Source organism: Microbaculum marinisediminis, assembly GCF_025397915.1.
Taxonomy (GTDB): domain Bacteria; phylum Pseudomonadota; class Alphaproteobacteria; order Rhizobiales; family Tepidamorphaceae; genus Microbaculum; species Microbaculum marinisediminis.
Genome location: NZ_JALIDZ010000013.1, coordinates 54,839 through 112,509, shown reverse-complemented (window position 1 = coordinate 112,509; position 57,671 = coordinate 54,839). Strand labels below are relative to the sequence as shown.

The 57,671-nt window shown below is 65.0% G+C and carries 49 protein-coding genes (2 of these 49 running past the window's edge); 18 read left to right on the top strand and 31 right to left on the bottom strand.

The genetic code is table 11. The features are described 5' to 3' along the window. From MUB46_RS22425 to MUB46_RS22415, 3 genes are all read left to right on the top strand, one after another. Positions 1 to 770, top strand: the 3' portion of a protein-coding gene (locus MUB46_RS22425) for a ketoacyl-ACP synthase III (protein WP_261618207.1). Its footprint begins 208 nt before the window's first position; the window shows 770 of its 978 coding nt (coding positions 209-978); the start codon falls outside the window, past its left edge; the stop codon is at positions 768 to 770. 4 nt (positions 771 to 774) lie between these two features. Further along, entirely contained in the window at positions 775 to 1,812 is a 1,038-nt protein-coding gene (locus MUB46_RS22420; protein WP_261618206.1) for a hypothetical protein, read from the top strand. A 229-nt stretch (positions 1,813 to 2,041) separates the two neighbouring features. Then, positions 2,042 to 2,884 carry a sulfotransferase family protein gene (locus MUB46_RS22415; RefSeq protein ID WP_261618205.1) on the top strand — a complete coding sequence of 281 codons (843 nt, stop codon included), beginning with the start codon at positions 2,042 to 2,044 and terminating at the stop codon, positions 2,882 to 2,884. Between the two features lie 20 nt (positions 2,885 to 2,904). On the opposite strand, the gene MUB46_RS22410 is transcribed toward MUB46_RS22415, so the two are convergent. Next, positions 2,905 to 4,314 carry a radical SAM protein gene (locus MUB46_RS22410; RefSeq protein ID WP_261618204.1) on the bottom strand — a complete coding sequence of 470 codons (1,410 nt, stop codon included), beginning with the start codon at positions 4,312 to 4,314 and terminating at the stop codon, positions 2,905 to 2,907. Between the two features lie 962 nt (positions 4,315 to 5,276). Between MUB46_RS22410 and MUB46_RS22405 the strand changes: the two genes are divergently transcribed. From MUB46_RS22405 to MUB46_RS22395, 3 genes are all read left to right on the top strand, one after another. Further along, the gene (locus MUB46_RS22405) at positions 5,277 to 7,616 is read left to right on the top strand and encodes a glycosyltransferase family 2 protein (protein WP_261618203.1); all 2,340 of its coding nucleotides are present in this window, start codon (positions 5,277 to 5,279) and stop codon (positions 7,614 to 7,616) included. 45 nt (positions 7,617 to 7,661) lie between these two features. After that, positions 7,662 to 8,702, top strand: a complete 1,041-nt coding sequence (locus MUB46_RS22400) for a sulfotransferase family protein (RefSeq protein ID WP_261618202.1) — start codon at positions 7,662 to 7,664, stop codon at positions 8,700 to 8,702. Positions 8,703 to 9,234: 532 nt separating this feature from the next. Next, positions 9,235 to 11,535, top strand: a complete 2,301-nt coding sequence (locus MUB46_RS22395; protein ID WP_261618201.1) for a glycosyltransferase 61 family protein — start codon at positions 9,235 to 9,237, stop codon at positions 11,533 to 11,535. 86 nt (positions 11,536 to 11,621) lie between these two features. On the opposite strand, the gene MUB46_RS22390 is transcribed toward MUB46_RS22395, so the two are convergent. The 8 genes from MUB46_RS22390 to MUB46_RS22350 all read right to left on the bottom strand — a co-directional run bounded on the left by MUB46_RS22390 (position 11,622) and on the right by MUB46_RS22350 (position 22,024). Next, positions 11,622 to 12,413, bottom strand: a complete 792-nt coding sequence (locus MUB46_RS22390) for a sulfotransferase (protein ID WP_261618200.1) — start codon at positions 12,411 to 12,413, stop codon at positions 11,622 to 11,624. 73 nt (positions 12,414 to 12,486) lie between these two features. Then, on the bottom strand, positions 12,487 to 13,368 hold the full coding sequence (locus MUB46_RS22385; RefSeq protein WP_261618199.1) for an LbetaH domain-containing protein: 882 nt from the start codon (positions 13,366 to 13,368) through the stop codon (positions 12,487 to 12,489). 41 nt (positions 13,369 to 13,409) lie between these two features. Beyond that, positions 13,410 to 14,507 carry a DegT/DnrJ/EryC1/StrS family aminotransferase gene (locus MUB46_RS22380; protein WP_261618198.1) on the bottom strand — a complete coding sequence of 366 codons (1,098 nt, stop codon included), beginning with the start codon at positions 14,505 to 14,507 and terminating at the stop codon, positions 13,410 to 13,412. 7 nt (positions 14,508 to 14,514) lie between these two features. Then, a complete protein-coding gene (locus tag MUB46_RS22375; protein ID WP_261618197.1) occupies positions 14,515 to 14,982 on the bottom strand; it encodes a sugar 3,4-ketoisomerase in 468 nt (155 codons plus the stop codon). A 1,406-nt stretch (positions 14,983 to 16,388) separates the two neighbouring features. Further along, entirely contained in the window at positions 16,389 to 17,636 is a 1,248-nt protein-coding gene (locus MUB46_RS22370) for a D-amino acid dehydrogenase (RefSeq protein WP_261618196.1), read from the bottom strand. 683 nt (positions 17,637 to 18,319) lie between these two features. Further along, the gene (locus MUB46_RS22365; RefSeq protein ID WP_315902776.1) at positions 18,320 to 20,293 is read right to left on the bottom strand and encodes a TRAP transporter large permease subunit; all 1,974 of its coding nucleotides are present in this window, start codon (positions 20,291 to 20,293) and stop codon (positions 18,320 to 18,322) included. 63 nt (positions 20,294 to 20,356) lie between these two features. Beyond that, positions 20,357 to 21,424 carry a C4-dicarboxylate TRAP transporter substrate-binding protein gene (locus tag MUB46_RS22355; protein WP_261618195.1) on the bottom strand — a complete coding sequence of 356 codons (1,068 nt, stop codon included), beginning with the start codon at positions 21,422 to 21,424 and terminating at the stop codon, positions 20,357 to 20,359. A gap of 183 nt (positions 21,425 to 21,607) precedes the next feature. After that, positions 21,608 to 22,024 (bottom strand): RidA family protein, encoded by a 417-nt coding sequence (locus MUB46_RS22350; protein ID WP_261618194.1) that lies wholly within the window; start codon positions 22,022 to 22,024, stop codon positions 21,608 to 21,610. A 365-nt stretch (positions 22,025 to 22,389) separates the two neighbouring features. On the opposite strand from MUB46_RS22350, the gene MUB46_RS22345 reads away from it, so the two are divergent. Then, positions 22,390 to 23,193, top strand: a complete 804-nt coding sequence (locus tag MUB46_RS22345; RefSeq protein ID WP_261618193.1) for an AraC family transcriptional regulator — start codon at positions 22,390 to 22,392, stop codon at positions 23,191 to 23,193. A 97-nt stretch (positions 23,194 to 23,290) separates the two neighbouring features. On the opposite strand, the gene MUB46_RS22340 is transcribed toward MUB46_RS22345, so the two are convergent. The 11 genes from MUB46_RS22340 to MUB46_RS22290 form a co-directional block, all read right to left on the bottom strand. Continuing rightward, positions 23,291 to 24,916 carry a phosphoenolpyruvate carboxykinase (ATP) gene (locus MUB46_RS22340; protein WP_261618192.1) on the bottom strand — a complete coding sequence of 542 codons (1,626 nt, stop codon included), beginning with the start codon at positions 24,914 to 24,916 and terminating at the stop codon, positions 23,291 to 23,293. Between the two features lie 155 nt (positions 24,917 to 25,071). Then, entirely contained in the window at positions 25,072 to 25,842 is a 771-nt protein-coding gene (locus MUB46_RS22335) for a glutathione S-transferase family protein (protein WP_261618191.1), read from the bottom strand. A gap of 54 nt (positions 25,843 to 25,896) precedes the next feature. After that, positions 25,897 to 26,691 (bottom strand): SDR family oxidoreductase, encoded by a 795-nt coding sequence (locus MUB46_RS22330; protein ID WP_261618190.1) that lies wholly within the window; start codon positions 26,689 to 26,691, stop codon positions 25,897 to 25,899. A gap of 48 nt (positions 26,692 to 26,739) precedes the next feature. Further along, positions 26,740 to 28,119 carry a dihydrolipoyl dehydrogenase gene (gene lpdA / locus MUB46_RS22325; protein WP_261618189.1) on the bottom strand — a complete coding sequence of 460 codons (1,380 nt, stop codon included), beginning with the start codon at positions 28,117 to 28,119 and terminating at the stop codon, positions 26,740 to 26,742. 10 nt (positions 28,120 to 28,129) lie between these two features. Then, a complete protein-coding gene (locus tag MUB46_RS22320; protein WP_261618188.1) occupies positions 28,130 to 28,999 on the bottom strand; it encodes a 2-oxo acid dehydrogenase subunit E2 in 870 nt (289 codons plus the stop codon). A gap of 9 nt (positions 29,000 to 29,008) precedes the next feature. Beyond that, complete coding sequence (locus MUB46_RS22315) at positions 29,009 to 30,445, bottom strand: NAD-dependent succinate-semialdehyde dehydrogenase (RefSeq protein ID WP_261618187.1); 1,437 nt, start codon at positions 30,443 to 30,445, stop codon at positions 29,009 to 29,011. A 10-nt stretch (positions 30,446 to 30,455) separates the two neighbouring features. Beyond that, positions 30,456 to 31,484: a biotin/lipoyl-containing protein gene (locus MUB46_RS22310; protein ID WP_261618186.1), complete on the bottom strand. Its 1,029-nt coding sequence runs from the start codon at positions 31,482 to 31,484 to the stop codon at positions 30,456 to 30,458. Further along, on the bottom strand, positions 31,474 to 32,469 hold the full coding sequence (locus MUB46_RS22305) for an alpha-ketoacid dehydrogenase subunit beta (protein ID WP_261618185.1): 996 nt from the start codon (positions 32,467 to 32,469) through the stop codon (positions 31,474 to 31,476). The genes MUB46_RS22310 and MUB46_RS22305 overlap by 11 nt, the downstream gene beginning before the upstream one ends. A gap of 10 nt (positions 32,470 to 32,479) precedes the next feature. Further along, entirely contained in the window at positions 32,480 to 33,499 is a 1,020-nt protein-coding gene (locus tag MUB46_RS22300; protein WP_261618184.1) for a thiamine pyrophosphate-dependent dehydrogenase E1 component subunit alpha, read from the bottom strand. Between the two features lie 56 nt (positions 33,500 to 33,555). Beyond that, positions 33,556 to 34,857 (bottom strand): M24 family metallopeptidase, encoded by a 1,302-nt coding sequence (locus tag MUB46_RS22295; RefSeq protein WP_261618183.1) that lies wholly within the window; start codon positions 34,855 to 34,857, stop codon positions 33,556 to 33,558. A gap of 201 nt (positions 34,858 to 35,058) precedes the next feature. Further along, complete coding sequence (locus MUB46_RS22290) at positions 35,059 to 36,027, bottom strand: NAD(P)-dependent oxidoreductase (protein ID WP_261618182.1); 969 nt, start codon at positions 36,025 to 36,027, stop codon at positions 35,059 to 35,061. Between the two features lie 292 nt (positions 36,028 to 36,319). Here MUB46_RS22290 and MUB46_RS22285 point away from each other — a divergent pair, with 292 nt between their 5' ends. Then, positions 36,320 to 37,354, top strand: coding sequence for a LacI family DNA-binding transcriptional regulator (locus tag MUB46_RS22285; protein WP_261618181.1), 1,035 nt, complete (start codon positions 36,320 to 36,322; stop codon positions 37,352 to 37,354). Between the two features lie 45 nt (positions 37,355 to 37,399). Here the strand turns inward: MUB46_RS22285 and MUB46_RS22280 are convergent, their stop codons facing one another. Further along, positions 37,400 to 38,143: a sulfite exporter TauE/SafE family protein gene (locus tag MUB46_RS22280; RefSeq protein ID WP_261618180.1), complete on the bottom strand. Its 744-nt coding sequence runs from the start codon at positions 38,141 to 38,143 to the stop codon at positions 37,400 to 37,402. Between the two features lie 367 nt (positions 38,144 to 38,510). On the opposite strand from MUB46_RS22280, the gene MUB46_RS22275 reads away from it, so the two are divergent. From MUB46_RS22275 to MUB46_RS22255, 5 genes are read left to right on the top strand one after another with little or no spacing between them, the layout of a single operon-like run. Further along, complete coding sequence (locus MUB46_RS22275; RefSeq protein ID WP_261618179.1) at positions 38,511 to 39,755, top strand: acetoin utilization protein AcuC; 1,245 nt, start codon at positions 38,511 to 38,513, stop codon at positions 39,753 to 39,755. Further along, the gene (locus tag MUB46_RS22270) at positions 39,752 to 40,804 is read left to right on the top strand and encodes a radical SAM protein (RefSeq protein WP_261618178.1); all 1,053 of its coding nucleotides are present in this window, start codon (positions 39,752 to 39,754) and stop codon (positions 40,802 to 40,804) included. Before MUB46_RS22275 ends, MUB46_RS22270 begins: the two co-directional genes overlap by 4 nt. Next, the gene (locus MUB46_RS22265; protein ID WP_261618177.1) at positions 40,801 to 41,940 is read left to right on the top strand and encodes a geranylgeranyl reductase family protein; all 1,140 of its coding nucleotides are present in this window, start codon (positions 40,801 to 40,803) and stop codon (positions 41,938 to 41,940) included. Before MUB46_RS22270 ends, MUB46_RS22265 begins: the two co-directional genes overlap by 4 nt. Beyond that, on the top strand, positions 41,937 to 43,235 hold the full coding sequence (locus tag MUB46_RS22260) for a radical SAM protein (protein ID WP_261618176.1): 1,299 nt from the start codon (positions 41,937 to 41,939) through the stop codon (positions 43,233 to 43,235). Before MUB46_RS22265 ends, MUB46_RS22260 begins: the two co-directional genes overlap by 4 nt. Positions 43,236 to 43,246: 11 nt before the next feature. Beyond that, positions 43,247 to 44,380, top strand: a complete 1,134-nt coding sequence (locus tag MUB46_RS22255) for a lipoate--protein ligase family protein (protein WP_261618175.1) — start codon at positions 43,247 to 43,249, stop codon at positions 44,378 to 44,380. Between the two features lie 87 nt (positions 44,381 to 44,467). Here the strand turns inward: MUB46_RS22255 and MUB46_RS22250 are convergent, their stop codons facing one another. From MUB46_RS22250 to MUB46_RS22220, 7 genes are all read right to left on the bottom strand, one after another. Further along, the gene (locus MUB46_RS22250) at positions 44,468 to 45,223 is read right to left on the bottom strand and encodes a FadR/GntR family transcriptional regulator (RefSeq protein WP_261618174.1); all 756 of its coding nucleotides are present in this window, start codon (positions 45,221 to 45,223) and stop codon (positions 44,468 to 44,470) included. 37 nt (positions 45,224 to 45,260) lie between these two features. Then, on the bottom strand, positions 45,261 to 45,974 hold the full coding sequence (locus MUB46_RS22245; RefSeq protein WP_261618173.1) for an ABC transporter ATP-binding protein: 714 nt from the start codon (positions 45,972 to 45,974) through the stop codon (positions 45,261 to 45,263). Next, positions 45,967 to 46,734, bottom strand: coding sequence for an ABC transporter ATP-binding protein (locus MUB46_RS22240; protein ID WP_261618172.1), 768 nt, complete (start codon positions 46,732 to 46,734; stop codon positions 45,967 to 45,969). The genes MUB46_RS22245 and MUB46_RS22240 overlap by 8 nt, the downstream gene beginning before the upstream one ends. After that, positions 46,731 to 47,720, bottom strand: coding sequence for a branched-chain amino acid ABC transporter permease (locus tag MUB46_RS22235; protein ID WP_261618171.1), 990 nt, complete (start codon positions 47,718 to 47,720; stop codon positions 46,731 to 46,733). The genes MUB46_RS22240 and MUB46_RS22235 overlap by 4 nt, the downstream gene beginning before the upstream one ends. After that, positions 47,720 to 48,592, bottom strand: a complete 873-nt coding sequence (locus MUB46_RS22230) for a branched-chain amino acid ABC transporter permease (RefSeq protein ID WP_261618170.1) — start codon at positions 48,590 to 48,592, stop codon at positions 47,720 to 47,722. Before MUB46_RS22230 ends, MUB46_RS22235 begins: the two co-directional genes overlap by 1 nt. A gap of 14 nt (positions 48,593 to 48,606) precedes the next feature. Next, positions 48,607 to 49,728, bottom strand: coding sequence for an ABC transporter substrate-binding protein (locus MUB46_RS22225; RefSeq protein ID WP_261618169.1), 1,122 nt, complete (start codon positions 49,726 to 49,728; stop codon positions 48,607 to 48,609). Between the two features lie 92 nt (positions 49,729 to 49,820). Next, a complete protein-coding gene (locus MUB46_RS22220; RefSeq protein WP_261618168.1) occupies positions 49,821 to 51,281 on the bottom strand; it encodes an FAD-binding oxidoreductase in 1,461 nt (486 codons plus the stop codon). A gap of 96 nt (positions 51,282 to 51,377) precedes the next feature. Here MUB46_RS22220 and MUB46_RS22215 point away from each other — a divergent pair, with 96 nt between their 5' ends. Genes MUB46_RS22215 through MUB46_RS22200 form a run of 4 tightly spaced genes read left to right on the top strand, consistent with a single transcriptional unit; the run spans position 51,378 to position 54,621 of the window. Then, positions 51,378 to 52,127, top strand: coding sequence for an SDR family oxidoreductase (locus MUB46_RS22215; RefSeq protein ID WP_261618167.1), 750 nt, complete (start codon positions 51,378 to 51,380; stop codon positions 52,125 to 52,127). A 49-nt stretch (positions 52,128 to 52,176) separates the two neighbouring features. Next, complete coding sequence (locus tag MUB46_RS22210; protein WP_261618166.1) at positions 52,177 to 52,557, top strand: hypothetical protein; 381 nt, start codon at positions 52,177 to 52,179, stop codon at positions 52,555 to 52,557. A 33-nt stretch (positions 52,558 to 52,590) separates the two neighbouring features. Further along, positions 52,591 to 53,358 carry an HpcH/HpaI aldolase family protein gene (locus tag MUB46_RS22205; RefSeq protein ID WP_261618165.1) on the top strand — a complete coding sequence of 256 codons (768 nt, stop codon included), beginning with the start codon at positions 52,591 to 52,593 and terminating at the stop codon, positions 53,356 to 53,358. A gap of 27 nt (positions 53,359 to 53,385) precedes the next feature. After that, entirely contained in the window at positions 53,386 to 54,621 is a 1,236-nt protein-coding gene (locus MUB46_RS22200; protein ID WP_261618164.1) for an alpha-hydroxy acid oxidase, read from the top strand. Here the strand turns inward: MUB46_RS22200 and MUB46_RS22195 are convergent. After that, positions 54,618 to 55,445, bottom strand: a complete 828-nt coding sequence (locus MUB46_RS22195) for an IclR family transcriptional regulator (protein WP_261618163.1) — start codon at positions 55,443 to 55,445, stop codon at positions 54,618 to 54,620. The two genes, MUB46_RS22200 and MUB46_RS22195, sit on opposite strands and share 4 nt — an antisense overlap. Before the next feature lie 149 nt (positions 55,446 to 55,594). Here MUB46_RS22195 and MUB46_RS22190 point away from each other — a divergent pair, with 149 nt between their 5' ends. After that, entirely contained in the window at positions 55,595 to 56,623 is a 1,029-nt protein-coding gene (locus MUB46_RS22190) for a TauD/TfdA family dioxygenase (RefSeq protein WP_261618162.1), read from the top strand. Between the two features lie 111 nt (positions 56,624 to 56,734). Here MUB46_RS22190 and MUB46_RS22185 read toward each other — a convergent pair whose 3' ends face one another. Both MUB46_RS22185 and MUB46_RS22180 read right to left on the bottom strand, forming a co-directional pair. Then, entirely contained in the window at positions 56,735 to 57,394 is a 660-nt protein-coding gene (locus MUB46_RS22185; RefSeq protein WP_315902774.1) for a phosphoribosyltransferase, read from the bottom strand. Beyond that, on the bottom strand, positions 57,394 to 57,671 hold the final stretch of the coding sequence (locus MUB46_RS22180) for a dienelactone hydrolase family protein (RefSeq protein WP_261618160.1). Its footprint extends 385 nt past the window's final position; 278 of the gene's 663 nt are visible here — the last part of the coding sequence; the start codon falls outside the window, past its right edge — the gene reads right to left on this strand; it ends in the stop codon at positions 57,394 to 57,396. Before MUB46_RS22180 ends, MUB46_RS22185 begins: the two co-directional genes overlap by 1 nt.

The window sequence follows — 57,671 nt, the reverse complement described above, 5'->3', positions numbered from 1 at the left end:
TCGATTTCCTCATCACCGTAACGCAGACGCCCGATCTGCGGCTGCCCCATATGAGCGCCCAGATCCAGAACGCCTGCGGGTTGCCGACAACCATCATGGCGTTCGACATGTCGCTGGGCTGTTCCGGCTACGTCCACGCCCTGTCCGTCGCCAGGGCGCTCCTGTCCACCGGGATGCGCTCGGGTCTCATCGTCACCTGCGACCCGTATTCGAAGATCATGCGGCGCCGGGACAAGGCGACGGTTACCGTGTTCGGAGACGGGGCCACGTGCAGCCTCATAAGGCGTGACGGTATCGACAGGCTGGGAAGCTTCGACTTCGGTACCGACGGCAGCGGGGCCGAACACCTCTGCTTCCAGGGGGCCAAGCTGGACGGCGCGGTTGCGAGCGAGGGACCGCCGTCTCCCGCGGATAGCGAACCGACGCCGAGCCTGCATATGAACGGACGCGAAATCCTCAACTTCATGCTCGAGCGGGTCCCGGAATCCGTCGATCGCTGCCTTGCCCGGGAAGGGCTCACCCGCGACGACGTCGACCTTTTCGTTTTCCACCAGGCGAGCCGCTACATGCTGACGCTGCTGGCCCGGCGCATGGGCCTGGATATCGCCAAGGTGCCTATATTCATCTCCGACACCGGTAACACGGTCTCCTCCACGATCCCGATCGTGTTGAACAGGCTCCAGCAGGCCGGGGAACTTGCGGGACGTACGGTCCTGCTGTCCGGCTTCGGCGTCGGCTTGTCGTGGGGAACCACGGTGATCCGGTTCTGATCACATGTCCCGGAAAGCGCCTCCCTCCCCCGCACCGGACAAGGACCCGGCCAATCCGCCGGAGAAGAGCGTGCGCGCATCGAGGCGCTTCTATCCGTTCCTCGCCTTCGGACTCATTGCCGCGGGGCTGGCTGCCATGGTTCTGATGCCGGACCTGAGCGCCTTCCGCTATAGCTCGAAATACAAGGACTATGCGGCATCGGTCTTCTGTGACGACCGCGACGTCGATGTCGCGTTCTTCGGGACGTCGCGGATGGCGCGCGCCGTGGATGCCGGCGAAATCGCCAGGGTATTCGAGGAGCACACGGGCAAGCCTCTGTCGATCGTCGATCTGGCCAAGCCCGGCGGCTCTAATTTCGCGTGGGTGCAGATGCTTTCCGATCTGCTCGAACACCGGCGGGTGAAGCTCATCGTCGTCGAAATGGGCAACCCCCGGAGACAGCCGCAATGGAAACAGCTCGATAAGCTGAGCGGCGTTTTGAAGAGCCCGGAACTCATCGATTATGCGCTGAACGTCGAAGAGAATAGCGTTGTCGAGAACCTCTTTTCGCTGTTCGAAGCGCGCCTTGGATCTCTGGAAGCGGGATTGGGAAGCCTCTGGCTGGGATGCGACGGATTGAACGGCAATATTGCCTATGACCCCACCCTCGGCCGTTACAGGCAGAAAGGCCCGTTCAGCAACGTCGATAAACTGCTGGCCGAACTGGACACCAACCCGATCAATCAGAATTTGTTCAACCCGAAATATAAGTTCAGCCTAAAGGTTGCCAAGACTATTCTTGCCTTGGCTGAAGAACATGGGACGAAGGTGATTTTCGTAAACCTGAACAGCATCGACGAGGATCAGCTTCAGCAGAAGCATATGACCCGCTTTCAGGAGAAATACGGCGCCGAACTGACGGCTTGGCCGGAGGCATTGATGGCGCTGTTTCGAACCGAGTTTAGCTACGCCGATAGGAACCATTTGGATGAGGACGGGGCGCGCCTTGTAGCGCCCTGGTTCGCCGAGAAGGTCGACGAGTATCTTTCCCGCGGCAACTAAAAGTTGGTTGATGCGACGGCGCCGCTGGAAATATTGTTAGCCGATATATATTTTTCCGATCAGCCGTCTTTGGCTGCGTCCAGAGCGGTGATTGGTGCGCGATGACGTTGGCGGAAAGCTCGTTCAGAGCGGGGCGCCGCATGACAACCGTCGCCGCGGATTTCGCTTGGGCTAGCTGAATTTCGTCACTAAGAACATGGTGAACAGGTTCAATAGTGCGGTTGGCCCTTTGGGCAACAAGATCATTGGCTGGGTATCCAATATGGAAAAGACGGGGGGACGCGAGAATAAATATGAACGCCTGGTTTTCGTTACTGGGCCTGCGCGCAGCGGGACGACGCTGCTGAACAGGATTCTTTGCAGCGGCAACAACCACATTCAATTTCCGGAATGCACGATAATAACGACCATTATAAAGACGATGGTCCGGCACAATAGTGCAACACCAGACCGCTTTCAGGCGTATTTCGGAAGCGAAGATACGAAGCTTCAAATATACAGAACGCATATCGACAACGTAATATCCAACCTCTTGCGGGATCAGCCACACAAATTCGGGCTCGTCTTAAAGGACCCGGACATCGCCCTGTATTTCAACGAGTACAGAGCATTGTTTCCGGAGGCCTATTTCGTTTTTATCGTCCGCGATCCGCGCGACGTCGTCGCGTCGCGAAAAGACGTTGTTCTCAGGAAAAACCTGGAGTTCACCCTAGATCACGTATTGGAAACCGTAAAAGTCGATTTCAATCGTATGGCCGCAAGACATCGCTCTTTAATAAACGATCCTCAGGTAGCCTTCGTGCGATATGAGGATCTGGTTCATTCGACGGAGGCGTCGATAAAGTATCTTGAAAATTTTGTCGGAACAACTTTGTCGAGAGAATTAAACGGCCAATCCAATTCGAAAGACAACCCCTTCTCGACACCGATAAGTACATCGGGGCGCGTCTCGGAAGACAGTGCAGGCTCGTTCCAATCACGCCTGACGGAAGCGGAAAGAGACATTGCGCAAAACGCGCTGGCCTACCAGATCAGATTTGCCGACAACGTATCTCATATAGGAAAAACATAGAGAAACCAGCCAACACTACGCTATCGCGAGTATAGCCCAAGCCGCCTCAGCGCCTCTTCAGCAATCTTCCTGTATTTCCCAAACGCATTCCGGTTTTCGCGAATCTGCAGCCTTTTGATAGTGCGCTTCTGGCGCTTTATTGTTGCGCCTTGTCTTTCTAAGGCGCTTTTCTGGTTTTCCAGCTTCGTTTGCAAGGCTGCGGGATCCAGGCGCGGGGCAACCCTCTGCGCGTAGGTCTTGTAGTCGCCCTTCCCGATCGTACAGTTGCGGCAGAACTTGGCTGCCTCACCGGTCATCATGTCGTGGCGGAAACGCCAGAATGCTTCCGAGTTGTAGAAATCGGCCAAATGCGCATCGGCATAGGAGGAGATCTCTTCGCCGAAACCATACCGCTCGGCAAGCTCCTGGCTCAGCTCCGGCGGCAGCCCCGCAGGCATGTAACAGCATGGGAATAGTCTCTTGCCCACGCGCATCCCGCCGTTCCAGGGCTGGTTGCAAAACTCGAGGAACGGTGTGTTGTCGAATTCCACGACCTGCGAGTCCTCCTCGTCGACATCCTCCTCGACGACGTCCCGCGTTTGAGCGAACCGGTCCGGATAACAGTTCTTTGCGATGGTGAGGCCAATGCCCAGTTCCCTGGCGCGTGCCTTGGCGCGGTCCAGATGCGCGACGCGCTCACTGTCATCCATCGCATCCAGCAATTCGTCAGCAAAGCGCTGCATCGCCCCCAATCTGATGCGCATGGGAGCAACAAATATGGATTCGATATGCTTGAGTTCCGCGGCAAGCTCCACGAGCTGCGGCAGTTCGGGCAGGTTTAGCTTTCCTGCGGTAAAGATGAACTTGTAGACGGCGCCCGTCTGGTGCGTCTCCTTGTGCGCCACGAAACGCCGGACCGATTCGAGGAAATTCTCGAACTTCGCCGGCTTCCGGATCAGCTCGTAGGTCTCCTTGGTGGCCCCGTCGACCGAGAACGCGACGTAGTCGAGATAGGCAGGCAGGTCCGCCCGGCCGCCAGACAGGGAATAGATGCCGTTCGTTATGACGCGGGTTTTCGCCTGAGGCTGCACTTGCCGGCAGATCTTCAGGATGTCCATGAAGTCGGGATGAAGGAAGGCCTCTCCGCGAGGGGTCAGATGGATATCATCCAACGGCCCGCACGATGAAAGCAGCGCGCGAAAATCATCCTTGTCCATATAGTTCTTGAGGAATCCGATCTCTGCAATATGGCACCACCTGCATTTCAGCTGGCAGTTCTCGGTGATCGAGATTCCAATACTTTTCAGCGGAATGCCCTCGCCATCCCGGTAGTAGCGATCCAGCTGTACAGATCGATCAAACCGATAGAGCGCCCGGATCGCTTCGAACTCGGCGTTATCCAGGCCGCCGGATTCTTTGCCCGTTCTAACGGCTGTCGATTGAATGTTCATTTGGATTGCACCCCACCGCAGATAAGGTGCTTGCCAAAGTGGCAGACCACGACGGCGCGCACAAGTTCTGGAACGCGTTAGCCGGCGTGCGCACTTAATGCGCGAAAGCGCGCGGTGCTTGAGAGGGACCGCAGGCCGTCGATTGCGGGCTTCTTTCTTGAGAAAGGGGCGCCGTGACGAACCGATCCGCTGGGTCCACGAACGGCTGGATCGGGTCAGCGGCAATGGGTGATTGGCTTGTTGAAGGCGATCCCGCGTTCGCGCGTTGTGGCGTGCGTCCGACCGGGCCGAGAAGTCGCACAAACGCCGGCGGCCGCTGCCGCGAGATCCGACAGAGCGTCGTCGGAGCTGGGTCTTCCCTCACCCCAGAACGTTTTTCCTGCATTGCGAGGCAATTGAACCCGTTCAAATTAGTGCTTTACGCTGTCCCCCATCCGGGGCAAATAACAGGATTGAACAGGCAAGCGCCGGCCTTCAGTGGAAGCTGACATTGCGTCAAGCGGGGATTCGTAAGCAGGCCCCATGAATGGTAAGTGTGGCGGAACGTCCAATTCGGCGTTCCACGGCGGCCACAAGAGACGGGGGTCGGACTACGGTGGTCGACGGCTCGCGGGACGTAAATCGTGACGACTGGATCTCGATAGAGAACAGGCAGTTCGAAACGCGACGCACCACGGGTTTTCCGGGCGATAGGACGAGAGCATACCGCCAGCCCCACTTCATTATCCGACCATTTCAGAGCGCGGACTCGGGAGCGCCTTCCATAAGAGGGGCATCGGGATCAGAACCGCAGTTCATTCAGCCAGAAGCATTGCACAATTAAATAAAACGCAAGCTCGACAAATCCAGCCGAAACGATCAGCGCTAAGAATTAGATCGGGATTGAAAATGAATATAAACCACCGCGCTTTTACAACCTGAATCTCGGCACACCACACGAACAATACCCGGACGAATAACGCATGGCTTCTATCAGTATCATCATCCCGTTCTACAAGGACTACGCCTACATCAAACAGGCGGTCGATTCTGTCCTTGCCGAAGACCTGCGCGATTTCGAGATCATCATCGTCAACGACAACCCCTGTGAACGCTCCCAATCGTTCCTGTCCGGTTGCCGCTTTCCCAATCCGGTTCGGATCGTCACGCACGAAGCGAACCGGGGCCTGTCTGCCGCGCGCAATACCGGTGTCGCAAACGCGAACGGCGAGTACATCGCCTATCTTGATGCGGACGACTTCCTGCTGCCGGGTGGATTGGCCCATCATGTTAGCTGGGCGCACAAGAGCGGCGCCGACGTCTGCCACAGCGTGACCGTGATTCATGAACAACGCGGCTCAAAGCTCGCGACTCACAAGATTCTCGGCCGCGACAGAAAATTCTTCCAGGTGACAGATCCGAAGACGAACCTGGCGGCGATGCCCGAGCTCCAGTTCATCGTCTCGTCCTGGCAGTCCATCTATCGGCGCGGTTTCCTGGAAAGCTCGGAAATCCGGTTCGACGAGGCACAGCAGAAGTTCGAAGATCGGCTGTATGTTCTGGAGACCGTGTTTTCCGATGCGCAGTTCGCACTGACCGATATGCCGACGCGCGTGTGGCGCCGCCGCTCCGGGTCGATAACGACATCGGACAAGTCGCCGCGTGACATCGAAATGATGACGGCCCTTATCGACAAGTGCACGGGGCTGGCCGAGGCCTGCGTGCGGGAAGGCCGGATCTCGCCCATTCATCTTGAGCGCGAAGTCGTACATTCGCTTTCAAGGCTGCTGTGGGAACTGCCTGTCCTGGAGGCCGCTCTAGAAGAAGACGACCTCGCGCTGCGTATCCGTCCCGTCCTGAGCAAGGCGCTGGCTCGCAGCGAGCCCAATCCGCAGATCTTGCTGGATCCGATTGCCCGGGAGATTGTAAATTTCGGATTGCCGAACAAGCGGGGCGAACTTTTCTCCCCCGACCTGGCAACCGCCGTGTGGCGCGGAATCGTCTCCCAGGACTGGGACAACGTCCGAAGCCTGCAGGAGATGGCGAGGCAGGCCAACGCGGCACGGTTGCCCAAGCCGGAGCCTGCCGGCCCCACGCCGGTGAAGACCGCACAGAGCTATCCGGATCGCGAGTTGATCGTGCATGTCGGCCTGCACAAGACCGGCACGACTCACCTGCAGCGCCAGTTTGTTCGCAATGACGAGGCCCTTCGACGGATCGGCGTCCTGTTCCCGAAAACCGGATTTGTCGATCATCGCGGCGTTTCGCTGAAGCCCGAAGGGACGCCCGGACACCAGGCCATCGCGCGCGCGATCACAAACAATGACCGCACTGTTTTCGATGAGCTGGAAAAAGAAATCGTCGATTCCGGCTGCAAGAAGATCGTACTTAGCTGCGAGAATCTTTGCTTCCCATTCACGACCGACGAGGTTCGCCGAGAATACGTTGACCGCGCGGATGAATTTCTTCGCGCGTTCCCGAACCGACGGGTGATCGCCACGATCCGACGGTCCGACCAGTATATCGAGTCGATTTATCGCGAGCGCATCACCAGTGTCGTCTCGACAGAATCCCGAAATATTTTCGAATTCCTGGTCGAGAACAGGAACCGGCTTCTAAACATCCGTGAAATGCTTGAGCCATGGAGCGTTTTTTCCGGAGGCAACCTATCGCTGCTCGACTACGAGAAGCTGCGGCGAGAAGACAACTATTTCGCGGCGTTCTGCGAAAACATCGGGATAGATCCGATCGCGGTTCCGAGCAAACGCGCAGCCGCCAAGCATACGTATAAGACCCCGCCGTGGGATGTTGTTGAGCTGATACGAATCCTGAAGACCTGCATTCACGATCCCGACAGACTGGAGGCAACCTCCAGAAGCCTGATCCATGCGGCGAGCTTCTACCCTTCAGACAACAGGGGGAAGTACTTGTTGTCGGTTGATGACCGGCTCGACGTCATTTCCGATAGCAGGAATTACAATCAGGCCTTTTTCGACTCCCTCAGCTTCCATTTTGACTACGACGCCATCGAACAAGAACTGGAATCGGACCGCCAGAACTGGTCGCCGCCGGATGGGATCGACTATCGTCTTGTCGAAACGTTCGTGAGCATGATTCAGAGCTCCGATGCCGCGGCCTCGGTCGGGCCGGCGGCCGCTGCCGACGGACCGGATGCAGCAGTCCAGGCGCTCCTGCGCAGTCCCGGCGCCAGCAGGATCCTGGTTGCTATGATGCGGGTCTACCGGCGCACGCCCAACTCTGTGCGGAGGCTGGCGAAATTGGCGCTTACGAAGTTGTATGGTACTGGGGTCAGGTCCGCATAGGCGGCGATCAGCGCGAACTTCAGGAACTGCGCCGGATTCGACACCGTGGCAACCAAGCCTCACATCGTGATTGTCATAGGCATGCACCGCAGCGGCACCTCGCTCGCTGCGGAGATGTTGACACGGCTGGGCGCCTGGACCCGCGATCGGCTCCTGGAGGCCAACGAATTCAATCCTCGCGGCTATTGGGAAGATGCCGACCTTGTCGGTCTGCACGACACCATCCTGGCAACCCTTGATCGGTCCTGGGGCGGCATACGCGCAAGCCTGCCAATGCCCGATGGATGGCTGGACAACCCGGCAATAACGGAGCCGAGACGGGAACTCGAGGCGTTTATCCGGGCCGGCGTAGAGGCCGCGAACGGCACCCCGTGGATGGTCAAGGATCCGCGCGTCTGCCGCTTGTTGCCGTTGTGGCAGGCGATCGCGGATGACTGCGGCATTCGGCTGGCTGGCGTGCTGTGCGCGCGCGCGCCGGACGCCGTTGCCGCATCGCTTGAGAAACGCGACGATCTGCCCCGCGCCTTCGGGCGGCTGTTGTGGCTCGTCAATAACGTGGATGCCTTGACCGCCGGTCGCGACCTCGTCGGCGCATCGATCTCCTATGACCGGTGGTTCACGGCCCCCGCAACCCAGGCCGCCATCCTTGCCGCGGCGATCGGAAGGACCTTGTCGGGAGCGGAGTTGGCGGCCGCTACGGGCGTCGTCAGCGATACGCTACGCCATCACGACAGCATTCTCGGCCATGGCATGGCCGACCAGCTTTATCGGCAACTCGATCTCTGGGCGGAGGAGGGAGAGCGGCCTGCTGCGCTGGACGATCTGGCCGACTGCGCCGTTGCGACACTTGCAGACGTCGCGCCCTGGATCGAAAGCACGAATGACCCGGAATACCTGCGCGACAACCTGGAAGTCATAGCCAAGGAATATCGGGTCGCATACCACGCATCGGCGGCCAAATGCGCCGAGCTCGAGACCGAGAATAACCGCCTTCGAAGCCTGGTCTGGCGCTTCGAACGCCCTCTCGGAGCGGTACGATCGTTGCGCAGGGCAATCAGACCGCCGGTCAAACGAACCGCCAACTAGGACCCGGCCTCTCGAGATCGGATCCAAATGCGATTTGAAACCGGCCTGACGGGGGCAAGGCAGCTCTCGTCCCCTCTGATATCGCGTGGCAGGCCCCCGGCAGTGCATCTATCGGCACAGTAGCGCGCGCCCCGTTACGGCGGCGGCAGTGGTATCCGCTGAAGGGCGGCTTTCCCGCTGCTCCGGCACCGGTTTTCGCGCAAGGCCCGGGTCTCGTTCACAGTCCCGATCGGCGCCGCCAGCGCGCCATCGTGAAAAGGCCGGGAATCCCCACCTTCCGGCGGCCCGAGCTTGTGGCTCATGGCACAATCGGAGCCGGCCCCCGACTTCAGCTGGAGGAAAACTCGGTGTGAGGTTATCGGCCCCACATCAGCATTGCCTTCGGTGAGACCGTCGATCTATGCTGGATTTTCCGCCAATCAAACAGCACTCCATGTTAGACCCTAACGCCGGGAACTGAATCGTCACCGGGTCCGGTCAGTGCTGCGGCCAGCCGTCTCTATCCAGCTGCAATTGGGGCAACGCACAGAGTATGCAATCTCGACCGCTTACAGCTTCTTATTACTATGATGAGATCGAAAAAACTGTAGCCAAGCATCTCGGGCCAATAAAAAGACGGTCGATCAGAAGCCTCATTAAAAAAGCCAGAAAATCGGAAGGCGACACCAGCGCGCTGACCGATCTGATATCAGCCATTATAGACAATAACTCCATTAACACTCAGAATAAAAGCAATGTAATTTTAGATATATGCAATATCCCCAAAGATGCAGGCGTGACGATTGCTATCTCGAAAATACTGGAAGAAAAGAAACTTGATAACGAGTCTTTTCGAAATCAATTCCGCGCGCTTGCCGGCGCTGTCGAGGGCTCGCCTGAGGAGATAGCGCAGGCTCTCAAAGATTTGTTCCGGCGCAATCCGAACGATAAGAAATTCGGCAACATCGCCATAAAGCATATCCTATCGAATATAGATTCGGTGTCCCTGCAAGGAATAGGCCTTCTAAAAAACTCGGACACGCTTACTCCCAAGAATATATTTCAGATCGCAGCGCAATTGCGCCGCGCAAAACGGACCGATGAAGCCTATTATATAGTCGAAATAGCGCAAATTAAGTTCCCCAAAAACATACAAATACTGAATCTGAAAATATTTCTATCCGTTTGGGCGGAGAGAGCGAATGACATCGATATATCCGTCAAGCAGCTCGTGAGACTCAGCACGTTCGAAAACAACCTGAATGATGTCTATGGCGAATTATCGATATTTATGCCGTCGGTAACCCGAGACATTCACGATTCCCTGTTTCCGGTACCAGACGCAGACGCAAAAACCGAACAGGCTCGTGTCTATGCTGCAATGGCCGGGCTCGTTGTCTCACAGTTGCGGCGACTGCGGGTCCTCCGGTTCGGGGAAGAGCGAGAGACGACATCCTTGGCCGACTGGGGTGTCTCGGTTTTTCGCGATGCCGAAACACGGAGTCTCTTTGCGGGAAATACTGCGCTCTTGCTGCTGAAGGCCGCGCTCGAATGTGACGAAAGCTCGGCGATCGCGCTGAGGCAATTGGCTGAACTGCATTCGGTCTACGGGGACCACGAAGCCGAAGTTGCCGTGTATGAGACCCTGTTGTCGTACGAGCCGGGCGATAAGGATATTCTTGCCCGTTACATGAAGGCGCTTTGCCAGATCGGCCGCCAAGACGACGCGGCATCCCTCGCCAGGGAATTTGCACACGGGGAGTATGAAGTCCGCGCTGCCCCGTTCGTACAGATCGAAGACTTCTCCGGGCGCCAGGACACGACCAGCGTATTCGAAGCCGCTTCGGGAAATGTGGACTTCACGGCCTATCGCAAGGACGACCGCAGATCCGTGTCACAGCCGGTCACATACGCCGAACTGGACGCCTTCCAGCTTCGTGATGTCACCGTTCTTGAGCACATCCGCCTGCTTGGCCCGCAAGGCGATTCGCTTTTCTTCGATCCGCGCATCGACATGTTGCCGCCGACCTCGGGTCTGATCGCCGCCGGCGATGCCGGAATGGTTTACCGCGCCCCCGCCACGGTCGAAAGGATCTCCGAAAAATCGATCTATCTCATGGGGCAACCCATGCAGTTCTTCAACTATTATCACGCGCTCATCCAAAACTACAGCAAGGTCCCCTACCTTCTGGAGAAGGGGTATTTCGACGACAGAGTTTTTGTTCTGCCCGACAACGTTCCGGTCTGGGTTGATGTTCTTCTCGAATTCCTCGGCATAGCCAAGGATCGCACGTTGCGGCTCGATCCGGATACTGCCTATGTCTTCGATGACCTCCTGCTGCCGACGCCGGCCCGCATGCTGTCTCTCCCCGATCCGGTCCTGCTCGACGCCCTGCGACGCAGGCTGGGGATCGGGGAAGCCGTTCCGAAAGGGCAAGGGAAGAGAATATTCTGGTCTCGGGAGTTCAGCGACACGCACCGCCGTCCCCTCATAAACGAGGACGAACTGCGCGATTTCGCCGTTGCGCGAGGCTTCGAGGTTGTCGATCCGGCAAAACTGACGCCACAGCAACAGGTTGAGCTATTGTCTCAGACGTCGATTGTCGCCGGACCGACCGGTGCGGCGTTTGCGAATCTGATTTTCGCGCCCCGCGGTATGGCCGCGATGTGCTTCGCTCCCCGGCAGTCGGCCAAGAACTACTATCCGGCACTCGGGCATGCGACCGGCTCGAGATTTGAATGGATGCTCGGCGAATTCCATCACGAAGGATTCCACGGAGCCGGCTTTCCGCAGTTGCCGTATTTCGTCGACATCGAGGTCTTCTCGGCGGCGCTGGACGACGTGGAGAAATAGACCGGCGCCGAACGACTCAATCGGTCCGTGCGTCGGTCACCGGAGACGGCAGGTCCGTGACTAACCGGTAAAAAAGGTGCCGATCGTCAGTCCAGATACTCCCCGAACCCGGCCGCCCGCATGGCGTCGGCGACGGCCGGATAGTTTCCGAGCAGTTCCTCCATCGGTTCGGGGACCATCCGGATCAGCGTCGTCTGGTCCGGCGTAACCGCATCGACGCCGAGAAACCCGCATACGCGTGCAAAGAACGCGTCCCTGTCGGCAAGCCAATCCTCATAGTAGACGGTTATCGACCGTGCGCCGGAACTTGCCACCTCCGCCTCGCTCGAGTCGTTTCCCGTCTTCATACGCCGGACGCGCTTCACCACGTCCGCGGGGTCCGGTGTCAGGCGGCGGCCGGCTTCCGGCTCGTAGTTGCCGCGGCTGTTGTAGACCCCGACCTGCTTGGCGACCATCCAGCTGATCACCTTCCGAAACACGTTGCGGCGGACCAAATGGATGATAGCGACATCACTCTCGCGGCAGAGATCCGGAAAGGCCGTGTTTTTGACGTGGGCCTCGAGCACCTTGAATCCCAATGCTTGCGGCGCCGGGATCGCCTTCGATTCGATGTACTGCCAGTAGGCCCCGAAACTGTCAGGGGATATGGCCGTATCATCGTCCTCTTCGGCGAACAGCTTGTAGGGAAGCACGCGATCGATCGTGTTGGCCTTTTCGGGATAGTCCTTGCCGAATTTCTCGAAGGCCGCCGCAACGGCATCGAGCGGCCGTGGGCGCACTATCTCCGAGTGGCAGATCACCCGCGGGTGATTGTTCAGCTCATCCACGATGGCGGACGATCCGGTTCGACCCGTCGCATAAATTACAAAACGCTGCACTTCATCTCTCCGCTGGACGCGATTGCGCCTTTGGTGTCGGGCGGCCGGGCGTGGCGGCGTTGCGCCCGCGCGCTCAGAGCCGCCAAAGCTTGGCGTGGGCGCGCAGGTTCAGCTTGTGCTCCGTGGCGAATGCCCCCGATTGCCGCTGGCCTGCCGGTACGCTCCGGCCGACTACGGCGCCGAGCTCGATACTCGCCCCATCGCCAATCTGGATAAAATTGCTGATCACCGCCGACGGACCAATCCAGACATCCTCTCCGATCGTCGTAAAGCCGGCGACCTGGGCGCCTCCGGCAAGGATGGTTCGCGCTCCGATGTCCACGCCGTGTGCCACCAGGGTGCCGGGACCGAGAACGACCTCCTCCCCGATCATCGTGGAATCGTTGAATATCGTTTTCTGGACGATTGCCCCTGCGAGCACCTGCGCCCCGCGCGCAAGGTGCGTGCCACCGCCGTGCTCGACCTTGACGCGGTCATTCCCGAATTGCTTGTAGAAGTGCCCCTCGACGCCGACGAGCGCGCCCGGGCCGATAAAGACGTCGTCCTCGAGGATCGTGTCGTCGCAGACGATCGCTCCGGGAGAAATGACGACGTTCTCGCCGATGATGCAACGCTCCGTCACCTGGGCGGAGGGGTGGATCCGCGCGGAAGCCGCCTGGCGCGGTTCGAATTCCGGGCGCAAGCCATGATCGAGAACGAGCCTGTTGTGGATCTCGTAGAACGCCTTGAGGGGCAACTCAGAGACAACGACCCCGAGATCCGGACGCGCATGATCCGCCAGTTCGCGTGTCGTCACGATGGCCGCCATCGAGGGCTTCTCGTTGGCCAGCTTGAGATACTTTTTCGTCGCCGCGCAGCACAGCGTTCCCGGCTCCGTGCTGAAGGCGAAATCGGTCCGGGCGAAGGCGCCGTCGCGTATGACGGCTTCGGTCGTCACCGACGACAACTGGAACATCGCGTTACCCTTTTTCGTTCGCGGCCCGGCCAGGCAAACTGTCACCGCAAGGCGGCGCGAACGCCGTCTATAACGCGACCGACCTCCTCGTTGGTCAGATGTGGCCCGATGGGCAGACTGAGGCACGTTTCCGAGATTGCTTCGGCAACGGGAAACGAGGAATCCGGAAACAACGCCCTGTAGGCGCCCTGGCGATGGATGGGGACGGGGTAATGGATAATGGTCGGAACGCCAAGCTCCTCGAGCCGTGCGGCAAGCCGATCCCGTTCCGCCGTCCTGACGACATATAGGTGCCAGACCTGACGCGCCGGATCGTCCTCGAGTTCCGGCAGGGTCAGCCCGGCGCAGTCCTTCAGCTCGGCGTCATAGGTTCTCGCGATCTCCTGCCGCCGGCGCGTCCATTCATCGAGCACGGCCAGCTTGACCGACAGGACCGCCGCCTGGATTTCGTCCATGCGGGCGTTCACTCCGACATAGTCGTGGACATACTTTTCCGGCGACCCGTAGTTCGACAGGTCCCGAACCCGCGTGGCCAGTTCGCCATCGTCGGTCGTGACGGCTCCGGCGTCGCCGAACGCGCCGAGATTCTTGCCCGGGTAGAAGCTGAATGCCGCGGCATCTCCCAGAGCGCCGGCGCGCACGCCGTCGATCGCCGCGCCATGCGCCTGCGCGGCGTCTTCGACGATCCGGATATCGCGTCCAGCCACGGCCCGCCGCAGCGCCACGACGTCCGTCACGGTGCCATAGAGATGGACCGGGATGATTGCCCTGGTTCGTCCCGTTATCGAGGCAGCAGCCTTGCCGAGATCCATGTTCATCGTGGCCGGATCCGCGTCGACCGGCACAGGCGTCGCTCCCGTCCGGCTGACGGCGAGCCATGTCGCTATGAAGGTGTGTGCGGGAACGATGACCTCGTCGCCCGGGCCGATCCTGTACGCCGCCAAAATCGCGTACAGCGCATCCAGGCCGTTGCTGGATCCGACGGCAAACCGGGTTCCGCAATAGGCAGCGAAATCACGCTCGAACGTTACGGTGCGGTCGCCCCGCAGATACCATCCGGAGTCCAGCGTCTCGGCAACTGCGCGGTCGATCGGCTCGCGCAGCACGTCGTACGTGTATCGGACACTCAGGAAGTCCACGGCCCGCTTACCGTCCGGAATTTCCGCTGATGTATCGGAGATAATCTTCTTTTTTGTAGATGTAGTCGCCTTTGTCGAAAAGCTCGGAGGCGAGCACGGCGATTACGGTCCCTTCCTCCTTGATCAGGATCCGCCGCCAGAAACCGGCAGGCACATAGATCCCCACATCGCGGGAGGAGAGTTCGAACGTCTCTTCCCGGCTTCCGTCCCAAAACATCACTTCGGCACTGCCGGAAAGGCAAAGCATGACCTGCTGCAACGTCTTGTGGGCGTGTTCGCCGCGCACGGTGTTCTTCGGCATGTCGAACATGAAATAGAGGCGCTTCGCCGCGAACGGCAGGGACTGTCCCTCCACCACGCCGAGATTGCCCCGTTCGTCCTCATACAGCGAGACTGGCACCAAAGTCGGCCACCGGCCGTAGGTGCCCGGACTGGGTGTATCGCTTAAGACTGCAGGTTGTCGTACGAGCGTCATCCGAGTGCCTATGTCTTCAAACTTGTATCGACCGCTAATGACCGAGACGGCGATTTTTCGTCGGATTGCAACCTAGATCACCACGTTTGTCTGCACAGGTGGGGTGACGCGTTCCGTGACCACAAACAACGTTAGCTACAACCGCAGCTACAGTGGGGGATACAGGCTGTCCTCGTTTAGCCCCCCGCGAAATGTCAGTCAATCGACATCTCAGGCCCCGGAAAGGGTGCGCCATACGGAACCGCCATGCGGCACAACGACGAACAGCGGCGCTGGTGGCCCGCCGGCGCTGACCAGGGCATGGAAGAGGCCGCTTCCCCCTCGCAAGCCGATCGTCCGTCAGCCAGAAGCGACCCCGCTCCATCGGCCCTCTCCTCGCGGAGACGGTGACCATGCCATGCCGATCGACTGCCCCCCTTTTAAGGGCCGCCCCAGCACCGGAAACGTGCGCTCTAGGAATGCTTTGAATTTACGAATTGAATTTTATTATAAACGTCATACGACCTATTCAATTTGGGAAGACTTCTCCCGACAGAATCTCTTATTGAGTTCAGGTCGACATCACCGTCCTTCGGAGAGACATTGATTGTCTTCTCCGGAATGTCCTTCCCGATCTTCCGCGCCAGGTAATCGTGGACGGATGGTTTTTCCCCATACTTGAATATGGATATATCCGGAATATTTCCATCGGGATCGAGAATAAACTCGACCGATGAACTCACCTTCGCGAAAGGCGGAGGGGACTCCTCGTTCCAGGCATTCAGGAACTCCAGGAACGTGACATTACTAGTCCGATTCTCTTCAATCTTAATGCTGTCGCGCTGACGATATCTGTACCAGGAATAAAGCGACTCTATAGGATCTCTCACGCAGACGACAATTTCGTAGTTTTTCGCAAAATACGAAAACATCCGCGTAAATTGCCTGTAGTTTATATGCTTGGACAAGGACGGCCCAACCGAGCCAAAATCCGCATACTGCCGAAACGAAACCTCAATAGAGGTGGTTCCGGTCTTTGGATTTGCGAGATATACGAAATTATGGCGTCGCGAGATCAGCATATTGTTTTTTGGCGGGCTATTACAGATTGCGTTTTTATGACCGCGCCGGCGGCTTTGCGGTCAGAGGCGCCACAATTTATGTGACGGCCTGACCGCGCACAAGCCTGTCTCGGCTCGCATCATTTTCTGATCCCGGAGAAGCTGGGGCATTCGAAAGTCGGGCCTTGCGCGAAAGTATCCCCTGTTCCGATAGGTGCGGAAGACGATGCCGCGTCTCCGCATCATCGCGGTCAACAGACGCGGCAATCTCGTCGAGCAGCATACCTTTGGAGCGGTTGATCGAGCGCGCGGCGACCGCGCGCGCCGGCTAGCGCCACCGCGACGTCATTCGCGGCGCCGCCATGTCTAATAGCGCTGCAGGCCCAGTTCGCTGACGTCGACGTCGGGCGTTTGCCCCGAGATCAGATCCGCGAGAACCCGCGCCGAGCCGCAGGCCATCGTCCACCCCAGCGTGCCGTGCCCCGTATTGAGATACAGCCCGCCGATGCGGGTCCCGCCGACGATCGGAGGTCCGTCCGGTGTCATCGGCCTGAGGCCGCACCAGAACGTCGCCTTGTCCATCTGACCGCCGCCGCCGAACAGGTCGCCGACCGAAAAATCGAGCGGGCCTCGCCGGCCGGGCCGCAGCGAAAGGTCGTATCCGGCGATCTCGGCGGTGCCGCCGACCCGGATCGACGATCCCAGCCTGGTGATGGCGATCTTGTAGGTTTCGTCCATGACCGTGGAAACCGGCGCGCGCGCCTCGTCCGCGATCGGCAGCGTGATCGAGTATCCCTTCACCGGATAGACCGGCAGGCGCAGGCCCAACGGGCGAACGAGCGCGGGCGAATAGCTGCCGAACGCCACCACGATCGCATCGGCATCGATGACGCCCTCGCTCGTGGCGACGCCCGTTGCGCGGCGGCCATCGTGCAGGACCCCGGAAACCGTGACGCCATAGCGGAAATCGACCGACGCGGCGGCGAGCGCGGCAAGGTTGCTGGTGAACACCTGGCAGTTGCCGGTTTCGTCTCCGGGAAGGCGCAGTCCGCCGACGAACTTCTCACGCACGTTGGCGAGCGCAGGCTCCGCGGAGACACAGCCGTCCCGGTCCAGGAGCTCGTGGCGGACGCCGTACTGCTTCAGCACGTCGATGTCGCCGCCGACGCCGTCGACCTGCTTCTGGGTGCGGAACAGCTGGAGCGTTCCGCGGCTGCGCTCGTCGTAGGCGATGCCGGTTTCCGCGCGCAGCGCCTGCAGGCAGTCGCGGCTGTACTCGGCCAGCGGCACCATGCGCCCCTTGTTGACCGCATAGCGGGCCGCGGTGCAGTTGCGCAGCATCTGCATGAGCCACGACCACATCGTCGGATCCAGGCGCGGACGAACGGCGAGCGGCCCGTGCTTCATCAACAGCCACTTGACGGCCTTGAGCGGCACGCCCTGGTTGGCCCATGGCGATGCGTAGCCGGGCGAGACCTGGCCCGCATTGGCGAAGCTCGTCTCCATCGCCGGACCGCTCTGCCGGTCCAGCACCGTGACGTCATGTCCGGCCTTGGCGAGATAGTAGGCGGAGGTCACGCCGATGACGCCTCCACCGAGGACAACAACTTTCATTCCGATTTCTCCCGCTTCAGGACCTGACCCGACAGGTGGCGCAGCGCCGCCCGGCAGAACGCCGCGCTTCGAATGGGCCCGCTTGGATTGGATAGAGAGCGCATCCGGCGGACATCCTTCGCCCGGCGGACATGCGTTGATTTTGGGTGTGCTGCTCGAAGGACCGGAACGGCGCCTGCTGGAGCCGGTGCGAAGGGCATCGGGGCAAAGGCGGCGCCGTCAAGCCACGCGCCTGCCCCCTCATGCGCCGTGCGCGTTCCGCTGAAAATCTGAAAGCCTTCGGCTGTCGGCCGACAGCCTGCGAATTGCGTTGTCATCACGCGTCTCCACCGAGTCGCCGGTGGCGGACCCGGAAATCAAGATCAAATTGTGTGGTGCTTGGATTTCCGGCCCCCGGTCGACGGCCTTACGGCCGCGCCAGGGCTATATGCGTGCGATGAGGCTGCCCGCGTGGTTGCAAAACCTCACGCGGCTCCTGGAAGGCGCTCGACGGAACAGTCTCTTGAACACGAAGGCCAAAACCATCGTATGACAACGCTACAAGCGACCGGACAATACCGGTTTTGTCCCGCGTTGCAAGGCTAAGCCGGTCCGCGAAGATCGGACACTATGGTTGACCATGATCGGCAGCCCGCCGCTCTTGAACAAGAGGTGTATCGGCGATGTCCCTGCCGTCGGGGCGGTTACACCAGGATCCGGGTGATGGCGGGAAACGCCGCGATCACTATGGTGACGGCCAGCATCGCCAGAACGAAGGGCGCCGCGCCCAGGAAGATGTCCTGCAATGTCGCGAACTTGTCGGGTAACGTCCCTTTGACGACGTAGATGGACAGTCCGAATGGCGGGGTGAGCAAGCCGATTTCGACCGCGATGACCGTGACGATTCCGAACCACAGCGGGTCGCCGCCCAGGGTGGCGAGGATCGGCAGCATGATCGGAAGGACGATCAGGATGATGGAAACGGAATCCAGGATCATCCCGAGCGCGATCAATATCAGGATGTAAAGGGTCAGAAATCCGAACATGCCGAAACCGGCGTCGCCGATATAGTCGGCGACGTTCATCGGGATCGTCGAGAGGGTCAGCATCCGGCTGTACAGGCTGGCCGCGATCATCAGGAACAGGATCGAGGCGGAGATCTGCCCGGTCTCCATGAGCACCCGCCGCAGCGTCTCGAAAGTCAGCCGCCCGCGCAACAAGGCGATGACCAGGGCGCCGAAGGCGCCGACGGCACCGGATTCGGTCGGCGTGAACAGCCCCATATAGATGCCGCCGATCACCATCGTGACGAGCGCGAGGATCGGCAGGAGATTCACCAGGATGTCGCGTCCGGAGACCTGCTCGACCGCGTCGATCTGCTCCGTCTTGCCGATGAAGCTTGGCGCGAGATATCCGATCATCAGTATCCCGACGATGAACGCGCCGGAAAGCATCAGGCCGGGAATGATCGCGGCGATGAAAAGGCTGCCGACGGATACCTCGGATATCAGCCCGTACACGATCAGCAGAAGGCTCGGCGGGATCAGCATGCCGAGCACGGAACTGCCGGCGACGACCCCGACGGAGAAGCGCCGCGAATAGCCATGCTTCGCCATCTGCGGCACGGCGACCCGCGTGAACACGGCGGCCGACGCGATGGAGCTTCCCGTAATCGCCGCGAAGATCGCGTTTGCGAAGACCGTCGCCACGCCAAGCCCGCCGCGCAGCTTTCTGAGCAGGCTGGCTGCGACGGCGAAGGCATCGCGCCCGACATCGGCCAGGTCGACCAGCAGTCCCATCAGGACGAACAGCGGGATCACCGCGAACTGATAGGTCCCGATCGAGCCGGTCGCCGCGAGACCGAGCGAGTTCTCGGCGATAACCGGGCTGCCGCGGACGAGCCAGATCCCGATGAACGACAAGACGATCAGGGCGATTGCGATCGGCATGCCGGTGGCGAGCAGCAGCAGCATGCCGAATATCGAGATGATGCCGGCCTGCACAGGCGACAGATCCGCCAGGAAGTTCAAGGCGATATAGCCGCCGATAATGCCGACGAAGGCGAGGATCGCCAGCCAGACCTGCGCGCGCGATTCACGACCCGCTGACGCCTCCGCGGTTGCATCGAAGGCGACGCGGCGGCTCACCAGCGCGGCGATGTCGGACAGTACGAAGACGACGAACTGCACCAGCGCGAGAGCGCACCCCAGAATGAAGGCCGCCTTGAACGGCACCACCGGGATGGTGAACGCCCCCTCGGCGCCGACAAACTCGCCCTCTCGATAGGCGTCGACGAAATCGGGAATCGCCCACAGGAGTATCTCGAGAAAGACGAATACGCCGGCAAGCGAGAATACCAGGTGGAAGACGCGCGCCGCGGTGGGGACATGCTCTTCGGCTTTGCGCAGCACCATTTCGACGCGCATCAGTCGGCCCGTACGGATCGCCAGGCCCAGTTGCAGGAACGTGCAACCGACAATCGACATCGCGACGAATTCCGGAACGCCCGGGATCGGATGGTTGAACAGGCCCCTCGACGCGATGTCCGCGCAGATGAGGCCCATCATCACGAAGATCCAGAACGATCCGGCGCCTGCGGTCCACGCAACCACATTCGGCCAAAGAGCCTGGACCAGGCCGAAAAGCCTGATCGAATTACCGGTGGCGCGCGACAACATCAGACACCTCGTCAAGACCCCCCGCCCGGGCGTGAATGATCACGCCCGGGATAACCGACAAGCTCAGAGATTTTCATCCCAGTTGCGCAGCGGCTCCACGCCGCGGGCGCGCATGGCATCCATATAGGCCTTCATGATCTTTCTGGCCGGAAGCCCGCGCTCCTCGTTGGCGGCCACCCAGTCGGCGGCCAGATCGGGCAGACCGTTCGCCCACTGCAGCCGTTCCTCGGCGGAGAGCTCGGTAATCGTCGCCCCGGCGGCTTCCATCTTCTCGAGCGCCATGTCGTAGCTTGCGGCCACTTCCTTGGCGTGGACGGCACTGTATTCCCGACCCAGTTTGGCGAGGACTTTCTGGACGTCCTCCGGCAGCCGGTTCCAGGTGTCCTTGTTCACCGCAAACCCGCCGATCGTCGTGGCGCCCATTTCCACCAGGGTGATATGGGGCGCCACTTCATGGAGCTTGAACGAGAAGGCGCCGTTCGGGATGACAACGGTGCCCTCGGCAACGCCGGTCTGGATCTGCATGTAGTAGGAAGGCAGGCCACCGGAGACGAAGGCCGCCCCCGTACCGTCCAGCCACGGGCCGAGCGCGGTGGCACCGACGATCTTCCTGCCCTTCAGGTCCGCCAGGGAGTTCACCGGGAACGACGTGAACAGGTGATAGGTGTCGGACACGGTGGCGCCGAGGAAGACGAGATTGTTCTTGTCCCACTCCGCCTTCATTTCCGGGATCGTGTCGTTGAGTTCGTTGAGAACGTCGACGGCGATTTCCACGTCGCTGGTCACGAACGGGGTCGCGAACATGATGTTCTGCAGCGGCATCTTGGCCGGCTCCCAGAGCGACCCGACCCAGCCCATGTCGGTCACGCCCTGCTCCACCGCCTCGAGCGTTTCCTTGAAGTCGTAGAGAACGCCGCCGAACGCCTCGGTCCATTCGATGCGGTAGTCGCTTCCCATCGCTTCGAGTTCGTCGTTTGCGTTGGCGACGACGTGGGTCTTCAGCGCGGCCACCCACGGCACGACGGCGGCGTGGCTCGACGAGATGGTCAGGCGAACCTTTTCTTCCGCCTGCGCTTGCCCCGGCAGTCCGACAAACATCAACGCGGCGACGATTGCGAGTATTCGAAACATTGCTTTCCTCCGTTTTCGGACCGGCGGCAGCCGACCAGATTCTTGCACCTTTGAACCGCGGTTGCGGCCGTCTAGTTGGGGCGCGGCCGGGATGGTCCCGGGCCGGCGCCGCTATCGAGCCCCCCTATGCAATCGATCGCATTCGGCGGTATGCCAAAGCGTGTCCTCGCTCGCACATTGCCTTCAGCCTTTGGGAAACACGGCGATCATGTCGAGTTCGACACGGGCCCCGGGCGTTGACAGCGAGTTCACGCAGATCATCGTGCTGGCCGGCTTCCAGTCGCCGAAATACTCGTTCAGCACGACGTTCAAACCGTCCTGGTCGCGCATGTCGGTGAGATACTTCGTGACCTTCACCACGTCGGTCCAGGTCAGCCCTTCGTGGTCCAGGATCGACTTGATCGACGCCATGGCATTGTGGACCTGGGTGCCGATGTCGTTGGCGTGATTGTGCTCGTGCCACTGATGCGGATGGGCGTGATAGAGCGGCGAGGCCGTGGAGCCCGAGATGAACAGGAGATCGCCCGGTGCCTCGATCCGAATGGCCGGCGCGTAGGGCATGTCTTGATGGCGCTCGGGAATCGTCTGGATCTCTTTCACCGAGGAATTGCTCGGGGACGAGCGAAATGCCGGTCCACGTTTCGACGTCTGCATTGAATGCCCTCTATCAGTCTCGATCGCTTGCGATCCGTGGCTCGAGGCTTCTGGCCCCGGATACGTGAGGCCGGAAACTCCAGGCCGGATATCCAAGGCTTCCGGATCGCACGCCATTGACTAGAATTCTTTGGGACAGGGGTTTCAATGCGGGCGGTTTGCATTTGGCAAGCGGCCAGCACCAGTTGGCCCGGATTCATAAATCGGGCTCGAAATTCGGAACTATTGTTGAATGCAGCACCGCCGGATGCGCTAGGGTGTGAACGGTCGTCACCAGGGAAAATATCCTCGGACAGGGAATAGGCCTAGGCATGACACGAGCGGTCGCGATCTCGAACGAGCCGAACAGAGCGGTCTGGCTGAAACAGGATCCGGACCTGGAGCGGGGCCCCGTTTCCGGTTTCGTCTTCAGTTCTCTCGACGCGCGACAGGTCCCGACTCATCTGCACCGGCGCGCACAGCTTATCCATGTCGTGCGCGGCGTCTCCGTCGTCACCTGCGACCAGACGTCCTGGACGTTGCCGCCGCAGCGCGCGATCTGGATCCCGTCTGGAACCCCGCACAGCGTCCGCTATCCGCAGACATCGGAAATGCGGAGCCTCTTCTTCGATACTGCACGGCTTAGCGACGGCGCGCCAGGGACCGTGCAGGTCTATCAGCTCGACAACCTGAGCCGGGCCTTGCTCTGCGAGGCGGCGGAACTCGACTGGGGGGGCGAGCCGTGTCGGGTCGAGCAGTTGATGCTCGACCTGCTCTTCGCGCGCCTGAATGGCTGCTCGGACGTCGGCCACGTCCTGCCCGGCGCACGGGATCCGCGCCTGCACCGGGTCATGGACTATCTTCGCGACCGTCCCGGCGACAATTCCACGCTGGACGAGCTGGCCGGGATCGGCGCATGCAGCCGCCGCACGCTCGCGCGGCTCTTCAACGAGGAGACGGGCATGTCTCCCGCACTCTGGCGTCGTCAGATGCGCATGGGTCTGGCATTGGAGATGCTGGCCGCCGGGAACCCGATCACGAAGATCGCCTGGGACCTCGGGTATTCGACGACCGGCAATTTCACGGTCGCCTTCAAGGCGACATTCGGCACCAAGCCAAGCAAGTACTTTCAATAGGCAAGGGTGAGACCGGCATGGCCGGCGCCGACATACGGCGACGACCGTCGCCGGCCGGACAGGCGTTCCGGAAACCTAAGGTCACGCCAGCCTGTGGTCACACCAGTTCGGCGGACGCCGCCTGGAGAGGCCCCTGCTCCTGCTTGCCGCCCAGATTGTTCTCGATCCCCTGGAGCGACAGCTGCTCCTCGATCTTGCGCATCAAGAGCGCGGCCGCGTCGGCGAACTCCGCCGGATCGGCCCAGGTCGCGGCCGGCTCGAGGAAGGGACGGGCGTCGGCCGCGGCATCCGTTGGGACCTGCGTTCCCCAAACCGGATCGACCCGGTAGGAAACGCCGTCCAGCTCCCCGGTCAGCGCGGCGTTCAAGAGGGCGCGGGTCGCCTCGATCGGCATGCGCCGCCCCTTGCCATAACCGCCGCCGGTCCATCCGGTGTTCACCAGCCAGACCCTGGCGCCGCTCTCCTTGAGACGCTGCTCGAACAGGCCGGCATAGACCTCCGGCCGGCGTGTCAGGAACGGGGCGCCGAAGCACGTCGAGAAGGTCGGCGATGGCGATGTAACGCCGCGCTCGGTGCCCGCCACCTTGGACGTGAACCCGAGCAGGAAGCAGGTGCGTGCCTGCTCCGGCGAGAGCCGCGAGATCGGCGGCGTGACGCCGAAGGTATCGCAGGTCAGAAGGAAGACGTTTCGCGGCTGCCCGCCGCGCGAACCCGGCGCTGCGTTGCGCAGGACGGTCAACGGATAGGCCGCGCGCGTGTTCTCGGTCAGGCTCTCGTCGTCGAGGTCGAGCGCCCGCGTCTCTTCGTCCAGGGCGACGTTCTCCAGAACGGTCGAGAACGAATGCGTCGCGGCCCAGATATCCGGCTCGCTTTTCTCGCTGAGACGGATGGTTTTCGCGTAGCAGCCGCCTTCGAAGTTGAACACGCCGTCGTCGGACCAGCCGTGTTCGTCATCGCCGATCAGCATGCGCGTCGCGTCGGCGGACAGCGTGGTCTTGCCCGTGCCGGAAAGGCCGAAAAAGATTGCCACATCGTCGGCATCGCCGATCGCGTGATTGGCCGAACAGTGCATCGGCAGGATTCCGCGCCCGGGATAGGTGTGGTTCAGGATGGTGAAGGCGGCTTTCTTGTTCTCGCCGGAATACTCGGTACCGCCGATCAGGACCAGGCGCTGATCGAAGCTGATGGCGACCACGGTCTCGCTCCGGCACCCGTGGCGACCGGGGTCCGCCCTGAAGCCGGGCACGTTCACGATCGTGTATTCGGGCGCGTAGGCGGCGAGCGTGTCGGGGTCCGGCCGGCGCAACAGATGGCGCAGAAACAGGGCGTGCCAGCTGTACTCGGCGACGAGCCGCACATTAACCGCATGCGCCGGATCGGCGCCGCATACGAGATCCTGCACCTCCACCGACTTGTCCGCGAGATAGCCGAAGACGTCGGCCTTGAGGCGCTCGAAGGCGTCCGGGGACATGTCATTGTTCCCCTCCCACCAGATGTCCGCCTCGGAGGACGGCTCACGGACGATATGCTTGTCCTTCGGGGAGCGGCCGGTGAACTTGCCGGTCCTGACGACCAGGGCGCCATCCTTGCTCAATCGGCCTTCGCTCTTCTGCAGCGCACGCTCGAGCAGCGGGACCTCGAAAGCGTTGTAGCGCGCGTCGGCGACGGAAATCCCTTGAGATGCCAATGCACTGCGCGGATTCCAGATCCCGGCCTCGATCATCGGTGAGTTGCTCCTAGCTCGTAATCTTCTGCGCAGCGGCAGCCCGTTCGGCGCGATCCAGTATCAGGCGCCGGCCGTAGCTGCAATCGTATGCATGCCTTTTGTGGCACCCCGGCACGACACCACGGATCCGCTGCCGGGCGCACGTTTCCCCGCTAGTCGCGACCACCCTGGGCGCGGGCAAGGTGCGGGTACTTCTCGGTCAGAAGCGAGCCGTGATAATAGGTCGCCGCGTAGGGCTCGCTGCGCCTGATCCCGTCCAGCCAGTCGCCGACCTCCGGATGATCGTCCCACACATGGGCGAGATTGATGTCGTCCATCCGGACGACGACCGGCATGATCGCCACGTCGGCGCAGGTGAGGCTTTCGCCCATCAGCCACGGGCCGCCGCTCTCCGACAGCCATTGCGCCATCCGCTCCATGCCGCGTCTCAGGCGGCCGATCGCCTCGTCCATCTCGGATTTCGGGAAGCCCGTGCGGCCCATCTTCAATAGGAACTCGCGGCGCAGCGGCTTGCTGTCGGCAAGCGCCTGGAACGCCTCTTCGCTCATGGACTGGAAGTGCGGCAGGAAGGCGAGGTTGTAGGAGGGCACGCGGATCGCCGGCGTCGGCACCTCGTCGATGAAACGGATCATCGCCCGCATGCGCGCCACGTCCCGCGGATCGTCCGGACGCATCGGCGCGGCATCCAACGCGATGTCCTCGAGATACTCCAGGATGACCGAACTGTCGGTCACCGGGCACCCCTCGTGGACGAGCGTCGGTACGACGCCGTTCGGATTGATCGCCAGATAGTCCGGCTTCAGCTGATCGCCAGAGAAGAGGTCGAGCTTGTGCTCCTCGAACGCGACCCCTTTCGCGTTCAGGGAATAGCGGACCCGCTGCGAACAGGTGGATTGGGGCGCGTTGTAGAGGATGAAGTCCATCGGTTCAGTCCCATGTCAGGATCCAGGGAAATCGTGCGTCCGGCCCGCCACTCGTCATCGCGCCAGCCAGCCGCCGTCGACAGGCAGGATGGCGCCGTGAACGAACCGGGCCGCTTCGCTGGCCAGGAACACGACCGGACCGGCGATGTCCTCCGGCGTGCCCCAGCGCTGCGCAGGTACGCGTGCCATCAGGTCGGCCGAGCGCTGGGCATCGGCCTGCAGCGCGGCCGTGTTGTCGGTCGCGACGTATCCGGGCGCGACCGCATTGACGTTGACGCCCCTGGCCGCCCACTCGTTGGCGAACGCGCGCGTGAGCTGGGCGATGCCGCCCTTCGCCGCCGCGTAGCCCGGCACGTTGATGCCGCCCTGGAAGCTCAGCACCGAGGCGACGAAGACGATCTTGCCGCCGCCGCGGGCGATCATGCGGCGGCCGATCTCGCGCGTCAGCACGAAGGGGGCCGAGAGATCGACCTCGATGACATGGTCCCAGTCGGCATCGGGATGATCCGCGGCCGGGGCGCGCCGGATCGTGCCGGCATTGTTGACCAGGATGTCGATCGCATGGCCGTCCCCGTCGAGCGTCTCGGCGAAGCCATGCACGGCGGCCCGGTCGGAGAAGTCCACCCGGTAGGGCGTGAAGCGGCGCCCGCAGGCGGTGACGTCGCGCGCCACCGCGCTGCTCTTGAGCTCGAGACTGGCGCTGACGCCGACGATATCGGCGCCCGCCTCCGCGAGCCCCCTGGCGATGGCGCGCCCGATGCCCCGGCGACAGCCGGTCACGAGGGCGGTCCTGCCCGTCAGATCGTAGCCCCTCAGATCGTAGCAGGAAGCACCGTTACTGCGTTCCATATCCATTCGACTTCCAGCATGGCGGCACGGACCGCGCGTTCGTGAACGTCACAGGTCGGTCAGCGTTCCGAGCGCCCGCTCCGCGGCAAAGGCGATCGTTTCCGAAAGGGTTGGATGGGCGTGGACCGTCAGCGCGATATCGTCCAGCGTCGCGCCCATTTCCATCGCCAGAACCGCCTCGGCCAACAGCTCGCCGGCATTGGCGCCGACGAGCGAGGCGCCGAGGACGCGGCGCGTATCGGGACAATAGACGAGCTTGGTCAGCCCATCGCCCCCGCCCGACGACAGGTTCCGGCCGCTGGCGGCCCAGGGAAAGCTCGTCGTCTTGTGGGCGATGCCCGCCTCCTTGGCCTGTGCGACCGTCAACCCGGCCCAGGCCAGTTGCGGGCGCGTATAGGCGACCGCGGGGATCAGCACGGTATCCAGCGCCGCCGCATGGCCCGAGGCGACCTCCGCGGCCACATGGCCCTGGTGGGTCGCCCGGTGCGCGAGCATCGGTCCGCCGGTGACGTCGCCGATGGCGAAGATGTGGGGCTGTCCGGTGCGGCACTGCGCGTCCACCCTGATCTCGCCCCGGTCGTCCACCGCGACCCCGGCCGCCTCGGCATTCAGCAACCCGCCATTGGCACGGCGGCCAACGGCGCGGATGATGGCGTCGGCCTTAATGTCTCCGGCGAAGGCCCCCTCGCATGTCAGCGTCAGCCCGGCCCGCACGGCCTTGACGCCGGCCACTCGGGTCGACGTGTGTATCTCGATGCCCTCCTCCACGAGCGCGGCATGCAGGATGCCCACGGCCTCCGGATCGGCGCCGGGGACGATCTGGTCGGAGAGCTCGATGACCGTCGTCTTCGACCCGAGCGCCGAATAGACCGTGGCCATCTCGAGCCCGATGATGCCGCCGCCGACGATCGTCAGGCGCTTCGGCACGGCGCGGAGCTCCAGTGCGGCGGTGCTGTCCCAGATCCGTTCGTCCTCGGGCCAGCCGGGCAAGGCGATCGGCGCGGAGCCGACCGCGATCACCGCCTGGTCGAAGGTCCAGGCCACCCCGTCGATATCCAGGCTGTCGGGTCCGGTGAACCGTGCCGTGCCGCGGACGACCCGCACCTTTCGGCGCCTGGCCAGCCCCGTCAGCCCGCCCGTGAGCTGACCGACGATGCCGTCCTTCCTGTCCCTGAGCCCGGCCAGATCGATCCGGGGCTCGCCGAGGGCGACGCCCCAATCCCCGATCTCGCGCGCGTCGCGGATCACTTCGGCCGCATGCAGGAGCGCTTTCGAAGGGATGCAGCCCTCGTTCAGGCAGACCCCGCCGAGCGTCGGCCGGGGATCGACCAGGACGACGGTGCGACCGAGGTCGGCGGCACGGAAGGCGCAGGCATATCCGCCGGGCCCCGCGCCAAGGACAACCAATTCCGCGTGACGGTCCGACATCGGGCGCCCCTCAGACCAGGATCCGGCGCGGATCGGCCAGAAGGCTTGCGTAGTGGGTCATGAAGCGCGCGGCATCGGCACCGTTGATGACCCGGTGGTCGTAGCTGAGGTCGAGCGGGACGTGCGGCTTCGGCACGAAGGTCTCGCCGTCCCAGACCGGCATCGTCTCGGTTCTCGAGATACCGAGAATGGCCAGCTCCGGCGGATTGATGATCGGGGAGAAGCCCGTGCCGCCGATCGCGCCCAGATTTGAGATCGTCATCGAGGCGCCACCCATCTCCTCGCCGCGCACCTTGCGCTCCTGCGCGCGCGCCGCCAGATCGGCGATGTCGGCGGCGATCTGCCAGAGCCCTTTCCTGTCGACGTCGCGCACCACCGGCACCATCAGCCCGTGCGCCGTATCGACCGCGATGCCGATATGGACGAACCGCTTCAGGATCAGCGTCTTCCCATCGGCGCTCAGCGACGCATTGAAGGTCGGGAAGTCGCGCAGGCAGCGCGCCAGGGCCTTCACGTGAAAGGCCAGCGCGGTCAGCTTGGTTGCCCTCGCCTGCGCCTCGGCCTTCAGCGATGTGCGAAACGCCTCGACAGCGCTGACGTCGGCGCGGTCGTGATGGGTGACGGCCGGGATCAGCGCTTGCGCCGCGGCCATGTTCGCGGCCGCGACCTGCGCGAACCGGGACATCGGCTGCTCGGTCACGGGACCGTACTGCGCGTGGTCCACGTCCCAGTAGGATGTGGCGCCGGCGGCCGCCTTGCCGCCGTCCAGATCCTCTCGCGTGATGGTCTGGCGGCCCAGGTCGCGAGCCAGCCGTTCGAGGTCGATCCCCGTCTCGCGGGCCCGCGCCCGAACGGACGGGCTGGCGACGACATCCGACATCATCGCCTCCTACCAGCTCGCCGAGATGTACTGGGTTTCCATGAACTCCAGCATGCCTTCGTGGCCACCCTCGCGGCCCAGCCCCGACTGCTTCACCCCGCCGAAGGGCGCGGCCGGATCGGACACGAGGCCGCGATTGAGCCCGACCATGCCGTATTCCAGCTTCTCGCAGACATTCAGGCCGCGCTTCATGTTCTCGGTGAACACATACGCGACGAGACCGTATTCCGTGTCGTTGGCGCGGCGGATGACATCGGCCTCGTCGTCGAAGGTCTGGATGGCGGCGACAGGACCGAAGATTTCGTCGCGCACGCAGTCGGCATCGTCCGGCACGTTGAACAGCACGGTCGGCGGGTAGAAGAAGCCCTTCGTATCGGGGACGGTGCCGCCGATACGCAGCTCGGCGCCCTTGGCGATCGCGTCTTCGACGAAGGCGGCGACCTTGTCGCGCGTATCGGCATTGACCAACGGCCCGACATCGACGCCGTCCTCCAGCCCGTTGCCGACGGTCAGCGCCGCCATGCGCTCCGTGAATTTCCGCGTGAATGCCTCGGCGACGCGCGTATGCACGTAGAAGCGATTGGCCGCCGTGCAGGCCTCGCCGAGATTGCGCATCTTGGCCAGCATCGCGCCGTCCACGGCGGTGTCGATATCGGCATCCTCGAAGACGATGACCGGCGCGTTGCCGCCGAGTTCCATCGCCGGCTTCAACACCTGGTCGGCGGCGGCATGCAGCAGCTTGCGGCCGACCGGCGTGGACCCGGTGAACGAGACTACGCGCACGCGCGGATCGTGCAGCATGTGGTCGACAAGGGCGCCCGTCCGCCTCGACGGCAGCACGTTGACCAGCCCCTTCGGCACGCCGGCCTCTTCCAGCAGCGGCATCAGCGCCAGCATGGTCAGCGGCGTTTCGGAGGCCGGCTTGATGATCACCGGGCAGCCCGCGGCCAGCGCCGGCGCGATCTTGCGCGTGCCCATGGCGGCCGGATAGTTCCACGGCGTCACCAGAACCGCGATCCCGGCCGGCTTGTGCTGTACGATGATGCGCGCGCCCGATGCCGGGGCGTGGGTGATCAGCCCGTCGGCACGCACCGCTTCCTCCGAGAACCAGCGGAAGAACTCCGCCGCATAGGCGGCTTCGCCCATGGCGTCGGCGCGCGCCTTGCCGTTCTCCAGCGTGATCAGCCGCGCGAAATCCTCCAGCCGCGCCGTCATCAGCTCGAAGGCCTTGCGCAGCACCTCGGCGCGCTCGCGCGGCTTGCGTCCCGCCCAGTCGGCGAAGGCGGCATCCGCCGCGTCCAGCGCGGCATCGGCATCGGCGATCTCCGCCGAGGCGACCGACGCCAGTACCTCTTCGGTGGCCGGATCGAGCACGTCGAAGCGCACGCCCTCGGAGCCGTCCCGCCATTCGCCGTTGATGTAGAGATCGGTTTTCAAGTCGGTCATCCTTGTCGGTTCACAGGAGTTGACGCAGCGGCTCGTCGAGCCGGCCGGCGAAGCCCTCGAGGAGGGCGATCGCCGCATCGGTGCCGAGCTGATCGGGAGCGAAGTCGAGCGTCAGCGCGAGATCGTCGCCCGCGGTGGCAACGGTCAGCGTTGGCGCCCCGGCGGCGCCGAAGCGTCCGCCCGTGATCCGGCTCCCCGTCAGGTCGCGCAGGATCAGCGCGGGCGCGGCATCCGTATCGGCGGGCAAGGCGGCGGATAGCGGGCCGAGGTCGGGATCCGCGAAGACCGCCGATCTGCCGAGCACCGGATGGTCGACCCGGACCACCAGGGCGTCCGCCCCGGTCACGGCGCGCAGGCTGGCGGCGGCAAAGGCGGCCCAGACGGCGTCGTGCGTGGCCTGCCCGTCGAGCCAGGACAGGAAGTCCGTGAACGTCCCCTTGGCGACACGGGCGGTGATATGGGCGCTTGCCGCGCCACCGGCTGCGGCCGCCGCGGAAGGCAGTGCCTTCAGCGTCTCCAGATCGGCAACGTGGTAGGGCTGCGGGACGCCCGCGGCGACCAGGCTGCCAAGTTCGAGCCCCTGCTCCGCGGCCAACCGCCTGGCCTTCGGCGAGGCCAGGATCGGCCCGCCCGGTTTTGTCGGAGCGGGAACCGGCTTCTTCGCCGGCGCGGTCGCGGGTTCGGATTTGGGCCCGTCCCCAGGCCCATCCTCCGGCACGGCCGCAGGTGTGGTCTGTGTCGCGACAACCGGCTCAGGCGCGGCTGTCGACGACAGGCTGGCCTGGATCGGCTGTTCAGGCTTTTCCGCCGAGATCAGCGCGATGACGCTGCCGACCGGCGCCTCCTCGCCCGCCTCGGCGAACAGGGCCGCGACGAAGCCGTCGTGCCCGGCCTCGACCTCCACCGTCGACTTGTCGGTCTCGACCTCGAAAAGGATGTCGCCGGCCGCGACCGCATCGCCCGGCGCCTTCTGCCAGGCGACGATCAGGCCGGTGTCCTGCGCCATGCCCAGCGCCGGCATGATGACCTCATGCGTCATGGAAGAGCTCTCCCCTGACCGAGAGCCGGGCGCGTTCCGCAACGCCTTCCGGCGTCGGCACGGTCAGGTCCTCCAGCGCCGGCGAGAACGGCACCGGCACGTCCATCGCGCCCATGCGCAGGACCGGCGCGTCGAGGTGGTAGAACGCCTTTTCGGTAATCCGGCTGGCGATCTCGCCGGTTATTCCGAAACTCTGGTGGCCCTCGTCGATGACGATCGCCCGGCTCGTCTTCCTGACGGAGTCGAGGATCGTCTCCTCGTCCAGCGGCACGATGGTGCGCGGATCGATGATCTCGGCGGAGATCCCGTCGCGCTCCAGCAGCGCCGCCGCCTTCTGGGCGACCTGCACCATCGACGACGTCGCGACCAGCGTGATGTCGCGGCCCTGGCGCAGGACGGCCGCCTCGCCGAAGGGGATCAGATACTCCTCCTCGGGCACCGGCGCCTTGTCGTTGTACATCAGCTTGTCTTCGAAGATGACGACCGGATTGTCGTCCCGGATCGCCGTCTTCAACAGGCCCTTGGCTTCGTAGGCGCTGGAGGGAAGCGCGACCTTGAGCCCCGGGATATGGGCGACCAGGGCATGCAGCGACTGCGAGTGCTGGGCGGCGGAGCGGCGCGTGGCGCCGAGATTGGTGCGCAGCACCAGCGGCACCTTGAGCTTGCCGCCCGACATGTAATGGGTCTTGGCCGCCTGGTTGCAGAGCTGGTCCATGACCAAGAAGATGAAATCGCCGAACATCAGGTCGACGATCGGCCGCGAACCGGTCATCGCGGCGCCGACCGCCATGCCCATGAAACCCGGCTCCGAGATCGGCGTGTCGATGATCCGGTCGGTGCCGAACTCCTCGACCAGACCGGACAGAACCTTGAACGGCGTGCCGGCCTCGGCGACATCCTCGCCGATCAGGAAGATGGTCGGGTCCCGACGCATCTCCTCGGCGATTGCTTCGTTCACGGCCTTGGAAAGGGTGATCTCTCTCATTGTTCTGACCTCAGGCCGCGCCGACGCTGAACGCCGCCGGATCGGTGTCCGCGAAGACATGCATGTCCACCTCGCCGGCGTCCGGGAACGGGGCCGCGAGCGCGTAGTCGACCGCCGCCTTCGCGTCGGCCTTGATCTCGTTGTCGATGTCGACGAGGGCCTCGCTCGTCACGATCTTCTCCTTGACGAGCCAGTCGCCGAAGAGGGAGATCGGGTCGCGCTCGCTCTTCCAGAGCGCTTCCTCTTCCTTCGAGCGGTAGTACTCGCGGTTGATGTCGCCGACGTGGTGGCCGTGATAGCGATAGGTCATGAGCTCGATGAAGAACGGCCCTTCGCCTTTGCGGCAGCGCGCGACCAGCCCCTGGGCCAGGGCATTGACCGCCAGCACGTCCTGACCGTCGACCCGGTAGGACTCGATGCCGAAGGCCTCGGCGCGGGCCGTCAGCGATCCGGCGGCGATCTCGTCGGTCCTGGTGTATTCCGAATAGCCGTTGTTCTCGCAGGCATAGATGACCGGCAGCTTCCACAGCGCCGCCATGTTCATGACCTCGTACCAGAGGCCCTGCGCCGTCGCGCCGTCGCCGAAGAAGCAGACCGCGACGTCCTTGGTGCCGAGCCGCTTCGCCGTCAGCGCCGCGCCGGTGGCGATCCCCATGGAACCGCCGACGATGGCGTTGGCGCCCAGGTTGCCGTGGCTCTGGTCGGCGATATGCATCGACCCGCCCTTGCCGCGGCAATACCCTTCGGCCCTGCCCAGGAGCTCGCAGAACATCTCCTTGAACTCGGCCCCCTTGGCGACGCAATGGCCGTGGCCGCGATGCGTGGAGGTGATCTTGTCGCTGTCCGTCAGCGCCTCGCAGATGCCCACGGCGACCGCTTCCTGGCCCGAATACATATGCGTCAGGCCCGGCATCTTCGCCGACAGGTAAAGCTGGTTGGCATTGTCCTCGAAGACGCGGATGCGCACCATCTGCCGGTACATCCGCAGATAGTCTTCCGCGTTGGACTTCTTTCTCTTCGCTGGACTCATGTCTTGCTCTCCGGAACGGAAGAGCCCGGCCCAGGCGGGCCGGGCGATCCTGGCTGTCAGTAGCGGTTGGCGATCGGCAGCTCCGCGGCCGGGAACAGGCTGATCACCTCGCAGCCCTTGTCGGTGACCACCACCTCTTCCTCGATGCGGGCCGCCGAATAGCCGTCGGCGGCGGGACAGTAGGTCTCCAGCGCGAAGACCATGCCGGTCTGGATCTCCATCGGATTGTCGAGGCTGACCGCGCGGCTGATGATCGGACGCTCGTGCAGGGCCAGGCCCAGGCCGTGGCCGAACTGCAGCCCGAACGCCGACAGCTCGTCCGGGAAGCCGAACTCCTCGGCCTTCGGCCAGACCGAAGCCACACGATCGGTCGTGACGCCCGGCTTGATCTGCGCGATCGCGAGATCCAGCCATTCGCGGCAGGTCTTGTAGGCATCGGCCTGCACCGGCGTCGCGCGGCCGACGTTGAAGGTCCGGTAGTAGCAGGTCCGGTACCCCTGATAGCTCTGCAGGATGTCGAAGAAGGCCTGATCGCCGGGGCGGAACAGCCGGTCCGTGAAGTTGTGCGGGTGCGGGTTGCAGCGCTCGCCCGAGATGGCGTTGATCGCCTCGACGTCGTCGGAGCCCATCTCGTAGAGAAGCTTGTTCGACATCGCCACGATGTCGTTCTCGCGCACGCCGGGCTTCAGCTCCTCGAAGATCATGTGGTAGACGCCGTCGACCATCGCGGCGGCCTGGTTGAGCAGCTGGATTTCGTCGATGTTCTTGATCTCGCGCGCGCCCAGCATGATCTGCTGGCCGTCGACGACCTTCACGCCGGCATCCTGCAGGGCGAAGAACATCGCGGTCTCGGCGTAGTCGACGCCGACCGGCATGTCGGCGACGCCGGCCTTCTTCAGGAGCGAATAGATCTCCTCGGCATAGCGCTTCATCAGGCCGAACGACGGCGGGATGGTGCCGCGCATGCCGACGACGCCGGCGCGCATGCGCTCCGGGTCGAGCCAGTCGCAATATTCGCGGTGGTGGACGGCGGCCGAGCCGAAGTCCCAGACATAGGGCTCCTCGTCGGCGGCGAGCAGCGCGAAGCGGCACATCTTGTCGCGTTCCCACTCGCCGATCTTGGTGCCGGAAACGTAGCGGATGTTGTTGACGTCGAAGAGCAGCAGCGCGCCGCAGTCGGATTTCTTCAGGGCGTCCTTGGCCCGGCTCAGCCGGTAGCGCCGCAGACGGTCATGATCGACCCGGCGCTCGAAATCGACGGCCGTGTGGCCCCATGCGGGAATGTGCCTGTCCCAGCGCCAGTTCGGATCGATATCGCCGGGCTGCAGGATTCGCGGATTCAGTGCGTTGGTGTTCATCTCGGCTTCCTATGCGCCATCGTGGCGTCCAGTTGGCGCGGCGCCGGCCTGCCGGGCGCCGCCTTCCGTGTTGCGGGAACTGGCCTTGGTGTCGGTGTCGGCCCTGGTTTCGGGGCTGGCCCTTGTGTCGGAGGCGGATGGTCCGGCGGTCCCCAACGGTCCGCCGGACCGGATGCCGCACTCCGCGGAGTGCGACGCGGTCTACTTCTCCGCGCCGTCGGCAAGCTCCAGACCGGTCGGCATCGGCACGTTCTCCGGCTCCAGCTTGACGCCGGCGGCCAGCCCCACCGTCTCGAGCACGGCGGCGAAGTCCTTCGCCAGATAGCCGTCCGGATCGGACTGCAGGCTGGCGGCGCCGAAATGCGACTGGAAGGATTCGCGCGCCGAGGCGGTCACCGGCATCGGCACGTCGAGGTCGCGACCCGCGGCGAGGCCGAGGTCGAGGTCCTTGCGCAGAAGCGCCGGCGTGAACGTCGTCGTCCAGTCGAGATTGACCAGCGCGTTGGACTTGTACTTGGTGAAGATCGAGCCCATCACCGAACCGTTCATGAACTCGAGGAAGGCGTGGCGCGGCACGCCGGCCTTCTGGCACAGGATGGTGATCTCGGCGAGATTCTGCGTGACGACGCCGAGGAACACGTTGTGCGCGATCTTGCAGAAGCGCGACAGCTCGCCCTCGCCGACATAGGAGACGCCGCGGCCGGCGATGGTGGCGATCAGCGGCTCGACCGTGTCGTAGGCGCCTTTCGGGCCCGAGGCGACGGCCGACAGCTTGCCGGACCGCACGCACTTGCCGTTGCCGCTGACCGGCGAGGCGACAAGCTGCGCGCCGCGCGCGGCAAGGCGCTCGCGGATGTCGGCCGACTGGTCGACGCCGATCGAGGAGCAGTCGACGAAGATCGACGGCGCGGCGTCACCGGACAGGACGCCGTTCTCGCCGAAATAGACCTGCTCGACGTCCGCACCCGTGGACACCATCGTGAACAGCACGTCGACGCCGCCGAGATCGGCCGGCGAGTCGACCAGCGTCGCCCCGAGCGCGGCGAGCGGCTCGGCCTTGGACCGCGTGCGGTTCCAGATGCTGACGTCGTGCCCGGCCTTCACGAGGCGTTCCGCCATCGGGTAGCCCATGCGGCCCATCCCGATCCAACCGAGTTTCAATTTGTCCATTCCTAAGGCTCCATTTGGCTTCGACTATCCGGGACCGCATTCCCGCGGCGGCGCCCGCGCCGCGCTGTCAGCGGTAAATCGCCTCGCCCCTCGCGAAATCTCCGCCATTCGTCACGAGAGACCCGCGAAATGCGATTGTGCAAACGATTGCATACCGGCATATCATGGGCTTCGAAACCCGTCAAGCGGCGCCGGATAACGTTTGCACGGCGTCCGTTCCAGCCTATATGGAGGGCCCCCGGGCGATGATGGATTGCCCGGGAATTCGGCCCGATGCGATAAAGAAAGACCCATGAAGAAAAGGCCGACCATCAAGGACATAGCCCGCGCGACCGGCGTGCACGCCTCGACGGTGTCGCGGGCATTGGACCCCGATTCCAAGAAGCGGAACCTGCTGAGCGCGGAGGTCATCGAGCGGGTCCGGGAGGCGGCCGAGACCCTGGGTTACCGGCCGAACCGGCAGGCGGCGGGCCTGCGGATCAGCCGCACGTGGTCGGTCGGCGTCATGATCCCCGACATCACCAACACGCTGTTTCCGCCCATCGTCCGCGGCATCGAAAGCGTGCTCGAGCCGCGCGGCTACACGTCGATCATCGTCAACACCGACAACATCGCCGAACGCGAGACCCGGCTCCTGTTCGTGCTGCGCGAACGCGGCGTGGACGGGATCATCAACGGCGCGGCGCAACGCACCGACCCGAAGATGGCCCAGGTCGCGGCGGCCGGCATCCCGATCGTCACGCTCAACCGCAAGGTCGAGGACGGGACCATTCCCTATGTGATCAACGACGAGCGCCAGGGCATACGCTTGGCCTTCCGCCACCTCTACGATCTCGGCCACCGCCGCATCGCCAACATCGCGGGCGCGCAGAGCTACTCCACCGGACAGATGCGCCTAGAGGCCTTCCGCGAGATCTGCGCGGAATACGGCATCGCCGAGAAAGATGCGCCGATCGTCGCCGCGGACAGCTACAACGAGGCCGAGGGCCAGCGCTGCGCCGGCCGGATCCTGGACGACGATCCGGACGTCACCGCGATCCTGTGCGCCAACGACCGTCTCGCCATCGGCGCGCTGAAGCTGCTGCGCACGCGCGGCATCGACTGCCCGGGCCAGGTGTCGGTGACCGGCTTCAACGACATGCCGTTTCTCGATTTCCTGCCGCTGGGCCTGACCACGGTGCGGATCAAGCAATTCGAGGCCGGCCAGACGAGCGCGCGCATTCTGCTGCAGATGATCGAAGAGTCCGATCGGGCCGCGCCGATGCAGACGGTGCTCCCCGTCGAACTGGTCGTTCGCGAGAGCAGCGCACCGCCGCGATCCACCTGAGAGCGGCCTGACCGGCCACCTGACAATCCACCCGACGGGCCGGGCTCAGCCGGCAAACCCCGATGCCGCCAGCTTCACCGCGAGGCCGACGAGCATCATCATGATGACCCGGTCGAACCAGACCACGGACATCCTGCGGGCGATCCGGTCGCCGACCGGGATTCCCAGCATCGAGGGAACGAGCGCCAGAAGGCCCAGCAGCAGCTCGAACGGCCCGAACAGGCCCGCCACCGCCATCGCCGGCACCTGAGCGACGCTGGCCACGAAGAACAGCAGCGATACGCAGAACACGAACTGGGCGCGTTCCATGCCCAGGCTGCTGAGATACATCATGACGACCGGCGCCGAGATCCCGGTCGCCCCCTGGATCAAACCGACGAAGAACATGGCGGGAAGCGACAATATCCGCTCCGCCGCCGGGCCGAGGCGCCAGCTCGGCCGGATCGCGCGCGACATCAGGAACACGACGATCGCGCCCGCCACGCCGAGGTTGAGATATCGGTCCGGCAACGACGCCAGCAGCGTCACGCCGGCAGCGATGCCGGCGAGCGTGCCGACGGGGATGGTATAGAAGAAGTGGGTCGGCGGCCTCTCCGCGCGAAGCCTCCAGAGCATCCAGCCATTGGTCACCACGCTCGGCAGCATGATCACCGCGACCGCGAGGTGAAGATTCAGGTACGCCGCCAGAACCGGCACCGCGACGATCGGAACTCCGATTCCCGTGGCCCCCTTCAGGACGCCACCGACGAAGAGCACCACGAACAGGACGACAAGGTCCTCTATCGACATCGACGTCTCCCGCGGCATCGCGATGCCCTCGGCCCTCGGACCTTTCGAGCGAACGGAAAATCGGAACTGATCACGGGGGATTGGAGGCTCGGGCTGGACTAATGCAAACGTTTGCATATCCAGTTTCCAGCGGCCTGTCAATTCGATGAGGCCGAGCAGGAATCCTGCAGCCTCGCCCCGCCGCGTCCTTTCTTCCGGTCATGAGCGACCCTAAGATCGGTTTCCGCATGGGAACCTGTTTACATTCAAAAATTAGAATGTGACTATGGGTCCCCGCAGGGTGGCTGCGCCGGGTGCCTGCGTCAGGCGCCTGCTTCTGGCAGCTGTCGGAAGCGATCCGCCCGGGACGGATATTGGGAAGGGCCGGATGTCGAGAAGGACCGGAATGCCGAGCCGTTTCATCTCCAGCGAGATCTACCGGGAAACCGGCTATGGCAGCAATCATCCGCTCGCCATCCAGCGCATCGGCACCGTGCTGTCGCTGTGCGAGCAGCTCGGTTGGCTGGAGCCGCACGGCGCGCGCGCCTATGTCGACAGCCCCGTCGCCACCCTCGACGATCTGCTCAAGCTCCACGCGCCCGATTACGTCGCCGCCCTGCAGGCGGCCGAGACCGGCGGCGTCAGCGCCGCGATGCGCGAGCGCTATCGCATCGGCACGATGGAAAACCCGGTCTTCAAGGGTCTGTTCCGGCGCGCCAGCACCTCGGTGGGCGGCTCCATCCTGGCGGCCCGGCTCGCGGCCGAGGGCGGGATCGCCTACCACCCCTCGGGCGGCACGCACCACGGCATGCGCGACCATGCCAGCGGCTTCTGCTATTTCAACGACCCCGCCTTCGCGGTCCTGACCTTCCTGGAGCAGGGCTTCGAGCGCGTCCTCTATGTCGATCTCGACGCCCATCACGGCGACGGCGTCGAGGCCGCCTTCCGCGGCCATGACGACGTGTTCCTGATCTCGATCCACGAGGAGAACCGCTGGCCCAACACCGGCCGGCTCGACGACCGCAGCACGGGCAACGCCCGCAACATCCCGGTGCCGCGGGAGCTGAACGACACCGAGTTCGATTTCCTGCTGGACCAGGCGGTGCTGCCGCTGGCGCGGCGGTTCGCGCCGCAGGCCGTGGTCGTCACCTGCGGCGCCGACGGGCTGGCCGGCGATCCGCTGTCGGCCATGGCGCTCAGCAACGGCTGCCTCTGGGACGCGGTGATGCGGCTTGCCGCGCTCTCGCCGTCGACGGTGGTGCTGGGCGGCGGCGGCTACAATCCGTGGACGGTGGCGCGCTGCTGGGCCGGCCTGTGGGGGCGGCTCTCGGACCAGGCCATCCCCGATGCGCTTCCGCCCGAGAGCGTCGCGTTGCTTCGCGCGCTCGACTGTGATCTCGTCGACGACGAGGACAGGTTGCCGCGCTGGTACACGACGCTCGTCGATCCGCGCAACGACGGGCCGGTCCGCGAGCGCGTGAAGGAGATTGCCGCCGCCGTTCTGGCGCCCGCCGCCCCGACGGGGCCGACGCCACACGAGGCAGACGCCGGGACTGCGGCCACGACTGAAACTGGAACCGAAACTGGAACAGGAACCGGGACAACCCGGTTTTCGGAGGACGTGTCGGCATGACGGACTGGCTTGAGCGCGTTCTGGCGATCGAGGATCTGGAGGACGCCGAGTTCGATCCGGGCCTCGTCGCCGACATGGAGGCGGCCGCGCGCGCGGCGACGAACCGCCCGATCCGGTTTTCCACGCCGACCTTCAAGGAATACGATAGCAGCGAGATCAAGGGCTGCGGCAAGAACAGCTTTCCCGCCTTCTCCATCACCGGGGCGGCCTGCGCGCTCGACTGCGACCATTGCCGCGCCAAGATCCTCGAGCCGATGATCGCGGCGACGAAGCCCGACGTGCTCGACCGCAAGGTCCGCGACCTGATCCTGATGCAGGACCTGCAGGGGTTCCTGCTGTCGGGCGGCTCGAACCGGCGCAACGAGATCCGCTACGAGCGGTTCTATCCCGTCATCGAGAACCTCAAGCGGGACTTCCCCTATCTCAAGATCGCCATCCACACGGCGCTGACCGACGAGGCCGGCGCCAGGCGCATGGAGGCCGCCGGCGTCGACACCGCGATGATGGACGTGATCGGCGCGCAGGAGACGATCCGCGACGTCTATCATCTCGACCGCCCGGTCGAGGACTTCGAGGAGACGCTGGCCGCCCTCACCGCGACCTCCATGGAGATCTCGCCGCATATCGTCGTCGGCCTGCACTACGGCGAGATCCTGGGCGAGCCCACCGCCCTCGACATGGTGTCGCGCTACCCCGTCAACGCGCTGGTGCTGGTCGTCGTCATGCCGTTCTACGCCAAGCCCGGCACCTTCGCGACGCCGGCGACGGGCGATGTCGGCCGGATCTTCCTCGAGGCCCGGCGGCGGCTGCCGGACAAGCAGGTGCTGCTCGGCTGCGCCCGCCCGGCGGGCATGCACAAGCGCGTCACCGACGCCTACGCGGTGATGGCCGGGCTCGACGGCATCGCCTTCCCGGCCGAGGGCGCCGTCGCCGTTTCGAAGGCGATCGGCCGCGACTTTCACCAGGAGCACGCCTGCTGCTCGATCAAGATCGGCGCCAGGATGGAGGGAGGTCTGGCCGCGCGGCGGCTGACCTCGTGCAGCGCATGACCGCGGGCGCGGACATCGACGTCCTGGTATCGGGCCTCGGCCCGGCCGGCGCCGCCGCCGCGGCGGCCGCCGCCGAGGCGGGCGCGCGGGTGCTCGCGGTCGAGCGCAACGCCGAGCCTGGGCTGCCGGTGCAGTGCGCCGAGTTCGTGCCGACGATGGTCCGCGCCGAGGTCGCGACCGTCGGCGCGTCGCGCATCCAGGGCATCGACCGGATGGAGACCTTTCTCGGCGACGGCGACGCCGACCTGACGCCGAACTTCATGGGCTACATGATCGACCGCGCGCAATTCGACCGCCAGCTCGTCGACCGGGCCAGGGACGCCGGCGTCGACTGCCGTTTCGCGACGCCGCTGCGCACGCTCTCGCCCACAGGCGCCGCCACGGTCGGTACCGGCCTCGCGGTCCACCCCCGGGTGGTCATCGGCGCCGACGGTCCGCGCTCCCGCGTCGGCGCCGCGATCGACTGCCCGAACGTCGATCTGGTCGAGACCCGGCAGATCACCGTCGACCTGCTGGCGCCGCACACGGGCACCGACATCTTTCTGCGCCCGGAGATCGTCGGCGGTTACGCCTGGCTGTTTCCCAAGGGCGGGCTGTGCAACATCGGCCTCGGCGTCGTTCCCGCCGAAAAGCACAGGCTGAAGCCGCTGCTCGACACATTGCACGCCGAGCTCGTCGCCGCCGGCCGCGTCGGCACCACGGTCCACCGCCACACCGGAGGACTGATCCCGGTCGGCGGCATCGTCGGGCCGGTCGGGGCGCTCGGCGACGTCCCGGTACTGTTGTGCGGCGACGCGGCCGGACTGACCAACCCCGTCACCGGCGCCGGCATCAACGCCGCCGTCATCTCGGGCCGGCTCGCCGGACAGGCCGCCGCGGCGCGGATCGCCGGCGAGGCCGAGGCGCTCGACGACTACGCCGAAGAGATAGAGGACCTGTTCGGGCCGTCGCTCGCGCTTGCGCGGAAGCGGCGGTCGCGGCTCCTCCACACCTATGCCCGGCAGGGGCGGCCGCAAGAGGCGGATCTGCGCGGCGGCTGGATCGCCTATCCCGAGTACTGGCGCGACGAAAGCCGGACTCATGGCGGATCGACGGTCGACCCCGCGATCGGGAGCGAAGCGAGGGAAATGGCATGACCTGTTTGAAACCGGAAAACGCCGGCCCCGGTGCGATCGGCGCCGGCGGCCTGGACTACAATCCGTACGACCTGATGGAGCCGCGCACGCCCGGCAACGTGCCCGCCGCGTTCCGCAACGGCCGTCCGGTCAAGGACAACGACATCGCGCCGCAGGGCCACTATTTCCCGAACTACAACATCCTGACCCCGCACATGCGCTCGCCGGACTACGTCCAGATGTCGACGGCGGCGGCGATCACGCTCGGCCTCGTCCAGGGCAAGATGCACCGCTGCGCCTGCACCCGCTGCCTCAACCTGCTGCTGACCTATCCGGAGGGCTGCCGCGCCAATTGCGCCTATTGCGGCCTTGCCCGCCACCGCGAAGCCGAGCGCAACTACGCCGACCGCAACTTCATCCGGGTCGACTGGCCGGCGGTGCCGATGGCCGAGGTGGTCGACATCGTCGCCCGCGACGTCGCCGCCTCGCCGTTCCACCGCATGTGCATCTCGATGATCACCCATCCGCGCTCCGACGAGGACACGGTGACGGTGCTCAAGACCTGGACCGACCGGATCGATCCCGACGCCATCCCGATCTCGATCCTGTCGAACCCCACCACGATGACGCGCGACGACGTCGCGCGCCTGCGCGAGATGGGCTCCGACATATTCACCGTGGCGCTCGACGCCGCGACGCCGCAGCTCTTCGACCGCACCCGTGGCAAGGGCGTCCAGTCGCCGCACAGCTGGAAGAAGTACTGGGAGGTCCTGATGGATGCCCGGGACATCTTCGGTCCGCAGAAGTTCGGCGCCCACATCATCGTCGGCATGGGCGAGACCGAGCACGACGTGATCGCACTGGTGCAGCAGTTGGTCGATCTCGGCGGGCATTCGCACATGTTCTGCTTCTTCCCCGAGAAGGGCTCGCTGATGGATCATCTGCCGGCCACGCCGCGCGACCAGTGGCGGCGGGTGCAGCTCGCCCGCTACCTCATCGACTATTGCGACGTGCGGATCGATCACATGGCCTTCGACGAGACCGGCCGGATCGTCGACTTCGGCCTGAAGGGCGCCGAGCTCGACGCGATCATCGAGTCCGGCATCGCCTTCCGCACCTCGGGCTGCCCGGGCAAGTTCGCCGAGGACATCTCGGCCTGCGACCGGCCCTATGGCGACTCGCCGCCCAGCAACATCGCCAGCTATCCGTTCGCCCTCGAAGACGTCGACATCCGCAAGGTGCGCAGCCAGCTCGGGATGGACCGGCCCGGCGAGACCTACGTTCCGGGGGAAGAATTCGAAGGACTCGACGACTAGGGAGGTCGACCATGAACACGGCAGCCGCACAAAAGCCGTTTCGCGTCATCGACACGGGCATCCGCCCGTGCCGGGAGCAGATCGCCTTCGATCAAGCGCTGATCGAAAGCCACAAGGCGGGTACCATCCCCGACACCGTGCGCTTCCTGCAGTTCCCGCCGTCGGTGCTCGTGGGACGGCACCAGGCGATTTCGCAGGAGCTGAACCTGGACGCCTGCCGCGCGGCCGGCGTCGGTATCGGCCGGCGCATCACCGGCGGCGGCGCGCTCTATCTCGACGAGGGCCAGTTCGGCTGGGAGCTCGTCTTCCGCAGGAGCACGCTGGCGATCGACAATCTCGGCGATCTCGCCCGGGAAATCTGCGAGGCCGCCGCCGCGGGCCTGTCGAAGCTCGGCATCGACGCCCGCTACCGCCCGCGCAACGACATCGAGGTCGACGGCCGCAAGATCTCCGGCACCGGCGGCTTCTTCGACGGCTCGACCATCTTCTACCAGGGCACGACCCTGGTCGACATGGACGCGAGCCGGATGGCCGCGCTCCTCAACATCCCGGCCGCCAAGCTGGCCAAGCGCGGCGAGACCAGCGGCGTGCAGCGCGTTGTCACCCTGAGGGAGCTGTTCGGCGGCACGCCGCCGGCGATCGCCGAGGTGAAGCAGGCGCTGCTGGAGGGCTTCGCCGAGCGGCTCGGCATCACGCCGCAGCCCGGCGACATCACCGCGGAGGAGGAACAGACCAGCCGCCGCCTGTTCGACGAGGACATCGGCACCGACGCGTTCGTCTACGAGATCGACGACCCGGCCGGCCGCGCCGACGTGCTGGTCGGCAGCCACACCGGCCGCGGCGGCACCATCACCGCGCATCTGCGCCTGGAAGGCCCGAACCAGGACCGCATCCGCGAGATCGTGATCACCGGGGATTTCTTCGTCACCCCGCCGAAGACGGTGATGAACCTGGAGGCCGCGCTGCGCGGCGCGCTGCTGGCCGACGTCACCGAGGTGATCGACACCTTCTTCGCCGAAGCGCAGGTCGGCCTCCTGACCGCCGCGCCCGCCGACTTCGCCACCGCGATCGCCAACGCCACCGCCCCGGCAGAAGAACCACCCTCGGAGACATCACCCAAGGGCGCCGACGCCATTACCGGCTGACGGCGCCCGGAAAGAGGACGTCCGGACCGGAGGCCGCAGGTGATCCCGACAACGGGATCCCTGCCGCTCGTCGGAGCTAGCGGCCGGTCAGCGGCGATGGCGCCGCATTCGGCGGCCTGTGTGCTGTTCCAGCGCCGTTTCCAGAATGCTCAGCCTGCGTTCGGTGATCCGGTCGATGCGCTCCGCGTCGGCCAGTTCGATCGCCTCCAGCATTTCGTTCGTCAGGTCCAGCGACAGCTCGAGGTCCTCCCGCGTATGCAGTGTGCGGTGGCGCAGCGGCTCGACCCAATGCAGCAGCTGGTCCATCAGCTGCCGCACCAGAACGTTGCGGGTCGCCTCGGCCATGGCCAGGTCGAAGCGCATCGTCGCGATGATCACCAGGTTGACCGCCTGAGCGGAGATCTTTTCGCCCTCGGGCGGCAGGCTGGCACGCCCGAAGACGATGGCGGAGCGCATCCGCTCGAAATCATCATCGCCGGCATAGCGGGAGGCAATCTGAACGACCCACGGCAGGATCAGCCGTCGCATCTCCAAGGCATCGTCGATCTCGCCAGGGCGCATCTGCGGCATGTCGACGATGATGTCGAAGGGCACATCCTCGCTGGCCACGAAAATGCCACCGCCCGAACCGGGCTTCACGGCAAGCACCCCCTGCTCGACGAGAATACGGACAGCCTCGCGGACCGTCGGACGGCTGACCTCCATCTTCTCCGCCAGCCGCCGTTCCGAGGGCAGCCGGGAGCCAACGGGGAAGTCCCCCGAGCGGATCGCATCGGAAATCAGGCGCGCCACCTCCTCGCTGGGCAGCAACACCTTGACGGGTCGAAAGTACCGATCGTTCATGCGGCTGTCCGCAAGCCTGCCCAGACCCTTGTCATACCTACGCACCGAGATAGGCCTTCTCGATCGCGGGATCTCGCGCGATCTCCGCCGTCGAACCTTCGGCGACCAATTCACCCAGTTCCATTACATAGGCGCGGTGGCCGATGCGCAACGCCTGTTCGGCGTTCTGCTCCACCACGAGAAAGGTCGTTCCGTCCCGCCGGTTCAGCTCGGCGATCGCGTCGAACATCGACTGGAAGATCAGCGGCGCCAGGCCGAGCGAGGGCTCGTCGAGCAGGATCAGCTTCGGCCGCGCCACGATCGCCCGTCCCACGGCCAGCATCTGCTGCTCGCCGCCCGAGAGCGACCAGCCCAACTGGTTCCGGCGCTCCTTCAGGCGCGGGAAGAGCTCGTAGACCTCCTCCAGCGCCTGGTCGAAGCCGCCCGGCGCGCGCTTGGTCGCCGCGGTGACGGCGACGATCAGGTTCTCGCCCACCGTCAGCCCGGGAAAGACGCGCCGGCCCTGCGGGACATGGCTGATCCCCGCCGCGACCACGTCCTCGGCCGCCAGGCCGGCGAGCGGGCGGCCCTCCATCAGCAGGTGCCCGGACATCGGCCGCACGAGGCCCGATATCGTGTTCATGAGCGTGGTCTTGCCCGCGCCGTTCGCCCCGAGCACGACGACGATACTGCCGGTCTCGACGGTGAGGGACAGGTTCTTCAGCACCGGCATGCCGGCGTAGCCGGAGGTCAGGTTCTGGATCTCAAGCATGGCGACGTCCCAGATAGGCGGCGATCACGTCTTCGTTGGCACGGATTTCCTGCGGCGTGCCTTCGGCGATCTTCTGCCCGAAATTCAGCGCCACGATCCGGTCCACCAGCTGCATGATGAAGCGCATGTTGTGTTCGATCACGATGACCGAGATCCCCTGCGCGGCCACCTGACGGATGGAATCGGCCAGGTCGTCGGCCTCCCCTTGCGACAGTCCCGCACAGGGCTCGTCCAGCATCAGCACCTCGGGCGAGGCCGCCAGGGCCCGAGCGACCTCCAGCAGGCGCCGCTCGCCATAGGAAAGCGACGATGTCTCGTCGTCGAAGCGGTCCGCGAGACCGACGAAATCCAGATACGTCCGGGCCGTCTCGCGCGCCTCGTCCTCTTCCCGCCGGGCGGAGGAGAAGCCGAAGATCGTCCCGAGCAGCGAGCTGCTCATCCGGCAATTGCGCCCCACCATGACGTTCTGCCCGATGGTGAGCCCGCCGAAGAGCTGCAGGTTCTGGAAGGTCCGCGCCAGGCCGGCCCGCGTGATCTGGTTCGGGGCCATGCCGGTGATGGCGGCACCGTTGAGCGTGACGCTGCCCAGTTCCGGCGCGTAGACGCCGGACAGCACGTTCAGCATGGTCGACTTGCCCGATCCGTTCGGGCCGACCAGACCGAGGATCTTGCCCCGGTCCAGGCTGAAGCTGACATCGCTGAGCGCGGTCAACCCGCCGAACCGCTTGGTCACGCCGGAGACGTCGAGCACCATGGTCATAGGCCGGCCTCCTTCGCGTTGCGTCGCGGCATCCAGCGCCTGAGCCGGCGCGGCAGCCCCGCCAGCCCCTCCGGCAGGAGCAGGACCGAGAGCCAGATCGTGATCCCGAAGGCGACGAGGTAGTACTCCTTCACGAAGCGCAGGGCCTCGGGCAGCGAGATGAACAGGATCGCGCCGAGGATCGGGCCGATGATGGTGCCGCGCCCGCCGATCAGCACCATGGCCAGCAGGATCACGGTCAGGCCGAGGCTGAAGAATTCGGGGCTGATGAAGCGCACGGTATGGGCGTAGAGGCTGCCCGCGATCCCCGCGATGACTGCGCTGAGGCCGAAGGCCAGCATCTTCATCCGCGAGATATTCACGCCGCAGACATCCGCCGCGATCTCGGAATCGCGGATCGCGTTGAAGGCCCGGCCGTACCGCGACCGCTTCAGTTTCCACGCGAACGCGATGGTCAGGAGGGCGATGACCAGCAGCAGATAGTAGAGCGGCAGCGGCTGGCGGAACGAGAAGCCCAGGATCTCGGGCCGCGGAATCCCCGCGATGCCGTGCGAGCCGTTGGTGAGCCATTCCATCGACCGGATGACGACGCGGATGACCTCGCCGAGCGCCAGCGTCAGCAGGGTCAGCGAGTGGCCCTTGATGCGCAATGCCGGGATCGAGATCACTACCCCGACCACGCCGGTCAGCACCGCCGCCCCGATCAGTCCGACCATGAAGGGCGCACCGGTCGAGGTCACGAGGATCGCGCTGGTATAGGCGCCGATGGCGAACAGCCCGATATGCCCGAAGGACAGAAGGCCGGTGAACCCCAGCAGCAGGTCGTAGCCCGAGGCCAGGATGATGAAGATCAGCACCTGATGCGCGACGCCGAGATGGTAGTTCGAGCCCAGCACGAAGGGCAGCAGCGCGGCGGTGGCCAGCGCCAGGGCCAGCCCGGCGAGACGGATCCGGTTGTTTGCGGTGTCGGACGTCCTCCCGGTCATCACAGTTTCTCCGCGATGCGCTCGGGAAAGAGGCCGCGCGGCATGGCCAGCAGCACGACGATGACGATCAGGAAGGCTATCACGTCCTTGTACTCGGACGAGATGTAGGCGGCCCCCAGGGCCTCAATGATACCGATGATCAGGCCGCCGAACACGGCGCCCTTGAGCGAGCCCCATCCGCCGACGATGGTCGCGGCCAGCCCCTTCAGCATCAGCGAGAAGCCCATCGTCGTGGTGACGATGAAGAGCGGCGCCACCAGGAAGCCGGCCAGGCCGGCCAGGCCGGCCGAGAACAGATAGGCCAGGGTGCGCATCCGGCGGACCCGGATACCCATCAGCCGCGCGGCGTCGGGATCCTGGGCCGTGGCCTGCAGGCGGTAGCCGATCGTCGTCCGCGTCAGGCCCAGGTGCAGGACGCCGATCAGCACGGCGGTGATGGCGATGATGAGCAGATTGTGCGGAAACAGGGATACCCCGCCCAGGGAGATGATGCCGCTGCCGAAGAAGGTGGGCAACGTCAGCGGGTACGGCCCCCAGATCAGGACGGCCAGCGCCGCCATGCTGACCGAGACGCCGATGGTCGCCGTGACGGTGGTCAGGAAGTGCTTTCCCTCCAGCGGGCGGAAGACCACCCGCTGGAAGACGTAGCCGACGCCGACCGAGAAGACCACCGCGCCGATCAGAGCCAGCCACAGCGGCCAGCCCAGGCCGACCAGCATCACGCCGAAGAAGCCGCCATAGGTCACCCATTCGGCATAGGCGAAGTTGACGACGCCCGCTGCCGCGATGGTCAGGGTGAAGCCGAGCGCGACAAGGGCGTAGATGCAGCCGATGGTCGTCCCGGCCAGCAGCACCTGGATAAAGGTATCCATGTCCGCGCCGCCGCTCAGTCGACGCTGGTGACGAGTTTCAGCCCGCCGTTCTCGACCTGCACGATCGCCACGCTGGTGCCGCCGTCGCCGCCATTGGCGTAGCTGTAGGTGGTGCCGACCCCCTTATGGCCGTCGATGCCGCGCAGCTCCGCGACCAGCGCGGCTCGGTCCGTGCCGACCTTGGCGATCGCCTCGGCCAGCATCTTCACGCCGTCGTAATATTCCGCCGCGGCGAAATCCGGATCCATGTCGTAGGCGCTGCGATAGCGCTCGACCCATTCGGCGTGGGCGGGATCGGCCACCGGCAGCGAATCCACGGTGCCGTAGATTCCCTCCGCCGCGCCGGGGGCGTAGGCCGAGAGGGTCGAGGGCAGCACGCCCGAGTTCGACACGATCACGGCGCCCTCGAACCCGAGCTGGCGAATCTGCTGCACGATGACCAGATGGTTCGGCGGATCGCCGGCCACGATGATCGCCTCGGTCCCGGCGTTCTTGATCCGCAGAATCTGCGCCGTCACGTCGCGGTCGACGCTCTCGAAGCTCTCCACCGCGACCGGCGTCTTGCCGTCCTCGGCGAGCTGCTCCTCGATCATGCGGATCCAGCCGTTGCCGTACTCGTTGTTCAGCCGCAGGACCGCGATCTTCTCCAGGCCCAGGTTCTCGGTAGCGAAGCGGGCGGCGGCCTTGGCCACCAGGATGTCGCTGGTGCGGACGCGGAACAGCGCCTCGGTGCCCTTGGCGTCCGCCGCCAGCTGCGGCGAGGCACCACCGGTGAATGTCGGGATGCCCTCGTCCTCGATCATGCCCATCTGCGACATGACGAAGCCGCTGATCGTCGTGTTCATGATCGCCACCGGCTCGATCGAGACGATCCGGTTGAAGGCGTTGATCGCGCCGGTCTGCTCGCTGCCGGTGTCCTCGATCACCAGGACGAGGTTGTCGCCGTTGATCCCGCCGGCCGCGTTGATCTCCTCGATCGCCATGCGCGTGCCGTGGATCAGCGACGCCTCGCCCCCGGCGAAGGGGCCCGTCGTGGCGATGACCATGCCGAGGTTGATGTCCTCGGCCTGGGCCAGCGCCGGTAGCATGCCGGCTCCCAGAGCCAGAGCAGAGATGACTGTCTTGATCGCGTTCATCGAAATCTCCCTTGTTGCTGCAAGTCCATGCCTTCCCGGCATTGTTAGTGGCGCACCGTGACAGGCGTCCGTGCCCGTCCGGCCGCAGGTGGTCAGGCCGGCCCGGACGGAGGCGTCGCCGACGGGGATACCGTTGGGGATACAGCCTGGGACGTCGCCGAATGGGGCGGGGCAAGGACCTTGCCCGGGTTGAGGATGCCCCTCGGGTCGAGCGCGCGCTTCAGCCGCGCCATCACCTCGAGTTCCGAAGGGCTGCGGGTGAGATGCAGATAGTCCCGTTTGATCGTGCCGATGCCGTGCTCGGCCGAGATGGTTCCGCCATACCGGCTGACGGCCTCGAACACCAGGTCGCACAGCGCATCATGCGGCTGATGCGCCCCGGCCGACGGCACGTTCACCACCAGGTGCAGGTTGCTGTCGCCGATATGGCCGTAGCTCAGCGCATGGACGTCCGGCCAGTGGCGGGCGAGCGCGGCTTCGATCTCGGCCACGAAGGCGCCGGCTTCGCCGGTCGGGATGCCGATGTCGAAGCCGGTCAGCGGCCCCATCAGGCGGCCGTATTCCGAGACGCTCTCGCGCACGGCCCAGAGCTCGGTCGTCTCGCGTTCTGACTTGGGCAGAACCGCATCGGCGATATGGCCGGCGTCGATCTCCGCCGCCAGCAGGTCCTCCAGCGACTGGCGGGCCTGCCCCGCCGGCCCGCTGGCCTCGATCAGCACATAGACCCCGTGGCGCCCGGCAAGCGAACGCCGCAACTCCGGCAGGCCGTCGCACATGAAATCGTAGAAGCTGGGCCACATCACCTCGAAGGAGGTCAGCGCCGCCCCGAGCGTCGACCGGGCCGCCTTCAGAAGCCCGATCACGCCGGCGAAATCGGCACAGCCGCAGAAGGCCGAGCAGAAGCTCTGCGGCTGCGCGTGCAGCCGAAGCACCGCCCGGGTCACGACGCCGAGCGTTCCCTCGGAGCCGATCAGCAGCTGTTTCAGATCGTAGCCCGCGTTGTTCTTCAGAAGCTTGTTCAGCGACGTGACGATGGTTCCGTCGGACAGCACCGCCTCGATCCCCAAAACGTTCTCGCGCGTCATGCCGTAGCGGATCACGCGGTTGCCCCCGGCATTGGTCGAGATGACGCCGCCGACCTGACAAGAATCGCGCGCGCCCAGATCCACGGCCAGGAAGAGACCGGCCTGCTCGCAGGCCCGCTGCACGTCGCCCAGGGTGGCGCCGGCCTCCACCGTGACCGTCGCCATGACCTCGTCAATCTCCTCGATGGCGGTCATGCGGTCGAGCGACAGCGCCACGCCCCCCGCCACCGGCTGCGCGCCGCCGACAAGCCCGGTCATGCCGCCCTGCGGAACCACGCTTATCCCCAGCCGGCTGCACAGCCGCAAGGCACGGGACACGTCCTCGGTCGTGCGGGGACGGATGACCGCGATCGGCGTCACGGCCTGCTCGGAGAGCCAGTCGCGCCGATACCGTTCCGGAATCTCGGCGCCGAAGGTCGCCAGATCCCCGAGCTCTTCGCTCAAAACGGTGCGGATTTCGTCTTCCATGAAAAAGGCCTTGTCGATTCGTCCAATCGCGTGCTGGAATAGTTCAGCACCATTTTTGGTATGAAAACAATACCAAAATTAATCGGAGAAATACCCATGACCGATAAACTTGCCGGCCGGGTCGCCCTTGTCACGGGCGCCGCTCAGGGACTGGGGCTGGCGATCGCCCGTGCCTTTCACGAGCAGGGAGCCTCGGTCCTGCTTACCGATGTGAACCGGGCGGTGAGGGATGTCGCGACCCAGCTCGATGCGGGCGCCGGCCGCAGCCGGGGCGCGGTGCAGGACGTGCGCGACGAAGCACTCTGGCAGGAGCTGACGGCGGGCCTGATGCGCGACCGGGGCAGCCTCGACATCCTGGTCAACAACGCCGCGCTGACCATCTCGAAGCCACTCTGGGACATTCCCGCCGCGGAATGGGATGACGTGATGGCCGTCAATCTGCGCGGCACCTTCTTCGGCTGCCGCGCCGCCGGACGGATCATGCGCGAAGCGGGCCGGGGACGGATCATCAACATCAGCTCGCTGGCCGGCCAGCGCGGCGGCGTGGTGGCCGGCGGCCATTACTCCGCCTCGAAGGCCGGGATCGTGGTGCTCAGCAAGTGCTTCGCGGCGGAGCTGGCCGCCAGCAACGTCACGGTGAACACCATCGCCCCCGCCGCCATCGAGGGACCGATCACCCGCGTCATGCCGGCCGACAAGGTCGCCGCCATGGCAAAGACAATCCCGGTCGGCCGTCTCGGCGACGACCGCGAGGTGGGGGCCGCCGCGGTCTGGCTGGCGTCCGACGAGGCAGCCTTCGTCACCGGCGCCACCATCGACGTGAACGGCGGCATCAACATGCGCTGATCGGCGCGAAGCGACGAACCGACACTCCACCGAAACAGAAAGGTATCCCATGGCCGTTGAATTCGCCGTGCCCGAAGTCCCTAAGCCCTATCGCGTCATCCTGCTCGGCGCCGCCACCGAAGGCTGGTTCGCCGCCTCCGATGAGGAGCGCCGCGAGAAGGTGCTGCCGCGCTTCAAGGAAATGATCGAGGAATGGGATCAGCTTGGCGCCAAATGTCTGGCGACGCTGGACGACGACCTGTTCATGGTCGGCCAACCGGGCGCGCCCGACTTCACCTGGTACCTGATCTTCGAGGTGCCCTCGCTGGAGTCCCTGGCCGCTATGATCCAATGCGTGCGGCGCACCTCGAACGGCGTGCGGCTCGACCGCTACATCCGCATCGAGGGACGGCTGGGACGCGCTTTCTTCCTTCTGGAAGGCAAGCACTGATCCTCACCCCCGCCCCTTCCTACGGAGACCAGAATGGCGCAACAGCCAACTTCCGCGCCCGCGGCCCTGCGGGCGCGGCTCGGCACCGGACCGGCCCTGCGTGGCCCCTTCGTCTCGATCCCGAGCCCCGTGTCGGTCGAGATCCTCTGCACTGCCGGCCCGGATTTCCTGTGCCTCGAAGGCGAGCATGCCGCCTTGCGCGGCCCCCTGCTGGCCGACATGCTGCGCGCCGCCGATCTGGGCGGGGTGCCGGCGCTGGTCCGGGTACCCGAAGCCATGCCCTGGCTCATCGCCGAGGCCCTTGACGCCGGGGCGTGCGGCATTCTCGCGCCCCGCATCGCTTCGGCGGATCAGGCGCGGGCGGTCGTCCGCGCCGCCCGCTTTCCCCCGGAGGGCCAGCGCGGCGCCGGGCCGGGCCGCGCGACGCGCTACGGCTACGCTGCGGCCCGCTATGTCGAGCGGGCCCGCCGCGAAACCCTGGTGTCGATTCAGATCGAGACGGTCGAGGCCATCGCCGAGCTGGACGCCATCCTCGCGGTGCCGGGAATGGATCTGATCTTCATCGGGCCCGGCGATCTCGGCATCAGTCTCGCCGCCGCCGGCCGGCCGGGTCCGGAGGCCCTTGCAGCGGCCATCGACGAGATCGTCGTCCGGACCCGGGCCGCGGGGATCCAGGTGGGCCTATTCACCGCCACCGCCCCGCGGCCCGCCCCCGATCCGCGGCTCGCCCTCTACATCCAGGGCGGCGACGCGATGTTCCTGCAGGCTGCGGCGCAGGCCGCCTTCCAGCCGAAACAGTGACAAACGCCACCCGACACGGAGCTTCCGATGGCCCGGACCTTTGCCTCGCGCCGCGTCGATCGGGCGCTGTCGATCGACGAACTCCGGCATATGGCGCGCCGCCGCCTGCCCGAGGTGGTCTTCGAATATCTCGACGGCGGCGCCGAGGATGAGGTGACGCTGCGGCGAAACCGCGCCGTCTTCGACGACGTCGCCTTTCTGCCCGCCGCGCTGAACGACGTTGCCACGGTGGATGCCACGACCAGCCTGTTCGGCCGGCCCATGGCCTTCCCCTTCGCCGTCGCCCCCACCGGGTTTAACGGCCTCATGCGCCGCGACGGAGATCTGGCGCTGGCGCGCGCTGCGGCGGCGGCGGACATTCCCCTCGCCCAGAGCACGGTGTCGAACGCGCGGATCGAAACCGTCGCCGCCGTACCCGGACTGCGCCACTGGATGCAACTCTATATCTTCCGCGATCAGGCCTTCATGGAGGCACTACTCGAGCGCGCCGAGCGGGCCGGATGCGAGGCCCTGATCCTGACCGTGGACAGCAATGTCTTCGGCAACCGCGAATGGGACAAGCGGAACTACGCCACGCCGAGCCGCCCCCGCCTGTCGCGCCGCTTCGAGGCACTGCGCCATCCCGGCTGGGTGAGGGATGTGCTGCTGCCCGGCATTCCCGGCTTCGGCAATCTCGACGAGATCCTGCCCCCCGACCGGCGCGATCTGTCCGGCGCCGCGCACTGGTCGCGCACGCAGATCGACCCGTCGCTTTCGTGGCGCCACCTGGACTGGCTTCGCACCAGATGGCGCGGACCGCTCGTCGTCAAGGGACTGCTTTCGCCTTCGGATGCCGTCCGGGCGCGGGACGCCGGCGCCGACGGCATCGTGCTGTCCAACCACGGCGGGCGGCAGCTCGACGGCGCGGTCGCGCCCCTGCAGATCCTGGCGGAGACGCGCCAGGCACTGGGGGCCGGCACGGTGCTGATGATCGACGGTGGCATCCGCCGGGGCAGCGATATCGCCAAGGCCGTCGCGCTCGGCGCCGACGCCGTGCTGTCGGGCCGCGCCCCGCTCTACGGCCTGGCCGCCGGAGGCGAGGCGGGCGTGGCGCGGGCCCTCGCGCTTCTGGCCGAGCAATTCTTGCGCGTCATGGCGCTGCTCGGCCGACGGTCCGTCGCGGACCTGAGCCCCGACTGCCTGCGCGATGTCGCGGACCTCGGTCCTCTGCGGTCCGTGGAAACGCCCTGCGGGGCCCAGTCGATCCGGGATCGGCCACGCTAGCCCGCCGACCCGCCGAGCGCGGCTTCCAGCCGCCTGGCGTGATCGATCACCAGGGTCGTGAAGGTCTCGTGCCGCGCGCCTACGGCGGCCTCGATGCCGACCATGCCCAGGCTGCCGACCATGCCGTTCGGCCCGAACACGGGCGCGGCCAGGGCGTAGACGCCGTCCAGCATCTCCGACGCGCTGTAGGCGCATCCCTTGGCCCGGATGTCCGCCAGGCTCGCCAGCAGGTCGTCCCGCGCGGTGATCGTCTGCTCCGCCAGCCTGGGAAGGCCGACATCCGCGATCACGGACTCGATGACATCGGGTCTGGAGAACGCCAGGATCACCCGCGCGGATGCGCCGGCATGCAAGGGCACCCTGACGCCCTCCTCGATCGCGAGGTGGATCGGCGTCGCAGGAAGCGCCCGCGCGATCGTAAGTGCCTTGATGCCACGCCGGACCATCAGGTAGCTCGCCTCGCCGGTCTGCTCCGTCAGTTCCTTCAGCACCGGCATGGCGACCGTGCGCAACTCCTGGTCCAGGTCGAAATCGGCGCCCAGCGTCATCGCCTTGAAACCGAGCCGGTAGCGGCGGCTTCGTTCGTCGCCGACGACGAAATCCTTGTCGCGCAGGGTGGCGAGAAGGCCGTGGACGACGCTCTTGCTCAGGCCCAGTTCGCGCGCCAGCTCGGTGACGCCCCACTCCCGCGGTTGCGCCGCCATCAGCTCGAGCAGGTCGAGCGCCTTGGCCACGGTGCTGAGCCTGCCCGGTTTGGCGCCGTGCCCCCCCGCGTCCTCCCTGACGGCCAGACTGGCGTCTTCGTTTCGGCCCAATTCCGACATGCATGCTCCGGCAAGATGACAACGACCCGCGCTTTTAAAGCGATTCTAGGCCCGAGAATCTGCCTTGCCAAGCGAAATTGGTCGTCTATTATGAACACTGTTCTGATATCACGAACAACTAATCAACGTCCTTGGCAAGGGAGAAAGACATGACACGCGCGAACGGATATCTGGCCGGCCGCACCGCCATCACCGGACCGATGGCATGGAAGGGGTCCGACTACGGCGCCAGATCCGAATGGGAGTTCCGGTTCACGCCGCAGCATCTCGCCGAGATCGAGGCGGCCGCCAAGCATCTGGAAGGCCGCGGATTGGCGCTCTCCGAGGTAACCCCCGAAGACTTCCCGCTGCCCACGCTCGGCGCCGAACTAAGGACAATGGACGAGGTCCTGCGCTCGGGCTGCGGCTTCGCGCTGATGACCGGCATCGACGTCGACCGCTATTCCGAAGACGTCATGCGCCTGATCTTCGTGGGCGTCGGATCCTATTTCGGCACCTCGGTGTCGCAGAGCCATCGCGGCGACTATCTCGGCGACGTCATCGACCGCTCGGAGGCCGGCAACGAACGCCCCTATCGCCGCGGCGGCACGATCAGCATGCACCGCGACCCCTCCGACATCGTCGGGCTGTTCTGCCACCGCAACGCCAAGGAAGGCGGGCTGAGCCGCATCGCCTCGGCGGCCACCATCTGGAACACCTTCGTCGCCGAGCGGCCCGACCTTCTCGATCCGCTGATCGAGGGCTTCCAGTTCTATCGCCCGACCGCCGACCGGGGCGCCTCCCCGGCCCTCACCCCTGTCAATATCCCCGTCTTTGCCGAGGACGACGACGGGCAGATCCACTGCTCCTACATCCCCGAGCTCATCCGTAGCGGCGCCCAGCATGACGGCGGCACGCTCGATCCGCGCGCCGAGGAGGCGCTGAGCTTCTTCGAGACGGTGGCCAATCGCGACGGCGTCTTCCTGGACATGGAGTTCCGCCCCGGCGACATGCAGTTCCTGAACGACCGCACCACCGTGCACGGCCGCACCGACTACCAGGACTGGCCGGAACAGTCGCGCAAGCGCCATCTCTTTCGGCTGTGGCTCATGTGCCCGCACTGGTCGGCCCCGACCAGGCGGCTGCACATCTTCGATCAGGCCGACCGCGCCGGCGGCGGCATTCCGAAGGCCGCCTAGGCCACCGGCACCCTGACGATATCCGCGTGACCGGCCGGCGAGGCCGGTCACGCCCCCGCCTAACCCCCGACGCCTAACCCCCGACGCCTGGCTCCCCGGGGCCCGTACCGGTCACCCGTCCCGGGCCGCCTCGTCGAGCAGGGCGACCACCTCCTGGTCGGAGACCTGGCGGAAGTCGATGTAGTGGGCGCCGATCGCGTAGAACGCGGCCGGCATCTCCAGGCAGACGACCCGGTCGACCTCGCCGCGCATCGCCGCGACCGTATCCTCCGGCGCCACCGGAACGGCGAGGATCAGCGCCTTCGGCTTGCGCCGCCTCAGCGCCTTCAGCGCCGCCCGCGTCGTCGCCCCCGTCGCGATGCCGTCGTCGACGACGATTACGGTGCGGTTCACCACCGGCGCCCGCGCGCGCCCCTTCAGGTATTGGTCGCGGCGACGCTCGATCTCCTTGAGCTCGCGGGCCTCCCCGGCGTCGAGATCGGCCTGGCTGAGGCCGGCGAGCCGTACCACGTCCGTGTTGACCACGAGCTGCGGATCGTCGCCGTCGACCACCGCGCCGGCGGCGAGCTCGGGCTGGAACGGCACGCCGATCTTGCGCACCAGCACCAGGTCGAGCGGCGCCTTAAGCGCCCGCGCGATCTCGATCGCCACCGGCAGCCCGCCGCGCGGCAGCGCCAGCACCACCGGATCGGTGAGCGCGGGATCCTCGGCCACGATCCGCGTCAGTTCCGCGGCGAGCTTCTTCCCGGCCTCGGTGCGATCGGCGAACATCACGCGCTCCCGCTGCCGGTCAGATGGGTCTCGAACCAGTCGCCGGCGAGCGCGACGACGGCGTCCAGCGTCCCCGGTTCCTCGAACAGATGCGTCGCCCCGGGCACGATCTCCAGGCGCTTCTCGCAGGCAAGCTCGGCGAAGGCGGCCTCGTTCAGCGCGATCACGCCGTGATCGGCCCCGCCGACGATCAGCAGCGTCGCCGCCCGCACCTGGGCGAGCGCGTTGCCGGCAAGATCGGGCCGGCCGCCCCGCGAGACCACCGCCCTGACCGCCT

Bases quoted from the DNA above. Each gene is read 5' to 3' on its own strand.
- MUB46_RS22420 (WP_261618206.1), top strand. From the start codon at position 775: ATGTCCCGGAAAGCGCCTCCCTCCCCCGCACCGGACAAGGACCCGGCC.
- MUB46_RS22410 (WP_261618204.1), bottom strand. From the start codon at position 4,314: ATGAACATTCAATCGACAGCCGTTAGAACGGGCAAAGAATCCGGCGGC.
- MUB46_RS22405 (WP_261618203.1), top strand. From the start codon at position 5,277: ATGGCTTCTATCAGTATCATCATCCCGTTCTACAAGGACTACGCCTAC.
- MUB46_RS22395 (WP_261618201.1), top strand. From the start codon at position 9,235: ATGCAATCTCGACCGCTTACAGCTTCTTATTACTATGATGAGATCGAA.
- MUB46_RS22385 (WP_261618199.1), bottom strand. From the start codon at position 13,368: ATGTTCCAGTTGTCGTCGGTGACGACCGAAGCCGTCATACGCGACGGC.
- MUB46_RS22375 (WP_261618197.1), bottom strand. From the start codon at position 14,982: ATGACGCTCGTACGACAACCTGCAGTCTTAAGCGATACACCCAGTCCG.
- MUB46_RS22370 (WP_261618196.1), bottom strand. From the start codon at position 17,636: ATGAAAGTTGTTGTCCTCGGTGGAGGCGTCATCGGCGTGACCTCCGCC.
- MUB46_RS22365 (WP_315902776.1), bottom strand. From the start codon at position 20,293: ATGTTGTCGCGCGCCACCGGTAATTCGATCAGGCTTTTCGGCCTGGTC.
- MUB46_RS22355 (WP_261618195.1), bottom strand. From the start codon at position 21,424: ATGTTTCGAATACTCGCAATCGTCGCCGCGTTGATGTTTGTCGGACTG.
- MUB46_RS22345 (WP_261618193.1), top strand. From the start codon at position 22,390: ATGACACGAGCGGTCGCGATCTCGAACGAGCCGAACAGAGCGGTCTGG.
- MUB46_RS22340 (WP_261618192.1), bottom strand. From the start codon at position 24,916: ATGATCGAGGCCGGGATCTGGAATCCGCGCAGTGCATTGGCATCTCAA.
- MUB46_RS22335 (WP_261618191.1), bottom strand. From the start codon at position 25,842: ATGGACTTCATCCTCTACAACGCGCCCCAATCCACCTGTTCGCAGCGG.
- MUB46_RS22330 (WP_261618190.1), bottom strand. From the start codon at position 26,691: ATGGAACGCAGTAACGGTGCTTCCTGCTACGATCTGAGGGGCTACGAT.
- lpdA (WP_261618189.1), bottom strand. From the start codon at position 28,119: ATGTCGGACCGTCACGCGGAATTGGTTGTCCTTGGCGCGGGGCCCGGC.
- MUB46_RS22320 (WP_261618188.1), bottom strand. From the start codon at position 28,999: ATGTCGGATGTCGTCGCCAGCCCGTCCGTTCGGGCGCGGGCCCGCGAG.
- MUB46_RS22315 (WP_261618187.1), bottom strand. From the start codon at position 30,445: ATGACCGACTTGAAAACCGATCTCTACATCAACGGCGAATGGCGGGAC.
- MUB46_RS22310 (WP_261618186.1), bottom strand. From the start codon at position 31,484: ATGACGCATGAGGTCATCATGCCGGCGCTGGGCATGGCGCAGGACACC.
- MUB46_RS22305 (WP_261618185.1), bottom strand. From the start codon at position 32,469: ATGAGAGAGATCACCCTTTCCAAGGCCGTGAACGAAGCAATCGCCGAG.
- MUB46_RS22300 (WP_261618184.1), bottom strand. From the start codon at position 33,499: ATGAGTCCAGCGAAGAGAAAGAAGTCCAACGCGGAAGACTATCTGCGG.
- MUB46_RS22295 (WP_261618183.1), bottom strand. From the start codon at position 34,857: ATGAACACCAACGCACTGAATCCGCGAATCCTGCAGCCCGGCGATATC.
- MUB46_RS22290 (WP_261618182.1), bottom strand. From the start codon at position 36,027: ATGGACAAATTGAAACTCGGTTGGATCGGGATGGGCCGCATGGGCTAC.
- MUB46_RS22285 (WP_261618181.1), top strand. From the start codon at position 36,320: ATGAAGAAAAGGCCGACCATCAAGGACATAGCCCGCGCGACCGGCGTG.
- MUB46_RS22280 (WP_261618180.1), bottom strand. From the start codon at position 38,143: ATGTCGATAGAGGACCTTGTCGTCCTGTTCGTGGTGCTCTTCGTCGGT.
- MUB46_RS22275 (WP_261618179.1), top strand. From the start codon at position 38,511: ATGTCGAGAAGGACCGGAATGCCGAGCCGTTTCATCTCCAGCGAGATC.
- MUB46_RS22270 (WP_261618178.1), top strand. From the start codon at position 39,752: ATGACGGACTGGCTTGAGCGCGTTCTGGCGATCGAGGATCTGGAGGAC.
- MUB46_RS22265 (WP_261618177.1), top strand. From the start codon at position 40,801: ATGACCGCGGGCGCGGACATCGACGTCCTGGTATCGGGCCTCGGCCCG.
- MUB46_RS22260 (WP_261618176.1), top strand. From the start codon at position 41,937: ATGACCTGTTTGAAACCGGAAAACGCCGGCCCCGGTGCGATCGGCGCC.
- MUB46_RS22255 (WP_261618175.1), top strand. From the start codon at position 43,247: ATGAACACGGCAGCCGCACAAAAGCCGTTTCGCGTCATCGACACGGGC.
- MUB46_RS22250 (WP_261618174.1), bottom strand. From the start codon at position 45,223: ATGAACGATCGGTACTTTCGACCCGTCAAGGTGTTGCTGCCCAGCGAG.
- MUB46_RS22245 (WP_261618173.1), bottom strand. From the start codon at position 45,974: ATGCTTGAGATCCAGAACCTGACCTCCGGCTACGCCGGCATGCCGGTG.
- MUB46_RS22240 (WP_261618172.1), bottom strand. From the start codon at position 46,734: ATGACCATGGTGCTCGACGTCTCCGGCGTGACCAAGCGGTTCGGCGGG.
- MUB46_RS22235 (WP_261618171.1), bottom strand. From the start codon at position 47,720: ATGACCGGGAGGACGTCCGACACCGCAAACAACCGGATCCGTCTCGCC.
- MUB46_RS22230 (WP_261618170.1), bottom strand. From the start codon at position 48,592: ATGGATACCTTTATCCAGGTGCTGCTGGCCGGGACGACCATCGGCTGC.
- MUB46_RS22225 (WP_261618169.1), bottom strand. From the start codon at position 49,728: ATGAACGCGATCAAGACAGTCATCTCTGCTCTGGCTCTGGGAGCCGGC.
- MUB46_RS22220 (WP_261618168.1), bottom strand. From the start codon at position 51,281: ATGGAAGACGAAATCCGCACCGTTTTGAGCGAAGAGCTCGGGGATCTG.
- MUB46_RS22215 (WP_261618167.1), top strand. From the start codon at position 51,378: ATGACCGATAAACTTGCCGGCCGGGTCGCCCTTGTCACGGGCGCCGCT.
- MUB46_RS22210 (WP_261618166.1), top strand. From the start codon at position 52,177: ATGGCCGTTGAATTCGCCGTGCCCGAAGTCCCTAAGCCCTATCGCGTC.
- MUB46_RS22205 (WP_261618165.1), top strand. From the start codon at position 52,591: ATGGCGCAACAGCCAACTTCCGCGCCCGCGGCCCTGCGGGCGCGGCTC.
- MUB46_RS22200 (WP_261618164.1), top strand. From the start codon at position 53,386: ATGGCCCGGACCTTTGCCTCGCGCCGCGTCGATCGGGCGCTGTCGATC.
- MUB46_RS22195 (WP_261618163.1), bottom strand. From the start codon at position 55,445: ATGTCGGAATTGGGCCGAAACGAAGACGCCAGTCTGGCCGTCAGGGAG.
- MUB46_RS22190 (WP_261618162.1), top strand. From the start codon at position 55,595: ATGACACGCGCGAACGGATATCTGGCCGGCCGCACCGCCATCACCGGA.
- MUB46_RS22185 (WP_315902774.1), bottom strand. From the start codon at position 57,394: ATGTTCGCCGATCGCACCGAGGCCGGGAAGAAGCTCGCCGCGGAACTG.